The organism is Actinomadura sp. 21ATH, from assembly GCF_041951345.1.
GTDB lineage: Bacteria > Actinomycetota > Actinomycetes > Streptosporangiales > Streptosporangiaceae > Spirillospora.
The window spans coordinates 112,818-166,423 of the sequence record NZ_JBGNUR010000017.1; the positions used below are offsets into that span (position 1 = coordinate 112,818).

General features: G+C 74.3%; 42 protein-coding genes and 1 pseudogene (1 of these 43 only partly in view). 18 read left to right on the top strand and 25 right to left on the bottom strand.

From position 1 onward, the window contains the following. From ACA361_RS34265 to ACA361_RS34285, 5 genes are all read left to right on the top strand, one after another. Window positions 1–223 carry the 3' portion of a TIGR03619 family F420-dependent LLM class oxidoreductase gene (locus tag ACA361_RS34265; protein WP_375019030.1) on the top strand. Its footprint begins 665 nt before the window's first position, so only the last 223 of its 888 coding nucleotides appear in the window; the start codon falls outside the window, past its left edge; the stop codon is at window positions 221–223. Then, entirely contained in the window at window positions 220–735 is a 516-nt protein-coding gene (locus ACA361_RS34270) for a nuclear transport factor 2 family protein (protein WP_375019032.1), read from the top strand. Before ACA361_RS34265 ends, ACA361_RS34270 begins: the two co-directional genes overlap by 4 nt. After that, window positions 732–1,142 (top strand): nuclear transport factor 2 family protein, encoded by a 411-nt coding sequence (locus ACA361_RS34275; RefSeq protein WP_375019033.1) that lies wholly within the window; start codon window positions 732–734, stop codon window positions 1,140–1,142. Before ACA361_RS34270 ends, ACA361_RS34275 begins: the two co-directional genes overlap by 4 nt. A 37-nt stretch (window positions 1,143–1,179) precedes the next feature. Next, a complete protein-coding gene (locus ACA361_RS34280) occupies window positions 1,180–3,843 on the top strand; it encodes a DUF4132 domain-containing protein (RefSeq protein ID WP_375019034.1) in 2,664 nt (887 codons plus the stop codon). Window positions 3,844–3,931: 88 nt separating this feature from the next. Further along, a complete protein-coding gene (locus ACA361_RS34285) occupies window positions 3,932–6,457 on the top strand; it encodes a phosphodiester glycosidase family protein (RefSeq protein WP_375019036.1) in 2,526 nt (841 codons plus the stop codon). A 13-nt stretch (window positions 6,458–6,470) separates the two neighbouring features. On the opposite strand, the gene ACA361_RS34290 is transcribed toward ACA361_RS34285, so the two are convergent. After that, window positions 6,471–7,133 carry a potassium channel family protein gene (locus tag ACA361_RS34290; RefSeq protein WP_375019037.1) on the bottom strand — a complete coding sequence of 221 codons (663 nt, stop codon included), beginning with the start codon at window positions 7,131–7,133 and terminating at the stop codon, window positions 6,471–6,473. Continuing rightward, window positions 7,126–8,490, bottom strand: coding sequence for a TrkH family potassium uptake protein (locus tag ACA361_RS34295; RefSeq protein WP_375019039.1), 1,365 nt, complete (start codon window positions 8,488–8,490; stop codon window positions 7,126–7,128). Before ACA361_RS34295 ends, ACA361_RS34290 begins: the two co-directional genes overlap by 8 nt. A gap of 220 nt (window positions 8,491–8,710) precedes the next feature. On the opposite strand from ACA361_RS34295, the gene ACA361_RS34300 reads away from it, so the two are divergent. The 3 genes from ACA361_RS34300 to ACA361_RS34310 are packed head-to-tail and all read left to right on the top strand — an operon-like array spanning window position 8,711 to window position 14,596. Further along, window positions 8,711–11,560, top strand: coding sequence for a hypothetical protein (locus ACA361_RS34300; protein ID WP_375019041.1), 2,850 nt, complete (start codon window positions 8,711–8,713; stop codon window positions 11,558–11,560). Between the two features lie 40 nt (window positions 11,561–11,600). Continuing rightward, on the top strand, window positions 11,601–11,933 hold the full coding sequence (locus ACA361_RS34305) for a hypothetical protein (protein ID WP_375019043.1): 333 nt from the start codon (window positions 11,601–11,603) through the stop codon (window positions 11,931–11,933). Further along, a complete protein-coding gene (locus ACA361_RS34310; protein ID WP_375019044.1) occupies window positions 11,930–14,596 on the top strand; it encodes a SpoIIE family protein phosphatase in 2,667 nt (888 codons plus the stop codon). The genes ACA361_RS34305 and ACA361_RS34310 overlap by 4 nt, the downstream gene beginning before the upstream one ends. Before the next feature lie 11 nt (window positions 14,597–14,607). Here ACA361_RS34310 and ACA361_RS34315 read toward each other — a convergent pair whose 3' ends face one another. The 3 genes from ACA361_RS34315 to ACA361_RS34325 all read right to left on the bottom strand — a co-directional run bounded on the left by ACA361_RS34315 (window position 14,608) and on the right by ACA361_RS34325 (window position 18,664). Continuing rightward, window positions 14,608–15,729 (bottom strand): enolase C-terminal domain-like protein, encoded by a 1,122-nt coding sequence (locus ACA361_RS34315; RefSeq protein ID WP_375019046.1) that lies wholly within the window; start codon window positions 15,727–15,729, stop codon window positions 14,608–14,610. Further along, window positions 15,726–17,522, bottom strand: a complete 1,797-nt coding sequence (locus ACA361_RS34320; RefSeq protein ID WP_375019048.1) for a thiamine pyrophosphate-requiring protein — start codon at window positions 17,520–17,522, stop codon at window positions 15,726–15,728. Before ACA361_RS34320 ends, ACA361_RS34315 begins: the two co-directional genes overlap by 4 nt. 125 nt (window positions 17,523–17,647) lie before the next feature. Then, window positions 17,648–18,664, bottom strand: a complete 1,017-nt coding sequence (locus tag ACA361_RS34325; RefSeq protein ID WP_375019049.1) for an SDR family oxidoreductase — start codon at window positions 18,662–18,664, stop codon at window positions 17,648–17,650. A gap of 82 nt (window positions 18,665–18,746) precedes the next feature. Between ACA361_RS34325 and ACA361_RS34330 the strand changes: the two genes are divergently transcribed. The 4 genes from ACA361_RS34330 (at window position 18,747) to ACA361_RS34345 (ending at window position 22,365) form a co-directional block, all read left to right on the top strand. Then, window positions 18,747–19,367 carry a rhomboid-like protein gene (locus ACA361_RS34330; protein WP_375019050.1) on the top strand — a complete coding sequence of 207 codons (621 nt, stop codon included), beginning with the start codon at window positions 18,747–18,749 and terminating at the stop codon, window positions 19,365–19,367. A 53-nt stretch (window positions 19,368–19,420) separates the two neighbouring features. Beyond that, window positions 19,421–20,293 (top strand): SDR family NAD(P)-dependent oxidoreductase, encoded by an 873-nt coding sequence (locus ACA361_RS34335; protein WP_375019052.1) that lies wholly within the window; start codon window positions 19,421–19,423, stop codon window positions 20,291–20,293. Further along, complete coding sequence (locus tag ACA361_RS34340) at window positions 20,290–20,832, top strand: carboxymuconolactone decarboxylase family protein (RefSeq protein ID WP_375019054.1); 543 nt, start codon at window positions 20,290–20,292, stop codon at window positions 20,830–20,832. The genes ACA361_RS34335 and ACA361_RS34340 overlap by 4 nt, the downstream gene beginning before the upstream one ends. Window positions 20,833–20,967: 135 nt before the next feature. Beyond that, entirely contained in the window at window positions 20,968–22,365 is a 1,398-nt protein-coding gene (locus ACA361_RS34345; RefSeq protein WP_375019056.1) for a cytochrome P450, read from the top strand. Between the two features lie 81 nt (window positions 22,366–22,446). Here the strand turns inward: ACA361_RS34345 and ACA361_RS34350 are convergent, their stop codons facing one another. The 4 genes from ACA361_RS34350 to ACA361_RS34365 form a co-directional block, all read right to left on the bottom strand. Continuing rightward, window positions 22,447–22,974, bottom strand: a complete 528-nt coding sequence (locus ACA361_RS34350; protein WP_375019058.1) for a hypothetical protein — start codon at window positions 22,972–22,974, stop codon at window positions 22,447–22,449. 8 nt (window positions 22,975–22,982) lie between these two features. Beyond that, window positions 22,983–24,086, bottom strand: coding sequence for a terpene synthase family protein (locus ACA361_RS34355; RefSeq protein WP_375019059.1), 1,104 nt, complete (start codon window positions 24,084–24,086; stop codon window positions 22,983–22,985). 120 nt (window positions 24,087–24,206) lie between these two features. Next, a complete protein-coding gene (locus tag ACA361_RS34360) occupies window positions 24,207–25,235 on the bottom strand; it encodes a polyprenyl synthetase family protein (protein WP_375019060.1) in 1,029 nt (342 codons plus the stop codon). 184 nt (window positions 25,236–25,419) lie between these two features. Then, on the bottom strand, window positions 25,420–26,796 hold the full coding sequence (locus ACA361_RS34365) for a cytochrome P450 (protein WP_375019062.1): 1,377 nt from the start codon (window positions 26,794–26,796) through the stop codon (window positions 25,420–25,422). A 194-nt stretch (window positions 26,797–26,990) separates the two neighbouring features. On the opposite strand from ACA361_RS34365, the gene ACA361_RS34370 reads away from it, so the two are divergent. Both ACA361_RS34370 and ACA361_RS34375 read left to right on the top strand, forming a co-directional pair. Further along, the gene (locus ACA361_RS34370; RefSeq protein ID WP_375019064.1) at window positions 26,991–28,064 is read left to right on the top strand and encodes a Rieske 2Fe-2S domain-containing protein; all 1,074 of its coding nucleotides are present in this window, start codon (window positions 26,991–26,993) and stop codon (window positions 28,062–28,064) included. Continuing rightward, the gene (locus ACA361_RS34375; RefSeq protein WP_375019066.1) at window positions 28,048–29,382 is read left to right on the top strand and encodes an FAD-dependent oxidoreductase; all 1,335 of its coding nucleotides are present in this window, start codon (window positions 28,048–28,050) and stop codon (window positions 29,380–29,382) included. The genes ACA361_RS34370 and ACA361_RS34375 overlap by 17 nt, the downstream gene beginning before the upstream one ends. Here ACA361_RS34375 and ACA361_RS34380 read toward each other — a convergent pair. From ACA361_RS34380 to ACA361_RS34390, 3 genes are all read right to left on the bottom strand, one after another. Next, window positions 29,357–31,102 (bottom strand): MFS transporter, encoded by a 1,746-nt coding sequence (locus tag ACA361_RS34380; protein ID WP_375019068.1) that lies wholly within the window; start codon window positions 31,100–31,102, stop codon window positions 29,357–29,359. The genes ACA361_RS34375 and ACA361_RS34380 overlap by 26 nt on opposite strands. A gap of 237 nt (window positions 31,103–31,339) precedes the next feature. Then, complete coding sequence (locus ACA361_RS34385) at window positions 31,340–35,725, bottom strand: amino acid adenylation domain-containing protein (RefSeq protein ID WP_375019069.1); 4,386 nt, start codon at window positions 35,723–35,725, stop codon at window positions 31,340–31,342. A gap of 199 nt (window positions 35,726–35,924) precedes the next feature. Next, window positions 35,925–36,152, bottom strand: a complete 228-nt coding sequence (locus ACA361_RS34390; protein ID WP_375019071.1) for a hypothetical protein — start codon at window positions 36,150–36,152, stop codon at window positions 35,925–35,927. A gap of 254 nt (window positions 36,153–36,406) precedes the next feature. Here ACA361_RS34390 and ACA361_RS34395 point away from each other — a divergent pair, with 254 nt between their 5' ends. Both ACA361_RS34395 and ACA361_RS34400 read left to right on the top strand, forming a co-directional pair. Then, window positions 36,407–36,610, top strand: coding sequence for a cold-shock protein (locus ACA361_RS34395; RefSeq protein ID WP_366612857.1), 204 nt, complete (start codon window positions 36,407–36,409; stop codon window positions 36,608–36,610). A 180-nt stretch (window positions 36,611–36,790) separates the two neighbouring features. Further along, window positions 36,791–38,167: a DEAD/DEAH box helicase gene (locus ACA361_RS34400; protein ID WP_375019073.1), complete on the top strand. Its 1,377-nt coding sequence runs from the start codon at window positions 36,791–36,793 to the stop codon at window positions 38,165–38,167. On the opposite strand, the gene ACA361_RS34405 is transcribed toward ACA361_RS34400, so the two are convergent. Then, window positions 38,107–39,435 carry an MFS transporter gene (locus tag ACA361_RS34405; protein ID WP_375019075.1) on the bottom strand — a complete coding sequence of 443 codons (1,329 nt, stop codon included), beginning with the start codon at window positions 39,433–39,435 and terminating at the stop codon, window positions 38,107–38,109. The two genes, ACA361_RS34400 and ACA361_RS34405, sit on opposite strands and share 61 nt — an antisense overlap. Before the next feature lie 79 nt (window positions 39,436–39,514). Beyond that, the gene (locus ACA361_RS34410) at window positions 39,515–40,486 is read right to left on the bottom strand and encodes an ArsR/SmtB family transcription factor (protein ID WP_375019077.1); all 972 of its coding nucleotides are present in this window, start codon (window positions 40,484–40,486) and stop codon (window positions 39,515–39,517) included. Between the two features lie 59 nt (window positions 40,487–40,545). On the opposite strand from ACA361_RS34410, the gene ACA361_RS34415 reads away from it, so the two are divergent. Both ACA361_RS34415 and ACA361_RS34420 read left to right on the top strand, forming a co-directional pair. Further along, a complete protein-coding gene (locus tag ACA361_RS34415; protein WP_375019079.1) occupies window positions 40,546–41,826 on the top strand; it encodes an MFS transporter in 1,281 nt (426 codons plus the stop codon). A gap of 144 nt (window positions 41,827–41,970) precedes the next feature. Continuing rightward, window positions 41,971–42,858, top strand: a complete 888-nt coding sequence (locus tag ACA361_RS34420; protein ID WP_375019080.1) for an alpha/beta hydrolase family protein — start codon at window positions 41,971–41,973, stop codon at window positions 42,856–42,858. A 57-nt stretch (window positions 42,859–42,915) separates the two neighbouring features. Here the strand turns inward: ACA361_RS34420 and ACA361_RS34425 are convergent, their stop codons facing one another. From ACA361_RS34425 to ACA361_RS34475, 11 genes and pseudogenes are all read right to left on the bottom strand, one after another. After that, window positions 42,916–43,560, bottom strand: coding sequence for an ATP/GTP-binding protein (locus ACA361_RS34425; protein WP_375019082.1), 645 nt, complete (start codon window positions 43,558–43,560; stop codon window positions 42,916–42,918). Further along, entirely contained in the window at window positions 43,541–43,924 is a 384-nt protein-coding gene (locus tag ACA361_RS34430) for a DUF742 domain-containing protein (protein WP_375019084.1), read from the bottom strand. The genes ACA361_RS34425 and ACA361_RS34430 overlap by 20 nt, the downstream gene beginning before the upstream one ends. A 6-nt stretch (window positions 43,925–43,930) precedes the next feature. Continuing rightward, window positions 43,931–44,344, bottom strand: a complete 414-nt coding sequence (locus ACA361_RS34435) for a roadblock/LC7 domain-containing protein (protein WP_375019086.1) — start codon at window positions 44,342–44,344, stop codon at window positions 43,931–43,933. Next, window positions 44,341–47,061 carry a nitrate- and nitrite sensing domain-containing protein gene (locus ACA361_RS34440; protein ID WP_375019088.1) on the bottom strand — a complete coding sequence of 907 codons (2,721 nt, stop codon included), beginning with the start codon at window positions 47,059–47,061 and terminating at the stop codon, window positions 44,341–44,343. Before ACA361_RS34440 ends, ACA361_RS34435 begins: the two co-directional genes overlap by 4 nt. An 82-nt stretch (window positions 47,062–47,143) precedes the next feature. Continuing rightward, window positions 47,144–47,491, bottom strand: coding sequence for a hypothetical protein (locus ACA361_RS34445; protein WP_366617791.1), 348 nt, complete (start codon window positions 47,489–47,491; stop codon window positions 47,144–47,146). Window positions 47,492–47,662: 171 nt separating this feature from the next. Then, entirely contained in the window at window positions 47,663–48,136 is a 474-nt protein-coding gene (locus ACA361_RS34450; RefSeq protein WP_375019090.1) for an ATP-binding protein, read from the bottom strand. A 169-nt stretch (window positions 48,137–48,305) separates the two neighbouring features. After that, complete coding sequence (locus tag ACA361_RS34455) at window positions 48,306–48,887, bottom strand: PadR family transcriptional regulator (protein WP_375019092.1); 582 nt, start codon at window positions 48,885–48,887, stop codon at window positions 48,306–48,308. A 230-nt stretch (window positions 48,888–49,117) separates the two neighbouring features. After that, complete coding sequence (locus ACA361_RS34460) at window positions 49,118–50,965, bottom strand: fatty acyl-AMP ligase (protein WP_375019094.1); 1,848 nt, start codon at window positions 50,963–50,965, stop codon at window positions 49,118–49,120. After that, a complete protein-coding gene (locus ACA361_RS34465) occupies window positions 50,962–52,731 on the bottom strand; it encodes an acyl-CoA dehydrogenase family protein (RefSeq protein ID WP_375019096.1) in 1,770 nt (589 codons plus the stop codon). The genes ACA361_RS34460 and ACA361_RS34465 overlap by 4 nt, the downstream gene beginning before the upstream one ends. A 113-nt stretch (window positions 52,732–52,844) precedes the next feature. Further along, on the bottom strand, window positions 52,845–53,249 hold the full coding sequence (locus ACA361_RS34470; protein WP_375019098.1) for a nuclear transport factor 2 family protein: 405 nt from the start codon (window positions 53,247–53,249) through the stop codon (window positions 52,845–52,847). Continuing rightward, a pseudogene (locus ACA361_RS34475) lies at window positions 53,246–53,606 on the bottom strand (hypothetical protein); the annotation flags it as partial. The pseudogene ACA361_RS34475 and the gene ACA361_RS34470, both read right to left, overlap by 4 nt.

The following is a 53,606-nucleotide window of genomic DNA, read 5'->3' on the forward strand; positions in this document are numbered from 1 at the left end:
CTTCGACGTCGTCCTCGGGCCCGACGGCCCGCTCGACCCGATCGGCGACGCGGGCCGGGCCGGCCGGGCGCTCGGCCGGCTGCGGGACGCGGGCGCCACCATCGCGGGCGTGCGGCTGCGGTCCGACTCCGCCGCCCACTACTGCGAGCAGCTCGCCGCCCTCCGGGAGCTGGCGGACGAGCACGGTCTCACGTTCGGCGAGAAGCGGGAGGAAGCGCGATGAGCGACGCGGTCGAGCGGCGGCTGGCCGGCCTGGAGCGGCGGCTGCGCGCCGTCGAGGACGAGCAGGCGATCACCAAGCTGATCCTCTCGTACGGCCCGCTGGTCGACAGCGGCTGCGCCGACCAGGTCGCGGAGCTGTGGGAGCCGGACGGCGTGTACGACGTCGACGAGATCTACATGGAGGGCCGGGACCAGATCGCGAAGATGGTCAGGTCCCGCAACCACCAGGGCTGGATCGAGGGCGGCTGCGCCCACTTCCCCGGCCCGCCGCACATCACGCTGGACGGCGACGAGGCCACCGCCGTCGCCTACACCCTCATGATCGTCAACACTCCGGACGGCTTCACCCTCCGCCGCGCCACCGCCAACCACTGGACGCTGCGCCGCACCGAGGCCGGCTGGCGCGCGGTCGGCCGGACCAACCGGGTGCTGGACGGCCGCGCCGAATCCCCCGACCTGCTCGCCTCCCACTTCCCCGGCGCCACCCGCTTCCGGCGGGAGGAGGCCCGGTGAGCGGCGACCGGGAGGCGATCGTCCACGCGCTGTGCGGCGTGGCCACCGCCCTGGACACCCGCGACTGGGCCGCCCTCGGCGCCGCGTTCACCCCGGACGCCCGCGGCTACGGCGCGAACGGGCCGGACGCGATCGTCGCGCGGGTCCGGCGGCACCTGGGCGGCTGCGGGCCGTCCCAGCACCTCCTCGGCAACCACCGGGTGCACGTCGACGGCGACACCGCCCGCTCGTTCACCTACGGGCGGGTGATGCACGCCGGGGCCGGTCCCGCCGAGGGGCTGACGTACGAGTGCTTCGGCGAGTACGAGGACCGCTGGGCGCGCACCGGGGACGGGTGGCGGATCACGTACCGGAGATTCCGCGTCACGTTCGAGCTGGGCGACCGGAGCGTGCTGCGTCCCGATTAGCGGCCTGTCCGACATACCCGGCCACTAGGGTGCCGCCATGATCGACGAGACGGCGCTGGTCCTGCCCGAGTCCTGGCGCGCCCAGCTGCATCCCCGGCGCGGCGGCATCCCCGTACCGGAGATCTCCGCGGGCCCCGCCGCGGAGCGCCCGGCCGGCTGGGACGACGCGGTCGAGCCGGTGCTCGGCGATCCGGACCAGGATCCCGACCTCGCCCGGCGCGCCAGGGCGTACCTCGCCGGCGCGCCCGACCCGGCCGGCGCGGCGGTGGTGATGGCCGCGCTGCCCTTCCAGCAGGCGGCGGGCGCGGGCGGGCCGGTCAGGACGTGGGCGGCGGAGCACGGGCTCGCCTTCGCCGCCCGCGCGTTCGCGGAACTGAGCGTCATGGCCCCCGTGCACACGCAGGCAGGGGGACGCTCGACGCTCAGGAACGTCCGCTACCTGGAGGCGGGCGACCGCCGGCCGCACTGGTGGACGGGCCGCCGCGACGGCCGGCTGCTCCGCGGCCTGCTCGCCCGGGCCGGCGACCGCGAGTACGCGGAGGCGGTGGAGGGCCTCGCCGCCCACCGGGAGACGCCGATCCAGCGGGTGGTGGTCTCCTACCTCGTACCGGACCGGTTCGACTGGGTCGAGGAGTGCTGCGCGGCTCCCCCGTCCCAGCGGGGCGAGGAGTCGCGCTACTGGTGGATGCTGCTGTGCGCGCTCGGCTCCGGGCGGCACCTCGAAGCGCTCGGCCGCGCTCCCGGATGGGCGCTGTACGCCGACCGGGGGCTGCTCGCCACCGTCATGGAGGGGCTCGGCCCGGCCGCGGCACCGCTGCTGGACGCCGCGGCCGACCGGCCGCACCAGAGGGCCGAGGACCTGAAGGTGCCGCTGGAGGCGCTCGCGCTGCTGCCGTCGGACAAGGCGTTCGGGATGCTGCTCGACCGGATCGAGCACCGGCACGTGCCGCCCCTGCTGGTCGAGGCGATGGACCGGTTCCCGGCACGGGCGCTGCGGCTGCTGGGCGCCGCCGCCGCGGGCACCTCGAAGGCGGCCGGGATCGCGGGCGAGCTGCTCCGCGCCCACGTGGGCGCGCATCCCGGTGTCGCCGCCGGCACCGCCCACGAGGCCGGGAAGGTCAAGGAGGCCGCGCCCGCCGACCTTCCTGAGCTTCTGGTCACGCCACCGTGGGAGCGCGCCGGCGGGGCCGCCGCCGCGGCGGCCGGGGCGTTCCTCGCGGAGGGCCCCACGAGCCGGCTGCCCGCGGTGATCCCCAAGCCGGGCCCGTGGGCGGACGCGGCCAGGCTGCCGCGCGTCCTGCTGCGCGACCGCGAGCGCGCGCTGCCGGTGGACTCGGCCCGGCACGTCCTGACGATGATGGCGATGTGCGAGCACGGCCGGACCTACCCGGGCCTGGACGTGGTGAAGGAGGTCTGCGATCCCGGATCGCTCGCCGGCTTCTCCTGGGCGGTGTTCCGCTGGTGGCGGCTGAACGGCGGGCCGCCCAAGGACGGCTGGGCGCTGGTGCAGCTGGGCGTGCTCGGCGACGACGGAACCGTCCGGCGGCTGGCCCCGGTGATCCGCGACTGGCCGGGCGAGGGCGGCCACAAGCTCGCCGAGAAGGGCCTGGACGTGCTGGCCGCCATCGGCACCGAGGTGGCCCTGATGCACCTCCACGGCATCGCCACGAAGGTGAGGTTCAAAGGGCTGAGGGCCCGGGCGCAGGAGAAGGTGGAGAGCATCGCCGCCGACCTGGGCCTGACGCCCGAGCGGCTCGGCGACCGCCTCGTGCCGTCCTTCGGCCTGGACGCGTCGGGCGGCCTGACGCTCGACTACGGGCCGCGGCGCTTCCACGTCGGGTTCGACGAGGCCCTCAAGCCGTACGTCACCGACGGATCCGGCAAGCGCCGCAAGTCGCTGCCGAAGCCGGGCGCCAGGGACGACGCCGGACTGGCGGAGCCCGCGTACGCGAGGTTCGCCGCCCTCAAGAAGGACGTCCGGACGGTCGCGGCCGGCCAGGTCACGCGCCTGGAGGCCGCCATGGTCGGGCAGCGGCGGTGGACGGCGGCGGAGTTCGGGACGTACTTCGCCGGGCATCCGCTGATCGTCCACATCGCCCGGCGGCTGGTGTGGCTCGCCGACCATGCCGGGACGACCACCGCGTTCCGGATCGCCGAGGACCGCACGTACGCCGACGTGCACGACGAGCCGTACGACCTGCCCGCGGCCGCCGAGGTACGGATCGCCCATCCGGTGCAGTTGGACGCCGCGACGCTGGCCGCGTGGGGGGAGGTGTTCGCCGACTACGAGATCCTGCAGCCGTTCCCGCAGCTCGGGCGCACGGTGCACGTCCTCACCGGGGAGGAGCGGGCGGCCGGGCGCCTGGAGCGGTTCGAGGGCATCACGGTGCCGAGCGGCGCCGTCGTCCGGCTCGAACGGCACGGCTGGGAGCGCGGCGCGCCCGGCGACGGCGGCAGTCAGGGCTGGACCTCGCGGCCGGTGCCGGGCGGGCTGTTCGTCGTCGTCGACCTCGATCCCGGCATCTCGATCGGGATGATCGACGGGATTCCCGAGCAGGTCCTGGAGCACGTGTGGATCGGCGAGCGCCCCGTCCGGTACCGCTACCGGACGGAGACGGGGCGCACGTTCGGCGAGCTCGACCCGCTGACCGCGTCGGAGGTGCTCGCGCAGCTCACCGAGCTGGCCGGGACGGCCCGCTGACCGCCGCCGGCCACCCCTTGGGACGATCTTTCCGGACCCGTTGCCCGGGGCGCGGCCACGGCGGGCGCGGCTCCAGTTACCTGGGGCTGTGCTCGCGCCCACCCTGATCGCGCTGCTGGCGGTCACCGCCACGGCCGTCCCCGCGCCCGCGGACTCGGGCGCGGGCCCGCTGGAGACCGACCGCAGGACGCGCCGGGTCGGGCCCGGCACGACGCTGACCTCGTTCGAGCGGCTCTCGCCCGGCGGCTGGCTGCGCGCCGACCTGCTCACCGTGGACCTCACCGGGCGGGTCCGCGCCGGGTACCTGTCGCCGGGCACGGTCTCCGCGGTCGAGCCGCTGTCGCGGCAGGCCGGGCGGGCCGGGGCGATCGCGGCCGTGAACGGCGACTTCTTCGACATCGGCCGGACCGGGGCGCCCGAGGGCCCCGCGGTCGCGGGCGGCGGGCTGGTCAAGTCGGCGGCGCCGGGCCGGTCGACCGCGACGGCCGGGATCGGCGCCGGCGGCCTCGGCCAGATCGCGCGGATCGTCCTGGACGGCGAGGTGCTCCTGCCCGGAGGGCGCCGGGTTCGGCTCGACCGGCTCAACGCGCACCGGGTCGACGGGATCGGCGCCTACACCCCGCTGTGGGGGGCCCGCCCGCGCGCGGCGGGCACGACCGAGGTGCTCGTGGTGAACGGCCGGGTCGCCGCGGTCACGTCCGGGCGGCGGCCGGGCTCCGGTCCCGTACCGGCGGACGGCTTCGTCCTGGTGGAGAACGGCGGCGCCGCCCTCCGCTCCCTGAAGCCCGGGGACCCGGTCGGCCTGCGCCACCGCCCGCGCTCGTCCGGCCGCGCACCGCTCCTCGCCGTCGGGGGCCGCCAGATCCTCGTCGAGGACGGCCGGATCCCGGCGCTGCCCGACCCGGCCCGGCATCCCCGTACCGCGGCGGGCTTCACCGCGGGCGGGCGCCGCATGCTGCTGATGACGGTCGACGGGCGGCAGGCCGCCAGCCGCGGCGCGACGCTCGCCGAGCTGGCGCGGCTGATGCGGGAGGCCGGCGCGGACGACGCGCTCAACCTCGACGGCGGCGGCTCGTCCACCCTCCTGGCCCGCGCGCCCGGCCGCGCCCGCCCCCGGCTGGAGAACCGGCCGTCCGGCGGCGCGGAACGGCGCGTACCGAACGGCATCGGGCTGTTCGCCGAGGGCAGCGGGCGCCTCAGGGGCTTCACGATCGAGGCGGCCTCGGCCCGCGTCTTCCCCGGCCTCACCCGCCGGCTGGCGGCGCACGGCCACGACGAGGCCCTCGGCCCGGCGCGGGGGACGCCGCGCTGGCTGGCCTCCCGGGGCCGTGTCGGCCGGAACGGCACGTACCGCGCCACCGGCCGCTCCGGCCCCGGTCCCGTCGAGATCACGGCCCGCCGGGGCGCGGCGCGCGGCCGGTACCGGCTCACCGTGCTCGGCCGCCTCGACCGGATCGCCGCCGTCCGCCAGGGCCCGGACACGTTCGGGATCGTCGGGTACGACCGCGAGGGCCACACGGCGCCGATCGCGCCGTCCGACGCGCGGCTGTCCTACGACGCCTCGAAGGTCACCGTCGAGCGGGGTGCCACGGCCATCACCGTGACGCCCCGCGGCCCCGCGGCCTCCGCGGCCGTGACGGTCGACGTCGCGGGCGAGCGGACGGCCCTGCCGGCCGGGACCGCGCCCGTGCCGCCGGTCGCCGATCCGCTGGTCGTCCAGGACGGCGCCCTCGCGCCCGGCAGGCGGCGGTTCGCGATGGTGTCGGGCCCGTCGCCCCGCGCGCTCCGCGAGATCGCGGCGGCCCGGCCGGATCTCCTCCTCGTCAACGGCCTCGGCGGCGGCCTCGCCGCCGACCCGGCGGCGGCGAAGAGGGCCCTGGACGCGCTGGGCGTCCCGTACCGCGTGGTCGCGGGCGAGCGCGAGGGCACGGCGGCGTTCCGCGCGGCGTTCGGGCGGCCGTGGCGGACGTTCGACCGCGGCGGCACCCGGTTCGTGCTGCTGGACTCCTCCGCCGGCACCTACCGGGCCGGCGCGTTCCGCCAGTTCCGGATGGTGCGGAGGGCCCTGGCCGGCGCCCGCCGCGACCCGTCCGTCCACTCGGTGATCGTCGCCGGCCACGGCACCGCCGACGCGAGGGAGGCGGCGCTCCTGCGGCACTGGCTCTCGGCGTTCCGCACGGCCACCGGCAAGGGCGCGGCGATGCTGGACGCCCGCGGACCGGCGTTCCGGGCGTCCCGGCTGGACGGCGTCCGGGCGTTCACCGGCGGCGGCGCCGACGCCGGCTGGACGCTGTTCGGCACGTCCCCCGCCCGCGCGCCCGGCTGGCTGCGCGCCGAGGTCCGGCCGCGGGTGGACGCCCTGGCGCTCGCGGCCCCCGCCGCCATGCCCGCCGGAACGACCGCCCGCGTCTCGGCCGTGATCACCCAGGGCGGCCGCGCCGTGCCGCTCGCCTACCCGATGACCGCCGACTGGAGCACCACCGGCAACCTCCGCCTGGACCCCGCGACCGGCCGCCTCAGGGCGCTCCGGCCGGGCCCGGCCGCCGTCACCGTCACGGTCAACGGCGTCCGCCGGAAGGCCGCCCTCGCCGTCACCCCCTTGCCCGCCGCGTGACCGGTGGCCACGGTCAGGCGCGGTCGGCGAAGCGTTCGACCTTGTTGATCGGGCCCGCGATGAGGATGACGTCGCCGTACTCCAGGACGGTCTCGGTGGAGGCGTAGGTGAAGTCCTCGCCGGGGCGCTTGACCGAGACGACGGTGACGCCGTGCTTGCCGCGCAGCCGGGTCTCGCCGAGCGGGACGCCGACGATCTCCTTGGGCGGCAGCGTCTTCACGAGGGCGAAGTTCTCGTCGACCTCGACGTAGTCGAGCATCCGGCCGCTGACCAGGTGGGCGACGCGCTCGCCCATGTCCTGCTCGGGCAGCACGATGTGGTGGGCGCCGACGCGTTCGAGGATGCGGGCATGCTGGCGACTGACCGCCTTGGCCCAGATGTCGTCGATGTCCAGCTCGACCAGCAGCGAGGTGGTCAGGATGCTGGCCTCCAGGTCGCCGCCGATCGCGATCACGGCCCGGTAGAAGTCGGCCACGCCCAGCTCGCGCAGCGTGTCCACGTCGGTCGCGTCGGCGGTGACGATGTGGGTCAGCCGGCCGGCCAGGCTCTGGACGATCTTCGGCCGGTTGTCGATGGCCAGCACCTCGGTGCCGCGCCGGGCCAGCTCCAGGGCCAGCGAGGTGCCGAACCTGCCGAGCCCGATCACCACGACCGGGTCGTTTCCGATCTCAGCCAACGATGGGTCGCTCCTCAGGTAGTTCGTACCGGCGGGTGCGCTCGCGCAGCGCCAGCGCCGTTCCCAGTGTGAGGGGCCCGATCCGGCCGACGAACATCAGCGCGACGAGCAGCGCGTGCCCGGCGGTCGGCAGGTCGGCGGTGATCCCCGTCGACAGCCCCACGGTCGCGAACGCCGAGATCACCTCGAACAGCACCCGGTCCAGGCTGTGCTCGGTCATGACCAGCAGCGCGAACGTGGCCGTGACCACGAACCCGACGGCCATCAGGGCGATCGCGACGGCCTGCCGCTGGGTGCCCTCCGGCAGCCGGCGGTGCCCCACGTTCACCCGGGTCTCGCCGCGCAGCTCGGCCCAGATGACGAACGCCAGCAGCCCGAACGTGGTGACCTTGATGCCGCCGGCCGTCCCGGCGCTGCCGCCGCCGATGAACATCAGCACGTCGGTGACCAGCAGGCTCTCCGGGCGCATCTGCCCGGTGTCGACGGTGTTGAACCCGCCGCTGCGCGGCATCACGGCGGCGAAGAACCCGGCCATCAGCCGGTCGCCGGACGACAGGGCGCCGAGCGTGCGGGCGTTGCTCCACTCGCTGAGCGTCAGGATGGTCGTTCCGACCGCCAGCAGCACGGCGGTCATGCCGAGGGTGACGCGGGTCAGGATGGACCAGGCCGCCGGGCGCCGCCAGCCGCGGGCCAGCTCGAAGACCACCGGGAAGCCGAGCCCGCCCACGATCACCGCGATCGCGGCGGTCAGGCAGATCCAGGGGTCGCCGGCGTACCGGGTGAGGCTGTCGGGCCACAGCGCGAAACCGGCGTTGTTGAACGCGGACACGGCGTGGAAGGCGCCCCAGTAGAAGGCGCGGCCGGCCGGCTGCCCGTACTCGGTCATGAACCGCACGCCCAGCACCACGGTCGCGATCGCCTCGCAGACCAGGCTGAAGATCACCACGTTGCGGACCAGCCGCCGCACGTCGGTCAGCCGCAGCTGCTTGGTCTCGGCCTGCACCGCCAGCTTGGCGCGCAGCCCGACCCGGCGGGACACGACGACGGCGAACAGGGTGGCCAGCGTCATGATCCCGAGCCCGCCGACCTGCATCAGCGCGGCGATCACCACATGCCCGAAGGTGGACCAGTGCGTCCCGGTGTCGACCGCCACCAGCCCGGTCACGCAGACGGCGGAGGTGGCGGTGAACAGGGCGTCCAGGAACCGCGCCGGCTCGCCCGAGTCGGTGGACGCCGGCAGCGACAGCAGCGCGGTGCCGGCGAGGATCGCCAGCAGGAAGCCGGTGACCACGACCTGGGCGGGGTGCTGGAAGCGCCCCATGAACGATCTGGAGACCCGCGCCCGCACGGATCCCATCGACGGCCGGTACACCACGCGGCTGCGGCACCCCCAGGAACACGATCGGCGGAGAAGCCGACCAGGTCTCCCGCCCCCACGGCAGCACACCGTACCCCAGCCGCCACGCGGTCACTCCAACAATTCCGTCCTCACCCGGCGAAAGCGGACGTGTCATATCCCTTTTGGCGGGGCCATATCCCTTTGGCGGGGAACGGCGGGGTCGGTCATCATGTGCGCCATGAGACTTCGGCTGGCGGGAGGGGTGGTCGCGGCGCCCGGGCTGGCGGCCTGGGCCTCCCGGCCGGCGGGTCCGGTACGGCTGGCGGACGAGGGCGGCGCGGCGCCGGGCGCCGCCGTGGCGCTGGGCCCGGCGGCGGCCTCCGAGGCGGAGGCGGCGGAGGCGGTGGCCGAGCTGGACCGGCTCGTCCGGGCCGGCGGGGTCGTGGCGGCCGGGGCCGGCGTGGCGCTGGGCGGCGGGTTCCGCTCGGCGCGGCTGGAGGGCGCCCGCGGCGACCAGCGGGACGCCGTGCTCGCGGCCCTGAAGGTGCTGGGCCTGGCGGAGGCCGACCGGCTGGGCGCGCGGGCGGGCTTCCTGGTGGCGCTGTTCGGGCCGGCGGTCACCAAGCCTGTGGGCACGGCCGCCGCGGCCGCGATCGCCGAGGGCCGGTGGGCGGCGCTGCACCTGGCGACGGCGGCCAGCGACGTGCTGGGCCCCGAGCAGCTCGAACGGATCCTCGCCCTGACCGCCCCCGAGGGCGCCGACCCGATCGCGGGCGGCCTGCCCTCGGTCCTGGCCGCGAACCTGCGCGGGGCGCTGGGACCCGTACCCCGGCGGCGGCGGGCGGAGCTGATCGAGGACCTGTGGGAGCGGACCGCCGAGCGCCACCGGTCCCGGGTCCGGCGGGAGCGGCTGCTGGCGACCCAGGGCAGGCGGCGCCGGCTGGACGACCTGCGCGCCCGCCGCTCGCACCACGAGGACGAGCTGGCCCTGGACGCGCTGCGCCTCCACCTGGGCGTCGCCGAGCCGACGCTGGCCGCCGCCGCGCGCTGGCTGCCGCCCGACTCCTACTGGTACTGCGTGCTCAACCGCGTCCTGGAGGACGCGTTCGCGGCCACGGCGCTGCTGCACACCGCGGTGGCGGTCGCCGACCACGGCGTGGCGGAGGGGATGGCCCGGTGCGCCGCGCTGCTGGCCGCCGCCGACGCCGAGGTCCCGGGCGGCTGGGCGCGGCGCGCGGGCCGCAAGGTCCCCGGCCTGACCGGGCTCGCGGCCCGTCCCGTCACGCCGGTGCACGAGCTGTGCCGCAAATGGAAGAAGGGACCCGGGACGCCCGGGTTCGCCGCCTATGTCAAGCTGCGGCTCGCGCACGCCCGCGACTACGCCGAGCTGACCGCCGAGCACATCGCGGCGCTGCTCGACGGCAGGTCGGGGGCGCCCGCGGCGGTCCTGCGGTCCTGGGGCGGCTACAGCGTGGACGGCTGGCGCGCGGCGTCCGGGCTGGCGCCCGGCCGCGGAGGTGAGGACTGGGACCGCCTCGCGGCCTGGGCGGAGCACGTGCTCGGCGAGCGGCCGCCCGCCGGGGCGAGGGAGCACGCGTCCGAGGTGACCGGCGACCTGCTGTGGTGCGCGGACCTCGTCGACGCCCTCGCCCGCCTGCACGGGCACGAGGCCGCCGGGATCGACCCGCAGCGGCCGGCGCCGTGGCTGGACCCCGACCCGCCGGCGGAACGGGACCCGCTGGAGCCGCCGCTCGACTCGGTCGCCGGCGCGGTGGCGGGCGCGGCGCAGCTGGTGGCGCTGGGCGGCGCGCCCGCGCGCGGCGCCCGGACCTGGCCGGACTTCGTGGCGAGCCTGCGGGCCGGGGCCGAGATCACCGCGGCGCTCGGCGGCGGGTTCCCCGTGCCGGCCGCGCTGGCCGCCGTGGACGGCACCGCCGTACCGGGCACCGGCGGGACGTTCCGGCTGGCGCGCGGCGCACGCACGGTCGCCGAGTGGGCCGGCTACATGGGCAACTGCATCGCCGGGCCGTACTACCTGGACAACGCCGAGAAGGGCCGGATCGGGCTTGCCGCGCTGTCCGGCGAGGACGGCCGGATCTTCGTGAACCTGGAGCTGGCACCGGCCCGTCCCACCGCCCGCGGCTGGCAGATCACCGAGCTGGCGGCGCGGTTCAACGCCGCCGTCGACGAGCGCCTGGAGGAGCGGCTGCGCGCCTGGGTCGCCACCATCCCCCCGACGGTCGAGGAGCCGGAGCCGCCCGCCGAGGAGGCGGCCGATGAGCCGCCGCCGGGACGTCCCGTACGGCGGCGCCCGCGGCCCCGGCTGCTCCAGGACGCGGGCCCGGTGCTCGGCGGGCTGGCGGAGAAGGCGTGGGCGGCCGAGGTCACGGACGCGGCCGGCGGCGCGCTGGCCGTGCTGTCGGGCTCGGACGCCGGGCCCGAGGCGGCCCTCACCCGGCTGCGGCGGCTGGGCCCGGCGGCGCTGGCCAACGCCGTCCGCAACGCGCTCGGCGACGGCGGCCTCGACCTCGTCGACCTGTGGACGCTGACCTCGGTCCGCCCGCTGCGCACGGCGGTGGACGCCCTCGACCCCGCGCTGCGCGACCGTTTCGAGAACCTGCCGCTCCTCCTGGGCGCCGCGCCGCTGCCGGGGTCGCTGCGCCGGCTCGTCCGGACGCGGGCGGTCGCGCCCGCGTACTCGATGAACCTGGTGGCGCTGCGCCTGCGCGCGGCGATCGGGCGGCTGGTGGCCGGCGGCGACCCGGCGATCGCGGCGGCCGTGTCCCGGCGGACGGCGGAGCCGCTGCTGTGCGCGCTGGTCGTGACCGTCACCTGCGGCCCGGCGGCGGACGGGCAGGTCCCGGTCGCACCGCCCGGCAAGGTCACGGTGCCGGGGTTCCCGGCGACCGCGCTGAGCGACGAGGACGGCCCCTGGCAGCGCGCGTTCCCGGACGCGCGCGAGCTGGGCGCCGACACCGGCGCGTTCTGGGAGCGGGTCCACGCGGACGGGCTGCGCGTCCCGGCGGGCTGGCTGCCGGCCGGCGGCTGGAACGCCCTGTGGGCCCGCGCCCACCGCACGGCGCTCTGACCTGCGGCTTGGACGCGCGCCTGCCGGGTAGGCGGCGGACATGGGACTTCGTGACCTCCGGCGGGACCTGCGGGCCCGCGTCGACGGCGAGGTGCGCTTCGGGTACGGCACCGACCGCGGGATCCTGGAGAAGGCGGGCGTGCGGGCCGGGGTCCTGGACGTGGGCCGCTGCGGCCTCGCGGGCGACTTCGGGTTCGAGCGCGGCCACTACGACATCTCGGCCGGGGCGGCCGAGCTGGGCCTGCGGCCGGCCGTGCGGGGCGCCGACGAGGGCACCCGGATCCTCGCCGGCGGGTTCTCCTGCCGTACGCGGATCGAGACGGGCACGTCCGCGCGCCCCGTCCACATGGCCGAGGTGCTGCTGGACGCATGAGCGGGAGCGAGGGGGCTGAGGGGGTGCGGGAGGCGCGGCGGCTGTTCCCGCCGCGGCCGGAGAGCGTGGGGGCGGCCCGGCGGTTCGTGCGGGACGCCCTGGCGGGGCACGCCGGGCCGGACCCGGTGGAGACGGCCGCGCTGCTGGTCAGCGAGCTGATGACCAACGCGGTGCTGCATGCCAGGACCGAGACCGAGGTGTCGGTCCGGGCCTCCGGGGACGATGTCCGCGCGGCGGTCGCCGACCGCGCCCCGGGCTGCGCGCTGGCGCCGCGGCGCCGCCACCCGTACGCCGACACGGGCCGCGGCCTCTACATGATCGAGCGGCTGGCGTCCCGGCACGGGGTCGAGATCGGCGCGCGGGCCAAGACGGTGTGGTTCGAGCTGGGCGAGCCGCGGCCCGCGCCGCCGTCCGCCGCGCCGCCCGGCTGGGGACCCGTCCTCGCCCCCCGCGGCGACCACCGCGATGTGAAGCTGGTCGACGTGCCGTGGGCGCTGTGCCTGGCCTCCCAGCAGCACCGGCACGCCCTGATGCGGGAGGCCCTGCTCGCGTCGGCCGCCGGGGAGCCGCTCGGAGGGCGGCCGGACGACCTCCACACCGCGCACGACACGAACAACCTGATCAGTGCCCGCCTGGCGGCCGCGGCGAAGGATCAGCCGTCCGACGCCGACGTCCGCACCCTGACCCTGGCGCTGCCGGCGGGCGCCGCGCCCGCGGTCCGCACCCTGCGCCGCGTCCTGGGGCTGGCCGAGGAGGCGGCCAGGAGCGAGCAGTTCCTGACCCGGCCCGCGCTCCCGCAGAGCCCCGCGCTCCTGCACTGGCTGCTGGAGGAGATCATCGGCCAGCTCGGCGGCGCCCGCCCCACCGCGTGGACGCTGCTGCCCCGCGAACCGGCCACCACCCCGCTGGAGCTGACGCCCTGGAGCACCGACCAGGTGCGGGCCAGCCGGCTTCCGGCCGTCGCCATCGACGACCGGAACCTGATCATCGCGGTGAACGAGGCGGCGGCGGACCTGCTCGGCTGGGACGCCGGCGACCTCGTCGGCCGGCGGCTCACCGTGCTGATCCCCGAACACCTGCGCGAGCGCCACATGGCCGCGTTCACCTCGCTGCTGCTCACCGGCCGGCCCCGCATCCTGGGCCGGCCGGTGCCCCTGCCCGCGCTGCACAGCGACGGCCGGCAGATCCCGGTCCGGCTGCTCATCCAGAGCCAGGAGATGGACGACGGGCGCACCATCTTCGTCGCCCGGCTCGTTCCGCGCACCGCCGTACCCGAGCCCCCGGCCGCCCCTGGCGACGAGCCCGCCGGGACCGGCCTGGAGGAGGCGCGCCGGCCCCCGGACGCGCCGCTGCCGCCGCCCGTCGAGCCGGCGACGCCCCGGTACGGGCCGGGCTCGTACCTCTCCGCGCTGGACCGGCTCTCCCTGCTGACCGACGTGGAGCGCGCGCTGAGCGGCGCCCAGGACCTCACCCATGGGCTCCGGAGCGTCGGCCGGATCCTGACCCGGCGGCTGGCGGACTGGTGCGCGGTGGACCTGCTCGGCGAGCACGGCCGGGTGAGCCGGGCGGTCGTCGCCGCGCGGGAGGGCCGCGTGCCGTCCCGCGACGTCCGCGAGGGCCCGCTCGCGGAGCTGTCGGAGACCGCGCGGGGCCCGCTGGCCAGGGCCCTGCGGGGCGCGGGCCCGCTGCTGCTCTCCGGCGTGCCGGCGCCGGAGGACGGCGAGAGCCCGCTCGACGCCCGCTACGCGGAGGCGTTCGCGCGGCTCGGCGCGAGGAGCGCCGTCATCGCGCCGCTCCGGGCCCACCGCGACGTCCTCGGCGCCCTCACCGTGAGCCGCCGCGACGCCACGCCGCCGTACGAGGAGAGCGACCTGGCCTACCTCCAGGACCTGGCCTGGGGGATCGCGCTCCGGATCGAGAACGCCGCCCTGTACGAGCGGGCCAGCAGCATCGCCGAGCGCCTGCAGCACGCCCTGCTGCCCGTCCTGCCCGAGGCCGGGGACGTGGAGATCGCCGCGCGCTACGCCCCGTCCGCCATCACCGCCCAGGTGGGCGGCGACTGGTACGACGCGTTCGTCCTGCCCGGCGGGGACGTCGCCCTGGCCATCGGCGACGTCGCCGGCCACGACATCGCCGCGACCGCCGTCATGAGCCGGCTGAGCAGCATGCTGCGCGGGATCGCCACCGTGCGCCCCGAGCCGCCGGACGAGGTCGTCCGGCACCTCGACACGGCGAACCGGACGCTGTCCGAGGAGACCACCGCCACCTGCGTCTACGCCGTCCTCAAGGGCTCCGGCGGCGGCCCCTGGGAGCTGGCCCACTGCGCGGCCGGGCATCCGCCGCCGCTGCTCGTCCTGCCGGACGGCCGCACCCGCTACCTCGACACCGGCGGCGGCCTCCTGCTCGGCACGGGCCTCGACCTGCCGCGCCGGACCGCCCGCACGCCGCTGCCCGCCCGTTCGACCGTGCTGATGTACACCGACGGCCTCGTCGAGCGCCGCGCCGAATCGCTCGACCGCGCGCTGGAGAGGCTGCGCGAGCACGCCGCCGCCCTCGCCCGCGCACCTCTGGACGTCTTCTGCGACGAGCTGCTGATCAGGCTCGGCTCCGACGGCACCGACGACATCGCGCTGATCGCCGTCCGCCCCGCGCCGCCGGGCTGACCGCGCCCGCCCTACACGCGGTACGGCTCGGCGTCGGCGCGCTTGAACGCGAGGCCGAGGCCGGGCGCGTCCGGGTCCGGGACGACCGCGCCGCCAGCCGGGTCGAGCACGCCGTCGAACAGCATCGACTCGATCCGCACATGGTCGTGGAACCACTCCAGGTGACGGAACCCCGGCGTCGCGGCGGCCGCGTGCGCGTGCAGGTGCGGGGCGCAGTGGCCGGAGATCTCCAGCCCGTGCGCGGCGGCGACCGCGGCCGCCCGGAACCATTCGGTGATGCCGCCGCAGCGGGAGATGTCGGCCTGGAGGCAGTCGACCGCGCCCGCCCGGCACATCCGCTGGAAGTAGGCGAGGTCGTACCCGTACTCGCCGGCCGCGACGTCCGGGAGCACCGCGCCGCGGACCTCGCGGAGCCCGGCGAGGTCGTCGGAGGGGACGGGCTCCTCCAGCCACCGCACGTCCAGATCGGCGGCCTCGCGCATGACGCGGACCGCCTGCTTGCGGGAGTACCCGCCGTTCGCGTCCACGTACAGCTCGACCGCGGGCCCGACGACCTCCCTGGCCAGCCGCATCCGCTCCAGGTCGCGGCCGGTCTCGGTGCCCCGCGACTCGCCGATCTTGATCTTCACCCGGGGGATCCGGAGCCGGCAGGTCCACTCCCCCAGCTGCGTGGCGGTCCGCTCCTCGTCGTAGGTGGTGAAGCCGCCGCTGCCGTACACCGGCACCCGCTCGCGCACCGCGCCCAGCAGCCGGTGCAGCGGGAGCCCGAGCAGCCGCGCCTTCAGGTCCCACAGCGCCACGTCCACGGCGGAGATCGCGTACCCGACCGCGCCGGGGCGGCCGTCGTCGCGGACCGCGCGGACCATCGCCTCCCACGCGCCTCCGACGTCCAGCGCGGCCCGGCCGCGGACCACGCCCGCCAGCTCGCCGCGGACGAGCGCGGCGCAGGCGGGCGGCCCGTACGTCCAGCCGAGCCCGGTCACGCCCGCCGCGCTGGCCTCCACCAGCACCAGCGTGGTGGAGTCCCAGGCGAGCGTCCCGTCCGCCTCCGGCACGTCGGTGGGAACGGTGTACGCCGCCGCCTCCACCGCGTCGACGGCCGGATCCGCGCCGCCGGCGGCGGCACCGGTCACGACTGGTCGCGGTGCGGCAGGAACTCCTGCATCTTCGTCCTGACGCCCTTCTTGATGACGCCCCAGCGGTCCTCGTCGCCGCCGATCAGCGCCTCGGCGGTGGCCTTGGCCTGCTCGAACGTCGCGTGCGGCGGGATCGGCGGCATGTCCGGGTCGCAGCGCACGTCCAGCACCGTCGGCCGGTCCGCCGCGAACGCCCGGTCCCACGCGGGCCCGATCTCCTCGGGCTTGTTCACCGAGATCGCCTGGAGGCCCAGGGACGCCGCGAACGCCGCGTAGTCCAGCTCGGGCAGCGTCTGCGACTGCGGGAACTTCGGCGACCCCGACATCGCGCGCATCTCCCAGGTCACCTGGTTGAGGTCGTTGTTGTGCAGGACGGCCACGACCAGCCGCGGATCGAGCCAGTCCTCCCAGTAGTGCTTGATCGTGAGCAGCTCGGCCAGCCCGTTCATCTGCATCGCGCCGTCCCCGACCATCGCGATCACCGGCCGGTCCGGGTTGCCGATCTTGGCGCCGATCGCGTACGGGACGCCGCAGCCCATGGTGGCCAGCGTCCCCGACAGCGAGCCCCGCATGTCGCCGCGGAAGCGGAGGTTCCGGGCGTACCAGTTGGCCGCCGACCCCGAGTCCGCGGTGACGATCGCGTCGTTCGGCAGCCGCTCGGACAGCTCGTGGAACAGCAGCATCGGATTGATCGGGTCGGCCTCGACCCGCGCCTCCATGCGGACGGTCTCCCACCACCGCTCGACCTTGGACTCCAGCGAGTCCCGCCAGCTCCGGTCGGTCTTGCGCTCCAGCAGCGGGATCAGCGCCCGCAGCGTCGCGGCCGCGTCGCCGACCAGGTTCACCTCGAACGGGTACCGCATCCCGATCTGCCGCGCGTTGTTGTCGATCTGCACGCCGCGCGCCTGGTCCAGCTCCGGCATGAACTGCGTGTACGGGAAGCTGGAGCCGACCATGAGCAGCGTGTCGCAGCCCATCATCATCTCGTAACTCGGCCGCGTCCCCAGCAGCCCGATCGAGCCCGTCACGAACGGGTGCTCGTCCGACAGCACGTCCTTGCCCAGCAGCGCCTTGGCCACGCCCGCGCCCAGCAGGTCGGCGACCTCGATCAGCTCCGCGGCCGCGCCGCGGGCGCCCTGCCCGGCCAGGATCGCGACCTTCTCCCCGGCGTTCAGCACGTCGGCCGCGCGGCGGATGGCCCGGTCGTCCGCTCTCACCTCGGGCCAGTCGATCCCCAGGCTGGACGGCACCATCTTGAACGCGTGCTGCGGCGGCGAGTAGTCGAGCTCCTGCACGTCCGCCGGGATGATCAGCGCGGTCGGCGCGCCCTCGGCGATCGCCACCCGGATCGCCCGGTCCAGCACGTTCGGCAGCTGCTCGGGCACGTTCACGACCTGGACGAAGTCGCTGGCCACGTCCTTGTACAGCGACAGCAGGTCGACCTCCTGCTGGTACGAGCCGCCCATCGCGGTGCGGTTGGTCTGGCCCACGATCGCGACCACCGGGACGTGGTCGAGCTTGGCGTCGTACAGGCCGTTCAGCAGGTGGATCGCGCCGGGCCCGGACGTCGCGGCGCACACCCCCAGCCGGCCGGTGAACTTGGCGTACCCGACGGCCTCGAACGCCGCCATCTCCTCGTGCCGGGCCTGCACGAAGCGCGGCTGATCGCCCGCCCGGCTCCAGGCCGCCAGGATCCCGTTGATCCCGTCGCCCGGGTAGCCGAAGACCTGCTCCACCCCCCACTCACGCAGGCGATGCAGCAGGTAGTCGGCGACCTTGGTCGCTGCCATCTCTCGTCTCCCTTCCACGTCCGGGCGGCCGTGTACTCCGCGTGACCTCGCCTACCCGCCGTTTCGGGCCCCTACCGTCCCCGGCCGGAAAACGGGCAGCAAAGGGGGATGGCAGCCGAACGCTGCTAGAGAGCGCGCCCCGCCTTGCGTCCGAGCAGCCAGGCCCCGGCGGCGACGGCCGCGCCCCCTAGCGCGGTGACGGCGGCGCGGTGGCGGGCCACGTACATCTGGTAGCACCTGGAGTGGGAATCGTCGTCGAAGTCGCCGTGCGCCCCGTAGTCGCGGCCGCCCTCGCCGTCGGCGGGCTCCCACAGGTTGGCGGGCTGGTCCGGGTCGATCGGGCGGCCCGTCTGCTGCGCCCTGAAGCCCGTCCTGGCGAGGTAGCGGTCCAGCAGGCTCGGGGCGAGCCGGTTCCCGAGCAGCGTCCCGACCGTGCTGCCGCCGATCCAGTACTCGCGGCGCTCCGGATGGTCGGCCGCGTACACCAGCGCCTTCGCCGCCACCTCCGGCTGGTAGATCGGCGGCACCGGCTGCGCCTTCTCCGGCAGCCGCGACTCCACCCAGTCGAACTGCGGCGTGTTGACCGCCGGCATGTGGACGATCGTCGTCCGGACGCCGCTGCCGTCGTGCATCAACTCCGTGCGCAGCGACTCGTGGAACCCCTGGATCGCGTGCTTGGCCCCGCAGTACGCCGACTGGAGCGGGATCCCCCGCTTGGCCAGCGCCGAGCCCGTCTGGACGATCGTCCCCCGGTCCCGCGGCCGCATCAGGTCGAGCGCGACCTTCGTCCCGTACACGAAGCCCAGATAGGTGACCTCGGTGGCGCGCTTGAACTCCGCGGGCCTGATGTCGCCGAACTCGGCGAACAGCGCGCTGAACGCCACGTTCACCCAGACGTCGACCGGCCCCAGCTCCCGTTCCGCCCGGTGCCCCGCCTCCTCCAGCGCCTCGAAGTCGGCGACGTCCACGGGCAGCACCAGCGCCGTACCGCCCGCGGCGCGCACCTCCCGCGCCGCGGCCTCCAGCCCGACCTTCCCGCGGGCCAGCAGCGCGACCCGGTCCCCCCGCTCCCCGAAGGCCCGCGCCGCCGCGCGCCCGATCCCGCCGCTGGCTCCCGTGATCACGACCGTCCGTGCAGACATGGTGGTGCGCTACCCGCCGCGGCGCCGCCGAACCGGCCGCTATCCTGCCGCCCATGAAGATCACCGGCGCGGCGGCCGCCCCGTGAGGCGCGCCGGCGGTACGGCCGCGTATCTGGCCCTCCTCCTGGCGACGCACGTCGCGGTCTTCCACGTGCTGTCCGCCGCGGCCAGGGACGACGTCCTCCGCGCGATCAGCACCAACCTGGCGGACATGACGTGGACGGCCCCGTTCCGGCTGGTCGCCAGCGCGCTGGTCGCCGACACCTCCGGCACCGTCGTCGACAACATCCTCGTCATCGGCCTCGGCATCGCCGTCTGCCTGGGCTACCTGGAGTACCGGCTCGGCTTCCTCCGCGCCGTCTCCGTCTTCGCGATCACCCATGTGGCCGTGACGCTGATCGTCCTGGCGGTCGTCCTGCTCGCCACCTCCTCCGGCCGCTACCCCGACGAGGTGAGGCGCGACCTCGACTACGGCGTCAGCTTCGGCTCCCTGGGTGCCATCGGCGCGGTCACCTGCCTGCTGCCGAAATGGGTTCGCATCCCCTGGGCGCTCATCGCCGTCTTCTATCCGCTGACGGCCGCCGGCTGGTACGGCTGGCTCCCCGACTACTCCACCCTCGGCCACTGCCTCTCGGCCGCCACCGGCGTCCTGCTGTCGTTCACCCTCGTCCGACGCCGAATCGAGGCCACCGCCACGGCCTGATCGACCGGAACGGACCCTGCCACTGAATGGTGGAAAGGTGTACCGTACCGGGCGTGATCCTGGACATATTCGGACGGACGCCCTCCCTGACGGGGCGGCGGGTGCTGATCACCGGGGCGGCGCGCGGGATCGGCGCGGCGCTCGCCGGACGGCTGCACGACCGCGGCGCCCGGGTCGCGCTGGCCGGCCTGGAAGAGGAAGCGCTGGCGGACGTCGCCGCACGCTGCGGCGACGCCCCCTGGTGGCCGTGCGACGTGACCGACCGGGACCGCGTCGAGGAGACCACGGCCCTCGCCGCGGCCGCGCTCGGCGGGCGGCTCGACGTCGTGGTCGCGAACGCCGGGGTGGCCGCTCAGCTCCCGATCGTCGGCGGCGACCCCGCGGTCATGGAGCGCACGCTCGCGGTCAACGTGCTCGGCACGTACAACACCCTCCGCGCGGCCGGGCCGTACATCGCCCATCCCCGCGGGTACGCGCTGGCCGTCGCGTCGCTGGCGGCGGCGGTCCACATCCCGCTGCTGGGCGCCTACAGCGCCTCCAAGGCCGCGGTCGAGGCGCTCGGCGACACGCTGCGTGCCGAACTGCGCCCCTACGGCGCCCGCGCCGGAGTCGCCTACTTCGCCGAACTCGACACCGACATGACCCACCGCGGCTTCGGCACCCGGGCCGCCACCGCCCTCACCGGCTCCCGTACGGCCATCACCGGCGTCACCCCCCTGAAAGTCGGCATCGACGCCCTGGAAAGGGGCATCGCATGGCGTTCCAGGCGGATCGTCGCTCCGTGGTGGGTCGCGGGCGTCCTCCCCATCCGGATGCTCGCCCAGCCCGTCATGGACATCGCCGTGCAGCGGAACCTCAAGGAGGCGCTGCGGATAGCCAGGGACGAGAAGGCCCCCCTCACGACCGCCCAGCCGGAGGAACGGTGACCGCCCCGCGCGTACGCCCCGGCCGCCGCGCCGAAGTGGGCCTCTTCACCCACCTCTTCTCCAAAGGGGCGGGCCGCGTCGCGGGCACGGAACCGCTGAAGCTGTTCCTCACGCTGGGCCGGCGCCGCCGCATGTTCCACGCCTGGCTCCTGTTCGCCGGCACGCTCATGCCCGGCGGCGAACTCTCCCGCAGGGAGAGCGAGCTGGTGATCCTCCGGGTCGCCCACCTGCGCGACTGCCGCTACGAGCTGCAACACCACACGCGCCTGGGCCGCCGCGCCGGCCTCACCCCCACGGAACTCGACCGCGTCCCCGAAGGCCCGGCCGCCGAAGGCTGGACGCCCCGCGAGCGCGCCCTGCTGGCCGCCGTGGACGCCCTCCACGAGGACAAGGACCTCGACGACGCCACCTGGGCGAAACTGCGCGCCCACCTGACCGAGCCCGAATGCGTCGAACTGTGCATGCTCGCCGAGCACTACCAGATGCTCGCCACGGTCATCACCGCCCTACGGATCCAGCCCGACCGCCCCCGCCGCTGAACCTTCGCCCCACTCACCGCCGATAATAACGCAGAGTAAAAGATCCATTACACTCTGTGTTAGACTGGGGTGGTCGGAAGGCCCGGACATCACCGGATCCGGGCAGGTGATCGCCGCTCACCGAGGGGGCACCCCATGCCGTCCGCCACCGCATCCGGGCAGTCCTCCCACGGAGACCCCCGGCGCAGAGCCGAGACCGTCCCTCTCCGCAGCATCGCCCGCCGGCTCGTCCGGGACCCGCTCCAGGCGCTCACCCAGATCGTGGACGAGCGCGACGGCGCCATCACCGAGGTGAACCTCGGCCTGTTCCGCCCCTACCTGATCACGCGGCCCGAGCACGTCAACCATGTGCTGCGCGACAACGCCGGGAACTACCGGCGTGAGGAGATGATGTGCGAGCCGGTGAGCCGCCTGCTGGTGGGGTACGGCATCTCCGGCGAGGGCGCACGGCACGCCGAGGCCCGCCGCGCCCTGCAGCCGACCTTCTCGGGACGGAACGTGACAGGCGCCTACGCCCGGTGGGGTCCCGTCGTCACCGAGGCCGTCACCGCCCTGGTCCGGCGCGGCTCGGACGGGCGGGCGCTCGACGGTTACACCGAGATGGCGCGGATCACCCACCGCACGGTCAGCCGGATCTTCTTCGGCGACGCCGTCACGACCGCCGACGCCGACAGCATCGGCGGGAGCATCGGCGCGGCGGTGCGCACCGCCAGGACCGCCCTGCTCCCCCGGCTGGCGGCGCCGGGCGTGCCGCGATGGATCCCTCTCCCGGGAGACCGGTCCTTCAGCAGAGCGGTCGCCGCCGCCGACGCCACCATCATGCCGATCGTGGAGCGGGTGCGGCGCGAGGCGGACGCCGACCTGGGGATCGCCTCGATGCTGGCCGGGCTCGGCCGCAGCGACCGGGAGATCCGCGACGAGCTGGTCAGCCTGATCGTGGCCGGCACCGAGACCACCGCGGAAGCGCTCAACTGGCTCTGGGTGGTCCTCGACCGGCGGCCCGACCTCGCCGAACGACTCCACGCCGAGATCGATGAGGTGGTGGGCACCGGAGAGCCGACACTGGAGCGGCTGCGCCGGCTCGCCTTCACCCGGATGCTGCTCGACGAGCTGCTCCGGGTCTACACCGTCGCCTGGATCCTCCCCCGCAGGGCCCGCGAGGACGACGTCATCGACGGAGTGCGGATCAAGGCCGGGAAGCATGTCGTCGTCAGCCCGTACCTGGCGCACCGGGTGCCTTCGGTGTGGCCCGATCCCGAGCGCTTCGACCCCGAACGCTTCTCCGATCGGGCGGTCGCTCAGCGGCGCGCGCGACACCCGAAGACGTTCCCGTTCCTCGGCTTCGGCGCCGGCCACCACTCCTGCCTGGGCCAGAATCTCTTCTACCTCGAAGCGTCCCTCATCCTCAGCGTCCTGCTGCGGCGTTGCCGTCCCGTGCTCCGGCGGCCCGAGGGCGCACCCCCGATCAGGCCCCGCCTCGCCCTGTCCGTGACCCCGGACCAGCCGGTCGAGATCACCCTGGAACCGCGCTAAGGCCGCCCGATGCGCTCCCGATGAGGAGCCGCCGCTCACAGGCCGCCACTCGCAGGGCGAGGGGTCTCAGGGCGAGGGGTCTCAGGGCGAGGGGTCTCCGCGATCCGCGGGATTCCGGACGAGCGCCGTGAAGGATCGCCGCCCCAGGTACGCGTACCCCAGCAGCCACGGCATCTGGGGCGCGTAGACGATGGCGTAGCCCGAGAAGGTCTTCTCCGGCATCCCCTGGTAGCCCGAGACGTGCGCGACCCAGAGGTAGAGGAGCACGAAGGCCGACATGTACGCCGACACCATGAGCTGGAGGGGATGCCGGTAGCGGCGGCGGCGCACGGTCGCCCAGATCAGCAGGGCGTTGAGCGGCTGGGTGACGAAGACGTTGAGGGTCGTGAACGCCACGGGCAGCGCCACGTACCCGCGGCCGTAATAGCCCTCGTCGCCCCGCCCGTAGAGCTCGTACAGGCGGGCGACGAGGTCGGTCCGCTGGCGGATGTCGCGGTGATGGACGATGAAGTACAGCTCGATCGTCAAGGCGATGACCATGAAGAAGGCCAGCATCGCGATCGAGAACCGGTCGGCGGCGGACGGCCGCCGGCCACCATGCGACGCCATCTCTCTCCCTAGAGGAGGCTGAAGCCCTCTCCTGAGGCAGGGGGTGCCTCACCGGCGTGTTCCTGCGCCCACATCCAGGCGAGTTCCGGGTACGGCGGCGGGGCCAGGTCCTGCGGGTCCCAGACGGTGGGCGTGTCCGACACAACGAGCGGCGGGGACTCCAGGTCCGGCCGGCCGTCGCCGCCGCCGTCGCGTTCGAGGTAGCGGGGGCTGATCAGGCTCCAGTGCAGCGCCGCGGGCAGCCACTGGGGCAGCGCGAGCGCGTAGTGCGCCACCGCGGGGCGCGGGTCCGCGAGCAGCCGCTCGCGCAGCCGCAGCGCGAGCCCGGTCATGCGCTCGTACAGGTCCATGACCTTCAGCGCGGCGTCCGGCACGCCGATGCCGTACATGCGGCACAGCACGGACACCAGGTTGAGCGGGGCCTGCGCGGTCGGCGTCTCCTTGGCCAGGCTCGCGAGATCGTTGAGGAAGCCGGGGGCCAGCAGCGTCGCGTGCGTGAAGGCCCGGATCGCCGGCTCGGCCATGACGTCGGCCGCCATCGGGTGCCCGGCGGGAGGGCAGGTGGTGGCCGCGAGGATCCCGGTGCCGAGCTTCGCCCAGCGCATGCGCAGCCACTCGCCCATGCTCGGCGGCTCCGCCCGGAGCTGCAGCGCGTACTTCCACAGCTGGCCGTGGAACCAGGCCAGGTTCGTGGAGCAGAACGACTCGTAGCCCGCCGGCGTCAGGATCCGCTCGAGCCGCTGGAGGCTGGCGCGCATCGCGTTCAGCCAGGGGTCCTCCGGGGACGGCACGCACCCCGGTTCGGAGAAGACGCGGCTCGCTTCCGCCACATGGGCCATGAGCGCGGCGGGATCGGCGGAGAGCCGGTCCAGGTGGTCGTCCCACGGGATCCCCCAGATGTTGTAGCAGGCGAACGCCCGGACGAACTCCTCGGTGACGTAGGGCGTCCCCGCGCCGATGAAGTACCCGATGCGCATGCGCAGCCGGGGGTCGCCCTCACGGTAGAGCCCCTGTTCCAGGGCCCACCGCCCGGCGTGGTCGTCCAGGTCGTCGGTGACCGGGTGGGTCTTCAGCGGGACGGGGCAGAACACCTTGAGCTCCGTCCTTCCCATGCCCGCCCACGTGTTCGCGGCCGCGGAGCAGGGCCGCCGTGCGTCCGGGACGGCATCGGGCGAAGTACGCATGGCGGGTGTCCTTTCCTGCCTGACGATGGCGATGGGTACGGCCGGTGGTCATGCGATGTGGTGGGTCATGGCGGCCAGCTCGGTGCGCGCACAGCCGGCGGGCAGTGCCGTGAGCGCGCGGCGCGCCCGCAGCAGGTACTCGTCGCCGAGCAGGCGGGCGCGGCGCAGCGCCCCGGTCTCGTCCAGGACGGCCCGCACCTGGGCGGCGGCCGCCGCCGGGTCGTCCTCGTCCATGGCCCGGCGCAACCGGGCGCGCGCGTCGTCGCCGGCGTGCTCCCAGGCCAGCAGCAGCGGCAGCGCCGGGCGCCGGTTGCGCAGGTCGCTGTCGGCGGGCTTCCCCGCGCCGCCGCCGGCCGGGTCCCCCGGGGGCACGTAGGGCAGCAGGTCGTCGCGGATCTGGAACGCCATGCCGTAGAACTCGCCGAAGTCGGCCAGCGAGGCCGTCTCGGCGGCTCCGGCGCCGCCCAGCAGGGCACCGACCACGCACGCCGCCCGGGTGAGCACCGCCGTCTTGGCGCGCGCCATCGCCAGATACGCCTCCACCGGCTGGTCCGGTGCGCCGCTGAGCTCCAGTTCCGCCAGCGCTCCGTGGCACACCGCCGCTCCGGCCGCCGCCTGCTCGCGCAGCACCGCCACGATGACCTCGGCCGGCGCTCCGTGGCGCGCCGCCCGGTCGAGCGCGACGAACCATTCGAAGAACAGCGCGTTGCCGGCGATGATCGCCTGCGCGGCGCCGAACGCCGCGTGCACCGCCGGGCGCGCCCGCCGCACGTCGTCGCGGTCGATCAGGTCGTCGTGCAGCAGGCTGCCGGTGTGGACGGCCTCGAACCCCAGGGCCACCGGAAGCGCCCGTGCCAGCTCGCCGCCCACCGCCAGCGCCGACCAGACCACCAGCTGCGGCCGGACGAGCTTGCCCGGAGGAGTGATCGCGTACCGGTGCATGCCGGCCAGCCCGGTCGCCCCGGCCGGCCAGCGGGACTCGAACTCGGCCAGGAGCGCCGCCAGCACCGATTCACGCTGCGGCGACCTGTCTTCGGGGCCGACCGCGATACCGCCGCCGGTGGGTGTGCCTGTCACGGTCCTGACCTCCTGTCGTTAAGGCCGGGTGCTGTCCCGAGACCCGTCCCGCGGATCGCGCGGGCCCTCCGGTAACCCTGGTACGCCGGCGCGGCGGAGTCCACGGGCCGCCATGCCAGGAAGGCCACCCCCACCAGCGACTATTACCTACCGCAGAGAATGCATCACGGTAAGTAATCGCCGGTCAGGCCGGTGTTCCGCTCGTCCGGGCGGTGACGCGCATCCTCAGGCGGCGGGGCGAGAGGGTGATCCCGGTGGCCGGGCGGATGGCGGGGCCGGGCAGGGATCTCAGGCGCCAGCGGCCGGCGATGGTGGCCAGCGCGAGCGTGGCCTCCATGATCCCGAACTGGTCGCCGATGCACTTGCGCGCGCCCGCCCCGAAGGGAAGGTAGGCGTCGCGGGGCGGTCGGGGGCGGTCCCCGTCCCAGCGCGCGGGATCGAACCGTTCGGGATCGGTGTAGAGGTCGGCCCGGTGATGCAGGAGGTAGGGGCTGTAGGCGAAGACGGTGCCCGGCGGGAAATCGTGCCCGCCGAAGCGCGTGCCGGAGGTCAGCGTACGGGTGGCGATCCATATCGGCGGGTAGAGCCGCAGGGCCTCGGTGACGACGTTCCCGGTCACCGGCAGCAGGGGCAGGTGCCCGGGGGCGGCCGGGGCGCCCGCGAGGGCCGCGTCGACCTCCTCGTGGACCTGGCGTTCGACCTCGGGGTGCCGCGCGAGCAGGTGCAGCGCCCAGGCCATGGTCGCCGCGGTCGTCTCGGTGCCCGCCCCGAAGATCGTCAGAACCTGGTCGCTGACCTCGGCGTCGCTGAGCCGCCCGCCCGCGCCGTCCGGATCGCAGGCGGCCAGTACCGCCGACAGCATGTCGCCGTGGTCGGTGCCGTCGGCCCGCCGGGACGCGATGATGTCGTTCAGCTGCCGGCGCAGGCGGGCGCCGGCCCGGCGGTAGCCGCGATTGCCGGGCGTCGGCAGGTGGTCCGCCAGGGCGGGCCTCAGCATCCGGGGGAGCATCCCGCGGACGATGGTGGTGAGATCGTCGATCGCCGTGCCGATCGCCGCCGGCGGCAGGTCGCTGGAGAACATCGCCTCGACGGTGATCGTCGCCGCCAGCGTGTACATCGCCGCCGGCACGTCGATGACCTCACCCTTCCTCCACCCGGCGATCGTGTCGGCGACCCGGGCGCTCATCGCGTGCGCGTAGCCGGGCATGCGGTCGCGGTGGAAGGCCGGCTGGATCAGCCGCCGCTGCCGCCGATGCTCGTGGTGGGGGCAGGTGAGGAGGCCGTTGCCGGCGACCTCCCGGGCGCGGCTGACGAGGGGCCCGCCCTTGTCGAACGCGCGGTCGTTCAGCAGGACCTTCCGGGCCAGGCCCGGATCGCAGACGACGATGACCCGGGACGGGCCGATCCGGACGCGGACGAGGTCGCCGTGCCCGGGCAGCGAGCTCAGGAAGCCCAGCGGATCGCGCAGCAGCCGGGCGCCATGGCCCACGAAGGGCAGGCCCCCCGGCGCCCGGGGGATGCCGTCCGCAGTGGAAGGGATGCGTCCTCTTGAACGAAGCATGCAGGTGCTCCTTCGACCGGCCGGCGGCCTGGCCGCCGGAACGTGAGCCGCTCGCGTCCCGTGGCCGCGGGGAAGCCGTGCGCCGCGAGGACCGGACCCCCACTCGGTAACTTTGAGTGATAGAGTCTTACAGAGAGTAGCAAAGCCTCAGGGCGGCAGGTCTACCGGAGCTGAACCGGGGATGAGGAGACGGCATGGTGGCACGTCCCGAGTCGGAAGAGGAGACGCCGGGTGGCTGGTTCGCGGTGGCGTTCGGCAAGGACGTCCCCGCGGGCCGGGTGGCCCGCTCGGAGATCGGCGGACGCGAGCTCGTGGTCTACCGGACCGGCCGCGGCGACATCAAGGTCATCTCGCCGTACTGCCCGCACCTCGGCGCGCACCTGGGTTACGGCGGCCGGGTGCGGGACGAGGAGATCGTCTGCCCGTTCCACGGCTTCGCCTTCGGGCCCGGCGGCGCGTGCACCGCGACGGGCAACGGCGCCAAGCCGCCGAAGATCAGCCTGACGTCATGGCCGTCCCGCGAGGTCGGCGGGCTGGTGCTCGCCTGGCGGCACCCGGCCGGCCTGGGCCCGCAGTGGGAGCCCGACGACATGCCCGGCGCCTACCCGTACCCGGTGCACACCTCGTACCTGGAGCGCATACGGCTCAACGACGTCGGCGAGAACAGCGTCGACCTCGGCCACTTCACCCACGTCCACAAGGCGGTGCGGCCCGAGGTGATGCAGGGCTTCACCACCGACGGGCACCGGGCGGGCGGGACGCTGCGCGCCAGCGTCGTCACGCTCCCCGCGCGCCCGCCGGTCGAGGTCCACTTCAGCTTCCGCTACTGGGGCATGGGCCTGCTCGTCATCGACTTCGAACCCGTCCGGTGGCCGGTGCGCGTACGGCTCGTCATCGCCGCCACGCCGGCCGGGCGCGGGTCGGTGCGGCTGCGCGTGAGCACCAGCGCCGCCATCGAGCCGGAGGGCATGGTCGCCTTCGCGAGCCCGCGCGCCCGGCGCGTCCTGGCGGCGGGTGTCGCGCGCGCGGTGGACGGCTGGGTGCAGCGCGGCCTGCGCGACGACATCGTCATCTGGACGCACAAGACCTTCCTCGACCGCCCGCGCCTGGCCGACGGCGACCAGGGCATCGCCGCCTGGCGCCGCTGGGTCCGCCAGTTCTACGAGCTCGACCCCGCGCCGAAGGAGGTCCCGGCGCCCGCTCCGGCCCTCGGCGTGCCCGAGTTCGGCGGGCGGGCGGCAGGAGAGCGCCGTGAAGACGCACGGTGATCACGCGGTGGTGTGCGGGGCCGGCATGGCCGGCCTGCTCACCGCGTGCGCGCTGGCCGGCCGGTACCGCCATGTCACGATCATCGAGCGGGACCGGCTGGACGACGCCATGGCGGCCCGGCGCGGCGTACCGCAGGGCTCCCACGTCCACGCCCTGTTCCGCCTGGACGACGTGTTCGAGCGGCTGTGCCCGGGGCTGTCGGAGGAACTGGTCGCCAACGGCGCCCACCACACCTCGGCCAGGGACATGTGGATGGAGGTCCTGGGCGTCACCTGGCGGCCCTCCCTCGACCGGCGGGTCGTGTCGGCCAGCCGCCCGTTCCTGGAGCACCATCTGCGCGAGCGGGTGGCGGGCACGCCGGGCGTACGGATCATCAGCGAGTGCCAGGTGACGGGCGTGGTGCCGGACACCCGAGGCAGGCGGGTGACCGGCGTCCAGGTCATCCGCTCGGACACGCCGGCGCCGCGGCCGGAGCACATCGAGGCGGACCTGGTCGTCGACGCCATCGGACGCGCCGGGCGGGGCCGCGCCTGGCTCGACAACCTCGGTTACCCGCGCCCGCGCGAGCAGAAGATGTCCGTCGGCGTCCGCTACGCGAGCCGCACGTTCCGCATGCCCACCGTCCGGCCCCCGGTCAGCTACACCTTCGTCGCGCCCCGCCAGGACACGAGGCGGGGCCTGGTCCTCGCCGCCCAGGAGCACCGGACCTGGGTGCTCTCCCAGACCTGCTACGGCGACACCCGGCCACCGGTCGACGATCAGGAGTTCCTGGAGTACGCCTGCGACCTGCTCCCCGACGAGGCCGCCAAGGCGGTGCGGGACGCCGAGCCGATCGGCCCCATCTCCACCTACCACTTCGCCGCGGGGCATCACCGCCTCTACGGCAAGGTCCGCCACCACCCCCAGGGAATGCTGTCGACGGGCGATTCGCTCTGCGCGCTCAACCCCGTCTACGGCACCGGCATCATCATCGCCGCCCAGCTCGCCCTCCACCTCCGGCAGTGCCTCGACGACGGCACCGACGACCTGGTGGAGCGCTTCTACGCCGGCGCGGGCCGCATCACCCGCGGCGCCTGGAAGCTCAACGTCCTCCTCGACGGGCTCCTCAACCCGGCCGCCTGCTCGACACCGGCCGTCAGGATCGCCACCGCCGCGATACGGCGCGTCGTCCACAAGGCCGGCCAGGACAGGCTGCTGGCGGACGCTTTCCTGGAGGCGATGGAGCACTCCCGCCCCACCCGCCTGCTACGACCGAACATCATGCTCCGAGCAGTGGCACCCCGTACCGGCCCTAGGCCCGCCGACCGACACCCTTAGAAGCGGCCTTTCCCGACCCGTTCCCGCCCCGGACCCGTGCCGCCCTGGCGCGCCGGCGCGGCACGGGCGGGACGCAGGCGTACCGTCGCCGGCGCTTGAGCAGGCACGGTACCGCGAACACAGTGAGGGTGGTCACGGCCAGGAGCGCGGGCCTGCGGACGCGCAGCGCGAGCGTGAGGTGCCATCCGTCCGGCCGGTGCATCGCCTGCACGCGGAACGAGGCGCGGATGCGCGCGAGCTCCCGCGGCCACCGATACCGCGGCGGCGCCGCCGCGGCGGGGACGGTACGGGTGCGCATCAGATGCCATCCCGCCAGGGCGGTGATCGCCGCCATGGCGATGGCGCCCGCGGTGGCGCACTGGGTCATGCCCGTGACGAAGGCGTCCTTGGCCGCGGTCACGGTGGCCGCGGGGACCGCGCCGGGCCGGTGTGCCGAGATGGCGAGGATCTCGTTGGCGTCGGCGTCGCCCGGGATGCGTCCGCTGACCTCGCGGAGCCGGTGCGTCGAGGTGCTGGTGAGGACCGCGCCCTGGACGGCGATGCCCAGGGCCAGGCCGACCTGGCGGGTGACGTCGTTGAGCGCCGACCCGAGTCCGGCGTGCCGTCCGGGGAACGCGCTCATGACCATCTCGGTGCTGATGGCCAGGACGATGCCCGCACCGACGCCGAGCAGCGTCAGGAACAGCGCCAGGGCCTCGTACTCGGTACGGGCGGTGAAGGTGGCCAGGACGCAGAGCGCGGCGGCCAGGACGGCGTTGCCCGCGAGGATCAGGAGGCGGTCGTCGATCCTCCCCATGAGCGGCAGCGCGATCGCCGATCCCGCGACCATGCCGACCGAGGCGGGCAGGCACCGGACACCGGACTGCAGCGCGGTGTAGCCCAGGACGCTCTGCATGTAGAGGGTGAGGATCAGCATCAGCCCGAAGACGATGAACGAGACCAGCGCCATCGCCGCCAGCCCGAACGCGATCCGCGGCGGGCGCAGCAGCGCCGGCGGCAGCATCGGCGACCGGCAGCGGGACTGCCAGGCGAAGAAGGCGGCCAGCAGTACGGCGGCACCGGCGAACGCCGCGAGGACCGGCGGGCTGCCCCAGCCGTGGCCGGGCCCTTCGACCGTCGCCCACACCAGCAGGCTCAGGCCGGCCGTGGACAGGACCGTACCGGGGTAGTCCAGCGGGGCGGCGTCGGCGTCGCGCGATTCGGGCACCAGCCGAACGGCGAGCACGATGGCGACGGCGGCGACGGGCACGTTGATCCAGAAGCCGGAGCGCCAGGAGAACAGCTCCACCAGCCAGCCGCCCAGGACCGGGCCGAGCAGCCCGCCGATCCCCGAGACGGCGGTCCACACGGTGATGGCCCGGCGCCGCAGCCGCGGCTCGGGGAACAGGTCGATGATGATGGACAGTGTGGCCGGCATGACCAGCGCTGCGCCGGCGCCCATGACCACCCGGGCGGCGATCACGTACGCGGGCGCGTCGGCCAGCGCCCCGGCCGTGGAGGCCAGCGCGCAGATCAGCAGGCCGGTCAGGAAGGCGGCGCGCCTGCCCGCCTTGTCGCCGAGGGCGCCGGCGGCCAGCACGGTGCCGGCCATCACCACCGCGAAACCGTCGACGGTCCACTGCACCTGGGCCGTCGACGGCTCCAGGTCACGCTGCAGGTCGGGGATGGCGACGGTGAGGACGGTCCCGTCGACGCTGATCAGGAGCAGGCCCAGACACACCGCGACGGTGGCCGCCCAGCGCCGGGCGGGCGTGGCCGCGGCGGCGGAGCCGCGGTGCGCCGGACGCCGTGGTCCGGCCGGGGCGCGCTTGGTGAACTGGCGGCTGGTGTCGATCAGGTCTCACCCGGACCCGGTCGGGGGCGGTGCCGGCGATGTCGCCGGCACCGCCATCGGCGGACGTGGCGGTCGGCTCGGCAGGCCGCCGGAACGGCGAGGGCGGCGCGTCCTGCCGGCGGGCTAGTCGTGCGGGCCGGGGCCGCGCTCCTTCCACAGGCGGGCCAGCCAGGGATCGGGTTCCGCGAGCGCGGCCAGCGGCGGGGAGTCCGCCCGGGTGCATGCCGTGATGATGTCCCGCATCCGTTCCAGCAGGCCGCGCACGTAGGAGGCCGGGGCGTACGAGGTGTCGTACGCCGCCGCCAGGCGGATCCGGTCCCCCTCGGGCCGGACGAGGAGGCCCAGATGCGCGGCGATGTCGTAGGGCCCGGGAAAGTCCTGGTCCAGCTGGTCGAAGCGCTCGGTCGAGCAGCCTTCCAGCCGCAGTCCGGACACGGGCGGCAGCACGTCGAGGTAGATGAACTGCGAGCGGGCGAGCAGCCGTTCCAGCGCCGGTGGACGGGTGTGAGCGGAGAACAGCGACACGCTGTCGTGCCGCAGAGCCTGGTGCATCTCCTGGTGCGCCGCCGTGAGGGACTCGGCGACCGGGGATTCCGGCCGCACCCGGTGCCGCAGCAGCACCATGTCGGCGATGGCGGCCACCGTGTGCGCGAGGGAGTCGGACCGGACGGAGTTGACGGCCAGGACGCGCGTGTCCGGATCGCCGGTATCGGCGGCGATGATCGCGCAGAACGCCGCGTAGACGGCGCCGGCGAACGTCACGCCCTGGGCGCGGGCCAGCCGCAGGAACGAGCGGGCCGGCCCGGCCGGCACCATCAGGCTCTGCGCGCTCGTGTGGTGACCGGCCGTGTGGTGGATGGTCCCGCCCGGGACCAGTTCGACCGGTGCGCAGCCGTCGAGCTTGCGGTTCCAGTACCGCAGGTCCTCCGGCCGGGGAACGGGAGGGCGCCGGGTGGACAGGGCCGCGTAGTCCGACCGCGGTATGCCGGCGGGCACGCGACCGGCCCGGAGCGCGCGGTAGCGGCGTCCGATCTCCTCCTCCACGATGGCCAGGGAGGTGGCGTCGCCGACGAAGTTGTGCAGGCGCAGGGACAGCAGATGGTCCTGCTCGGACACGCGGACCAGCTCGGCGGTGAAGACGTCGCCCGCCGCGAGATCCAGCGGGCTGGACTCATGGAACGCCTGGAGCACGGCGTCGGGGTCGGCTCCGCAGGCGTCGAGGGTGCGCAGTATCCCGCCGGCCGGCGGGTGGACGAACTGATGGGCGTCCTCCGGGCTCCCGTTGAGGTGGACGGAGGTGCGCAGTGCCGGGTGCCAGGCGACGGTCTGGTCCACGGCCGCTTCCAGTGCCGCTCGATCGATCGGCCCCCGGATGCGGTACCGGACCGGGAGGAGGACGAGCGGGCCGGTCCCCCGGCTGGAGCCGCTCCGGGCGGTGAACTCCCGCTGGAACGCCTGCGGCGGGGTGAGCGGCAGCCGGCCCGACTGCCGGGGCAGGCGCTCGCCGAGCGACGCCGCGCCGCCCCCGCCCCGGCCGTCACCGGGGCCCCGATCGGCGATCAGCGCGGCCAGCCGCGCGACCGTCGGCTCGTCGAAGACCACCCGGGTCGGCAGGCTCAGGCCGAACCATTCGCTCAGCCGGGTCGTCAGGCGGACGGCCAGCAGCGAGTCCCCGCCGAGCTCGACGAAGTCGTCGTGCAGGCCGACCCGGTCGATACCGAGGATCTCTTCCAGGGCCCGCGCGATGCGCTGCTCGATCGGCAGGACCGGGCGCGCGTAGCCGGCGCTGAGGCCGGAGCGGCTGCTGGGCGGGCCGGGGAGGGCCGAATGGTCGACCTTGCCGTGCACGCCCATCGGCAGTTCGGTGAGCATGACGTAGGCGGCGGGACGCTCGTGAGCGGGGAGCCTGTCTTCGGCGCGTTCCCGCAGAAGGGGCAGCAGCCGGTCGGTGGCGGTCGCGACCACCTGGCGGTGGATCGGCTCGGCGATCAGCTCGCCGTCGCGCGGGCCGTCGGGCCAGCGGATCGCGGGCGCGGCCCCGCTGGCCGCGCCGCCGGCGGCGGGCCGGGTGAACACGGCGTCGAACTCGCCGTCGGGCCAGCCCGCGGCCCGCGAGAACCGCACCTCCCAGCCGCGCTCGGCGGCCATGGCGGCGAGTTCCTCCGGGTGCACGGCGGCGTCCTCGGCCGCGGCGGCCAGCCGCCGCAGCGACGCCGCGGTGTCCTGGCCGTCCTGGCCGGTCAGGCGCGCCCGTACAGCGCACGCCCCCGCGGTACGCCGGTTGGGCACCCGCGTCAGCCCGATCGGCTCCCGGCCGGTGAGCAGGCCGGCCAGCGCGTCCAGCCCGCCGGGCCAGGGCCGCCACCGCGGGACGTCGAGGTACTCGTCCGGCTCCGGCGTGATGACGACGTCGAAGCGGAAGTCGTTCATCTCGTTGCGGGCGGTGCCGCGCCGGGGCCGGACCTCGACCCGGCAGCCGGACAGGGTGCGGGTGAACCACCGGGGGTCCGTCAGCAGGTACGGGTCCAGCTCGACGCGGCGCCGCCACCGCTGCCGCAGCGCCGCGACCGGCTCGTTCCCGTCGGCGTTGGCCAGTACCACCGCGGCGTGCAGGGCGTCCTGGAGGCTCGGGTCCTTGAGGTCGCCCAGGATCACCCTCCCGTGCGGTGCGGCGGCGGCGCGCGCGCCGGCGATGACCTTGGCCAGGTGCCCGGCGCCGTGGAAGTAGAACGCCACCGAGTTGCACAGCACCAGGTCGAAGCCCGCCAGCCCGGCGGTGTCGGCCGCGTCGGCGGTACGCAGCTCGACCTGGTGCAGCCCCATTTCCGCGATCTTGGCGCGCAGCGGCTCGATGGCCACCGGCGACGGGTCGAGCCCGACGACGCGTTCGCAGTCGGGCGCCAGGCGGGTGAGCATCATGCCGGTGCCGAACCCCAGATCGAGCAGCGAGCGCGGGGCTCCGTTCTCGCGGGCCAGCGCCAGCGTCGCCGCCCTCCACTCGTCCATCTCCGCCTCGGGCAGGCGCTCGCCGGTGTAACTGCTCGTCCAGCCCACCAGTTCGTCGCTGTGGTCGAGCTCGCCGTACAGGACGTTCCAGGAGCGCTGGAGCTCGGCGGCCACCGACCGCTCGTCCCACTGCGGGACCACGTACGCGACCAGCTGCTCCGAACGCAACGCGACCACGGCGTCCCGCACGCCCGGAACGGCGCGCAGCTCGGCGGCGACACCCTCCGTCTCGACCCGGAAGCCGCGGACCTTGACCTGCTCGTCGATCCTTCCGTGCAGCTCCAGCCGGCCGTCGTCGCGCCACCGGCCCAGGTCGCCGGTCCGGTAGGCGCGCCGGCCGGCGTCGGCGGGGTGCGCGACGAACCGGGCCTTGTTCAGCTCGTCGTCGCCCAGATAGCCCTCGCCCACGTTCGGGCCGGCGACGCACACCTCGCCCAGCTCGCCGTCCGGAACGATGCCGCCGTCCGCGCCGACGACCAGCAGCTCGGTGTTGGCCAGCGCGGTGCCCACGGTCACGTCCTCGTCCGGGCGCAGCGTCGCCGAGGAGCACCACACCGTCGTCTCGGTGGGGCCGTAGATGTTGACGAGCTCCACACCGGGCATGCGCCGGTGGTGGTCGGCGACCAGCTGCCGGTCGCAGGGCTCGCCGGCGACCATGAGCTGCCGCAGCGCCGGTGAGGGCCCGGCGATCGCCGGCAGGATGCTGCGGTACAGCGAGGGGGTCACCATGGTGTGGCTGACGTCACCCCCCGACAGGAGCGAGACCAGCTCGTCGATCGCCGTCGCGGTGTCGGGTGGCAGCATGGCCACCGTGCCGCCTGACAGGAGCGTCCACCACACACCTCCGATGGCGCCGTCGAACGTCAACGACGAGATGACGGCGTACACGCCGATCGGATCCGGGTGGCGCTGCGCGTACGCCTGCATGGAGTTGGAGGCGGCGCCGTGCGAGATCGCCACCGCCTTGGGACGGCCGGAGGTGCCCGAGGTGTGCATGATGTAGGCCACCGCGCCCAGAGGCGGGTCCTCGCCTGGAGGGTCGGCGGGCTGGGCCGCGATGGCCGCCGCCACGGCCGGATCGTCGAGGTCGATCCGCTCCGCCCCCATGCCCGCCAGGCTCTGCTCGCGCAGGGCCAGCACGTGCCGTACGTCCAGGTCGGCCAGCATGCGCGACAGGAGGCCCTGCGGATAGCTCGCGTTCACCGGGACGTACACCGCACCGGCGCCGAGCAGTGCCACCTGCGCCACCACGGCCAGGACGCCCCGGGGCAGCGCGCACGCCACCCGGTCCCCGCGTCCGATGCCGGCTCCGGCGAGGTGGCGGGCGAGGCGATGGCCCTCCTCGACGAGCTCGGAATAGGTGAGCCGCGCCGACCCGTCCCTTACGGCGAGGGCGTCGGGGCACTCCTGGGAACGCCGGCGCAGCAGCGCCGGCAATGGCAGGCCCGCGAACGGCACCACCGGTCCGGAATGCGCGATCGTCGCCGCGTTGGGCTGGCTCACGTTCTTCCCCCACGGGTGAAGTGGTTCCGGAACGCCCGGCCCTGCGGCCCGGCGTCTCGAACCCTACACACGCGGTTACTCTGAGCAACTAGTCCAATGCGCTACGTGATGCTTGCCTGGGTCGGAGAGTCGTGATGCGGAGGAACCTCTCCGGCGGCGCCGCCGTTCGAGGGGCGCGATCGGCCGGAGGCTCGGCTTGTCAGAGCTTGGTGAGCTTGGCGTAGGGGGCGGGGATGCGGATCTGCTGCTCGCCGAAGTCGATGAGGACGGCGGTGCCCTCCTCGACGGTGACGACGCGGCCGAGGCCGTACTTGTCGTGGGTCACGAGGTCCTGGACCGAGAAGGACTCGACCGGCGGAGCGGGGGGCGGGGGCGCGAAGGGGCTGGTGGGCAGGTGTCGCCTGCCGGCGGAGGGAAGAGATCGCATGATGTGTCCAGTATGCGATGGTTCTCGGACATCCGGGCCCGGATCCGGATTTCTTGACCTGGACGACGCCTTCTCGCGGGCACCCGTCACCGTGTGCTAACGTAGGGGCCAGTTGCGGTTCCCATAGACTCTTGTGTGCGCCTGCAGGTCCCACCTCAGGCGCATTTTTGTTTTCTGGATCCTCCGGATGGGACAGATCGCGGCAACCCCGGTCCACAAGGTGTGGGACGGGACCGACCCAAAAGGAGACGCACATGGCCACTGGCACTGTGAAGTGGTTCAACGCCGAAAAGGGCTTCGGCTTCATCGAGCAGGACGGCGGCGGCGCCGACGTCTTCGCTCACTTCTCGGCGATCGTCGGCAACGGTTTCCGTGAGCTGCAGGAGGGCCAGAAGGTGTCGTTCGACATCACGCAGGGCCAGAAGGGCCTGCAGGCCGAGAACATCGTCGCCGCCTGAGCGGCTCAGGGCGGCGGGGGGGGGGGGGGGCCGGCCGCGGCGCCGCCGCTTTTCCCTGTCCCGGACGACGTGACCGGCTGAGCACCCGCCGTCCGCCGTCTCCCTGGTTCGTTCTTGAAGCTTCTTCGCATGCCGCGGAGCACTCCTCGAAACGTGCCGTTCCGAGGAAGGTCCTCACGCATGCCCCGTAATTCCCGCCGCCGCCCCGCGGCCGCTTCCCGGCCGTCGCACGGCGACGTCGCCACCCCCGTCCGTTCCGCGCCGGCGCTGCCGCCGGCCGCCTCCTTCGACGAGCTCGACATGCCCGCCGAACTGCTGGCCACGCTCGGCCGGGAGGGCGTGACCGAGCCGTTCCCGATCCAGGGCGCGACGCTCCCGGACGCGCTGACCGGCCGGGACGTCCTCGGCCGCGGCCGTACCGGCTCCGGCAAGACGCTCGCCTTCGGGCTGGCGCTGATCTCCCGCACGGCGGGCAGGCGCGCCCGCTCCAAGCAGCCGCTGGCGATGGTGCTGGTGCCGACGCGCGAGCTGGCGCAGCAGGTGACCGCCGCGCTGGAGCCGTACGCCGCGTCCGTGCGGCTGCGCATGGCGACCGTGGTCGGCGGCCTGTCGCTGAACCGGCAGGCGAACGACCTCGCCAAGGGCGCCGAGGTCCTGGTGGCGACGCCGGGACGGCTGACCGACCTGATCGAGCGCGGCGACTGCCGGCTGGACGATGTGGCGATCACCGTCCTGGACGAGGCGGACCAGATGGCCGACATGGGCTTCCTGCCGCAGGTCACCCGGCTGCTCGACCTGGTGAAGCCGGGCGGGCAGACGATGCTGTTCTCGGCGACGCTGGACGGCAACGTCGACCGGCTCGTCCGGCGCTACCTGGACGGCCCGGTCGTCCACTCGGTGGACCCGCCGGCCGGTGCCGTCACCACGATGGAGCACCACCTGCTGCACGTCGCCGAGGCCGACAAGTTCGACACGACCGTGCGGATCGCGGCGCGCGACGGCCAGGTCATCATGTTCGTCGCCAAGAAGTACGGCGCCGACCGGCTGGCGCGCAAGCTGGCGGCCAGGGGCGTGTCCGCGGCGGCGCTGCACGGCGGCAAGACGCAGTCGCAGCGCAACCGCACGCTGGAGGGCTTCCGCACCGGGTCCGTGAACGTGCTGATCGCCACGAACGTCGCCGCCCGCGGCATCCATGTGGACGATCTGGACCTGGTCGTCAACGTGGACCCGCCCGCCGACCACAAGGACTACCTGCACCGCGGCGGCCGTACGGCGCGGGCGGGCCGGTCCGGGACGGTGGTGACGCTGGTCCTGCCCGAGCAGCGCCGCGAGATGGACCGGCTGATGGTCGCGGCCGGGATCGCGCCGAAGGTCGTGCGGGTGGGCGCCGGCGACCCGGAACTCGCCCGGATCACCGGCGCCCGCGCCCCGTCGGGCGAGCCGGTGGCGGCGGCGGAGCCGCGCCGCGCGGCCCCGCGCGCCGGGGGCTCCCGTCCTCAGTCGCGCGCCTCCAGGGGGCGCGGCTCGCGGCGCAGGGCCTCGGCCGCCAATTCCTGACGCGTCCACGGGCCCTTGAAGAAGAACACCAGCGGGATGAACAGGGCCAGGCAGAACAGCGCGACCAGCAGCCAGACGTGCCAGTCGGCGGCCTCGACCACCCGCGGGATGACGATCAGGGCGACGACGGCCATGCCCTTGGTGAGGAAGCCGAAGATGCCCCAGGCCGTGCCCTGGAGCCTGGGGTCGATGTCCTCGGTGTCCTCGGAGTAGCTCGCCATCCAGGGGCAGTACGCGAAGCCCATCGACGCGCCGATCAGCGCGCCGGTGATCATGAGTTCGGGGACGGACGCGGACTCGCGGCCCATCAGGAACGCGAGGTATCCGGCGGAGGCGATGGTGGCGAGGGTGCCGCCGACCACGAACGGCTTGCGCAGCTGGAGCCGGTCGGAGAGGCGGCCCACGACGATCAGCGACACCAGGTTGAGGATCCAGAACGCCGACATGATCGAGGACGCCTTGGCCGCGCTGATCTCGAAGGTGTGCGCGAGCATCGTCTGCCCGTACAGGACGAGCGTGATGTAGAGGACGAGCCAGAACGAGATCCCGACGACGTGCGCCCAGACGTGCCGGTGGGCGAACAGGTCGCGGGTCCGGGGCGGGCGGGCGGTCGCGACGACCTGCTTGGAACGTTCCTCGGTCTGCTGGATCTGGGCGCGCAGCTCGGGCGACAGGTCGGCGATGTTCGCCGCGATGACGACCGAGACGACCAGCGAGACGACGCCCATGATGATGAACTGGGAGCGCCACGCGTCGTTGAAGATCGGCAGCGTCCAGGCGGCGACGCCGGAGGCCAGGAAGCTGGCGCCGACCGGCCCCCAGGTCCAGAACCCGAACGCCTGCGCGCGGCCCATCCGCGGGGAGAAGTCGCGGACGAGCGGGGCGGTGCCGGCGATGGCCATGCCGTCCACGAACGCGAGCGCGACGCGGGCGACGAGGAGTTCCCCGACGGAGTCGGCGAGCGTCATGCCGAAGCAGCAGAGCGCGGTGACCATCATCAGCGGGACGAGCAGCTTGACCCGGCCGACGACGTCGACCAGCCGCCCGCCGATGATCGAGGCGATCGCGCCGGACAGCGCGCCGGCGCCGGAGACGGCCCCGTAGGTGGAGAGGCTCATGTCGAAGTCGTCCAGGAGGAGCGGGACGACGGGGGCGATCTGCGCCTCGTACGAGCCGATCAGGATGGCCAGCACGGCCATCGAGAGGATCTTGATGCGGCGGGAGCCGGTGGGGTATTCGTCGAGTTCGCGCGCGTAGGGAAGCCTCATGGGCGCGGCCTTTCACCGGGAGCTGCGGGAGAGTTAGAGGCGGCTTCTAGAATTCGCTTCGGAGCCAATGTGCGCCACGTCACTCCGGATTGTCAACAGCCCGCACCAGAACGTCCCCGGCGGCCGTCCGGGAGTAGAGGACCGAACGGCCCGCGCGGCGGCGCCGTACCAGTCCCGCGTCGTGCAGCACCCGCAGGTGCCGGCCGACCGAGCCCAGCCCCTGCCCGGTCAGCGCCACGAGCTGCGTCGTGCTCAGCGGCGCGGCCAGCAGCACCAGGACGCCCGCGCGGGCCGGGCCGAGCAGCCGGGCGAGGGCCCGCGGGGGCGGGGCCGGCGGCTCGGCGAGGATGCCGGAGCACGGGTACACGACGGCGTAGCGGTCCGGCTCCTCCCAGGACACCCAGCCGCGCCGGCGGGTGACCGGAACGAACATCAGCCGCACCCCGCGGAGGTCGCGCGGCGGGTAGTCGCGCAGGCTCACCTGCAAGCGGCCCGAACCCAGCCAGCGCATCTCCGGCAGGATGTCGTCCACCGCCTCGGCCCAGCCGCTGCGCGCGAGCCGGGCGGTCCGCGCGACCGTGTCGGCCTCCAGGATCCGCCGGCGCCGCTCCCAGTACGGGAGGACGGCCCGCTCCCACACCCACTCCAGCAGCCCGGCGGCCGCGCCGGCCGGGTCCGCGCCGCGCAGCCGGTCCGGCACCGGGCCGTCCAGGGCCGTCGCCAGGTGCCCGCGCGCCTCGTCCGGCGAGAAGGCCCGGACCCGCGCCACCTCCTCCTCGAACGAGGGGTCCCCTTCCCCCAGCGGCGTCGGGGTGAAGAAGTCGGCGAGGTAGCGCGGCCGTACGGCGCACTCGATGACCAGCGCGGCGACCGGGTCGGCGGCGAGCCGGGCGCGGTACGCGGGCAGGTGCGCGTCCAGCCAGGCACGCTCGCCCGGATGGGCGGCGGTGCCCCGCCGCAACGCCATCAGGCAGGCGGTGGCCTCCGCCAGCGGCGAGACCACGAACCTGGCCTGCGCGAGTGTGTCCGCGTCGACCCGCCACAGCCCCATCGTTTCGCCTCCCCGCGAAACATTAACGGCCAGGCGGCCCTGATCACGACACTCCTCGCATGCACCCCTCCCCCCCACCCGACCCCTCGCCGGCCACCCCTTCCCCGCCACCGCACGAGTCCGCCCGCCGGGCCGCCGGTCCTGGTTCGCCGCCCGGCGGGTACCGCGCGCTGTTCCGATCGCCCGAGTTCACGCCGCTGTTCGTCGCGGCGTCGCTCCAGGGGGCGGCGGTCACGGTCGCCGGGCTGGCGCTGAGCACGCTCGTCTTCGCCGCGACCGGCTCGCCGCTGCTGTCGGCCCTCAGTATGTTCGGGCCCTCGCTCGTCCAGCTGGCGGGTGCGGCGACGCTGCTGTCGGCGGCCGACCGGCTGCCGCCGCGCGCGGCGGCCACCGGGCTGGCCCTGGCCGCGGCCGCCGGCACCGCCGTGCTGGCCGTCCCCGGGCTGCCGGGCTGGGCCGGGCTCGCCGCCGTGCTGTTCCTCGGCCTGGTCGCGTCGGTCGCCGGCGCGGTCCGGTACGGCCTGCTCAGCGAGATCCTGCCGCCCGGCGGCTACCTGCTCGGCCGCTCGGTGTTCAACATGTCGGCCGGAACGGTGCAGATCGCCGGGTTCGCCGCCGGGGCGGCCATGGTCGCGGTCCTCTCCCCGCGCGGGACGCTGCTCGCCGGCGCCGCGCTGCACCTGGCCGGGGCGTGCGCCGCCCGCCTCGGCCTCACCCGGCGGGCGCCGCGCGCCGGGGGGCGGCCGTCGGTGGCCGAGACGTGGCGGGTCAACCGGACGCTGTGGTCGTCGCCGCCGCGCCGGTACGTCTACCTCGCGCTCTGGCTCCCGAACGGCCTGGTCGTCGGGGCCGAGGCGCTGTTCGTCCCGTACGCGCCGGACCGGGCCGGCGTCCTGCTGGCGCTGGCCGCCGCCGGGATGCTCGCCGGGGACGCGCTCGCCGGCCGCTTCCTCCCGCCCGCGTGGCGCGGCCCGCTCTCCCGGTACCTCTACCTGCTGCTCGCCGCCCCGTACCTGGTGTTCGCCCTGCACCCGCCGCTTCCGCTGGCCGCCGCGGCCGCCGCCGTCGCGTCCATCGGCTTCGGCACGACGCTCCTCCTCCAGGAACGCCTGGTCGCGCTGACACCGGCCGGCATGCAGGGGCAGGCCCTCGGGCTGCACGCGTCCGGAATGCTCGCCATGCAGGGCGCCGCCGCCGCCGTCGCCGGAACGATCGCGCAGCACACCTCCCCCGCGACGGCCATCACCGCGATGGCGGTCCTGTCCCTCGCGGTGACGCTCGCGCTCGCCCCCGGGCTGCGCGGCGGCCCCGGCCGCGGCGACGGCACCGCCCCCATGTGAACGATCACCGTCCGGCGGCGCCCCGCCCCGCGCGCGTCACACCCGCGCCCCGCCCGGCGCGGAGGACCGGCGGTTTCACCGATGCCGACGGGACGCTCCCGCAACACACTGACGGCCATCCCGCCCCTCAGTGGAAGGAGCATCATGCTCAGCAGGACGTCACCCGGACGCCGACGGACGTACCTCGGGCTCCTGGGCACCGGCGCGGCCCTGATCGCCGGGCTGCTCACCGCGCCGCCGGCGAGCGCGGCGAACCCGTACGAGCGCGGGCCCGCACCGACCGAGTCGAGCGTCACCGCCGCCCGCGGCCCGTTCGCCACCTCCCAGACCAGCGTGTCCGGCCTCGGCGTCACCGGCTTCGGCGGCGGCGTCATCTACTACCCGACCTCCACCAGCGAGGGGACGTTCGGCGCGATCGCGATCGTGCCCGGCTTCACCGCGTCCTGGTCCACGCTGGACTGGCTCGGCCCGCGCCTGGCCTCGCAGGGCTTCGTGGTCTTCGGGATCGAGACCAACACCCGGCTCGACCAGCCGGCCCAGCGCGGCCAGCAGCTCCTCGCGGCGCTGGACTACCTGACCCGCAGCAGCTCGGTCCGCAGCCGGATCGACACCTCCCGGCTGGCCGTGGCCGGGCACTCGATGGGCGGCGGCGGCTCGCTGGAGGCCGCCAAGAGCCGCACCTCCCTCAAGGCCGCCATCCCGATCGCCGCGTGGAACCTCGACAAGAGCTGGCCCGAGGTCCGCACCCCCACCATGATCATCGCAGGTGAGTCCGACACCGTCGCCTCGCCGGCCTCGCACTCCTCGCCGTTCTACAACAGCCTGAGCAACGCCCGCGAGAAGGCGTACCTGGAGCTGGACGGCGCCAGCCACTTCTTCCCGCAGTTCTCCAACACGACCATGGCCAAGTACATGATCAGCTGGATGAAGCGCTACATCGACGACGACACCCGCTACGACCAGTTCCTGTGCCCGCCGCCGCGTGCCACGGGCGACATCTCCGAGTACCGCAACACCTGCCCCAACAGCTGATCCTCCGGCTCCGGCGGGCCGCGGCATGGGCGCGGCCCGCCACCGGCATGCCCGGGGTCATCCGACGGGTACCCCTCCCCCGCTCCCGCTGTGCTGCGACGCCGAGCGCAGCGCGTGCTCGACCAGGCTGACCAGGACGTCCTTCGCCGACCCCGGCCGCCGCGCGTCGCAGAGGATCACCGGCACCTGCGGGTCGACGTCCAGCGCCGTCCGGATCTCCGGCTGGTCGTACCGGTCGGCGCCGTCGAAGCAGTTCACCGCGATCACGAACGGCGTGCCGCGCCGCTCGAAGTAGTCGATCGAGGCGAAGCTCGCCGTCAGCCGCCGCGTGTCGGCCAGCACCACCGCGCCCAGCGCGCCGCGCGACAGCTCGTTCCACATGAACCAGAACCGCTCCTGGCCCGGCGTCCCGAACAGGTAGATGGCCACGCCGTCGCGCAGGGTGATGCGGCCGAAGTCCATCGCCACCGTCGTCGTCGACTTCGTCTCCACCCCGCCGAGGTCGTCGACGCCGACGCCCGCGCTGGTCAGCGACTCCTCGGTACGGAGCGGCCGGATCTCGCTGACCGCGCCGACCAGCGTCGTCTTGCCGACCCCGAAGCCGCCGGCCACCAGGATCTTCAGCGCCACCCGCGGGCCGTCCGGCCGTGCCTCCTCCGGATGGTGCGGGTCTTCGTGGGGATCAGAGCGCACGGAGCTCATCGAGCACCCTCCTGAGCAGGTTCTGGTCGACCTGGGCGGTCGGCGGGGTCCACTGCTGCACGGCGACCAGTCCCTGGTCCAGCAGGTCCCCGGCGAGCACCCGGATCACGCCCAGCGGAAGGCCCGAGTCGGAGGCCAGATCCGCGATGGTGTGCGGCCGCCGGCACAGCGCCAGCAGGCGGCGTTGCTCGCGGGACAGCCGCATGCGCTCGGCGGGAGCGCGGCCCGTCGCCACGATGATGGCCACGATGTCGAGCGGTTCGCCGACCGGGCGGGTCCGGCCACGGGTCATCGCGTAGGGGCGGACGATGGGCCCCGCGGCCTCGTCGATCCACCGCTCCCTGCGCGCACCGTGCGGTTCCATTCCGGTTCACCCTGATCCCGGTCCGCCCGCTCTGAGGCCCGTCGACAACTGCCGGTGGACGCGCTTGACGAGCATCGTCATCTCGTACGCGACGAGGCCCGCGTTCGCGCCGACCCCGCTCAGCAGGGCCAGGCAGCTGTTCTCCCCCGCCGGCACGACGAAGAACAGGCCCTTCTCCATCTCGACGATCGTCTGCCGTATCTCGCCGGACTCCAGATGAGGCTGCGCGCCGATCGCCAGGCTGTGGAACCCGGCCGCCAGCGCGGCCAGGTACTCGCCGTCCTCGCGCCCGATGTCCCGGGACGACCCCATGACCAGGCCGTCGCGCGACAGCACGACCACCTTGAGCACGTCGGGGACCCGGTCCACCAGATCGTCCAGAAGCCAGCCCAGTTCGGCGGTCACTCCCGGCTGGGTCATGACTTTCTCCAATCTCTTCCGTTGTTCCCCGACGGTCCTTCGTCCTCGTCGCGCCCGCGCAGCCAGCCCGCCTGCAGCGAGGCGAACAGGTCGCGCGACGCCTCCGCCGAACGGTCCTCCCACATGGGCCGCTGCGGCTCGGACGGGGTCGCGGCCGCGGGGGGCGGCGGGGCCGCGTTGCGCAGCTCGGGGGCCAGGTTGGCCTGCCGTACGCGGCGCGGCAGCGGGGCGCGCGGGCGCGATCCGGGCGGTCCGGCCGGGCCCGGCGGCGGCTCCGCCGCCACCGGCGGCGGCTGCGGGCGCCGCACGTCGACCGGCGGCAGCGACTCGATCGGCGGCGCGGCGGACCCGCCGGGCTCCGGCACCGGCGCCGACAGCGTCGCGTCGTTCCCCGGCGCGGCCGGGGGGCCGCCGGTGCCCGGCTCGGCGGCCGGGTTGCGCCACACCTCGGCCTCGATCGTCTTCGCCGGCCGCGACCAGTGGCTCCGCTCGGCGGGAGTCGAGATCACCGGGCTGCGCTCCTGCGTGCCGTTCCCGTTCCCGTTCGCGCCGCCGTTGCCGTTACCGGTCCCGTTGCCGGCGGCGCCGTTGGCCGCCGCGCCCGCGACCGCCTCGTCCTCGGGCTGGTCGACGTCCACGATGAGCTTGCGCGGCACGAGCACCACCGCGCTGACGCCGCCGTACAGCGACGGCTGGAGCGCCACCTTGATCCCGTGCCGGGCGGCCAGCCGGCCCACGACGAACAGGCCCAGCCGGTCGCTGTCGGCGAGATCGAACTCCGGCGGGCGGGCGAGCCGCTCGTTCAGCGCGGCCATCTCGGCCGGGTCCAGCCCGATGCCGCGGTCCACGATGTCGACCGCGAACCCGTTGGCGCCCATCTCGCCCCGCACCAGCACCTCGGTCGGCGGCGGCGAGAACACCGTGGCGTTCTCGATCAGCTCGGCCAGCAGGTGGATGACGTCGGCGACCACCTCGCCGATCAGCGCGGACTGGGCGGACACCACCACGACCTCGACCCGGGTGTAGTCCTCCACCTCCGCGACCGCCGCGCGCAGCACGTCGTCCACGTGCACCGGACGGCTCCAGCCCCGGCCCGGGGACGCCCCGGACAGGATGACCAGGCCCTCCGCGTGCCGCCGCATGCGGGTGGTCAGGTGGTCGAGCCGGAACAGGTCCTCCAGCGCCTTGGGCTCGGAGGTGTTGCGTTCCATCTCGTCCAGCATGTTCAGCTGCCGGTGCAGCAGCGACTGGCTGCGCCACGCCACGTTCAGGAACACCCGGCTGATGCCCTTGCGCAGGTGCGCCTCGCTGACCGCCGTCTCCAGCGCGGTCCGCTGCACCCGCGTGAACGCGTCGCCGACCCGGCCCACCTCGGTCGTCCGCCCGATGATCAACGGTGGCGCCTCGGCCTGCACGTCGACCTCCTCACCGCGCCGCAGCCGGGCCACCACCCCCGGCAGCCGGTCCTCGGCCAGCCGCAGCGCCGCCCGCTGGAGCCCGCGCAGCTCGCGCGACAGGCTCCGCGCCGCCAGCAGCGACAGCGTGATCGACGCGACCACCGCGAGCAGCCCGAACCCGCCCGCGACCGCGAGCCGCGTCACGACCCGCTCCCCGATCGGCTTGGCCAGCTCGTTCAGCGCCAGGCTCGACTGCGTGACGGCCTGCCCCCACGCCTGCTCCAGGCGCGGCAGCGTCGTCGGCCAGTCCGCGGCCGCGGCGGGCAGCCGGTTGTCGTCGGCGCCGGCGATCGCGGTCTCCATCTGGCGGAACTGCTTGTACGCGGGCGTCGCGGCCACCTTGGCCAGCGGCGCGCGCACGTCGGCGCTGAGGTCGGACATGCCCACGTCGAACTCGCGGCGCCCGAGCGCGACCGACTGCACGAACGCGCGGTGCTCGGCCTCGGTCATCTGGCCGTTCTTCGCCAGCGCGGCCGTGACGATCGCGTCCTCGCGCAGCACGAACGCGCGGGCGTTGCCCAGCTGGATCAGCGCGCGGCCCTGCTGGAAGATGTCCAGGTCGTTGACGATCACCAGGCCGCTGAAGACGCGCACGATGGAGTCGAGCGTGAGGCTGTAGCCGTCGATGATGTCCAGGGTCTGGACGTCGCCGGAGTCGACCGCGGCGCGCAGCTTCGGCACCCGGTCGAGCAGCTTGATCGCCTCGTCGAGCCGCTCCAGGCTCTTGGGGTCGGCGGCCTCCTTGGCCTCGGGCGACAGCGCCGAGGAGCGGAACGCGGCCTGCACGCCGTCCACCCGCGCCCGCTGCGCGCCGAGCTTCTGGCGCTCGCCGGCGTTGCCGCCGGCCTGCTCGCGGGTGCTGAGCGCGACCACGCTGAGCTGCCGTTCGGTCTGGAGCTGGTTCACCAGGTAGAGGCCGGGCAGGGTGATCTTCTCGTACGCGCTGGTGTAGTCGTACTTCTCGAGCGCCGGGCCGAGGCTGCTGCCGGCCGCGAACGCCCACAGGCCGATCAGCGACATCAGCGGGACGAGCAGCAGCGCCGTGATCCGCAGGCGTATCGGGCGGCGGCGGGGGTTCTTCGCCGGCGCCGGGCGCGGCGGGGGCGGGTCCTTGCGCGGCGGCTCCTGCTGCGCCCTCGGCTGGACGGCGTGGGGCTTCGCCTGGTGCGCCTTGTGCGGGACCGCCTTCTTCGCGGTCTTCATGTGGGCCTGGTGCGCGGCGGCTTGGCGGGCCGCGACCTCGCGGCGTCGGGCGGCCATCAGATCACGTCCTCGGGTAGGTGCGGTTCGCTCGTGGCGTTGCCCGCCCGCTCCGCCTCCGCCCGGCGGCGGGCGGCGATCCTCACGGAAGGTCTTCCTCGCCCGGCGATCTCGTGGCGAGATGGCGCAGGCGCTTGGAGATCAGTACGACAGCTTCGGCGTGCCCCCGCCTGGCCTGCTCCCGCGTCGTGTACTGCCCGATGTCGGCGTGAGTCGTCATATCGGAGACGATGGTCTGCCATAGCAGGGGCCTTCCGTTCGAAGCCAATCCTTGGTCGATCACGGTGAACCAGGTGGAGACGACCACCACTTCGCTGCCCACGTAGATGACGTCCTGCGCGAGCAGGCGCCCCCGTATGTCGAGCAGCAGCCGCTGCGCCTCGTCGGATGTCGCGGGTCGCCCGTCTGCTCGGTACCAGTCAACGGTCATCGGATTCCCCTCGGCGCCGTTCGGAGATCAGGGGATGGGGAGGGTGGGCGGGGAAGATCGGATGGGGAAGATCGGGCGGTTTCGGGCGTGCGTGGACCGGCGGCGCCGGCCGTCGGGCCGGGCCGCCCTCGCCGCCGGCGCGCGGGAACTCGCCGGGGCGGCGGGGGACGGTCAGGGGATGAGGGTCCCGGCGGACGGCCAGGCCATCAGCTCGCACCACACGGACTTGCCGGAGTCGGTCCGGTCGATCCCGTGCCGGTCGGCGATGGCGGCCACCAGGAACCAGCCGCGGCCGGTCTCGTCCATCAGGTCGATGCGCCGCAGGCTCGGCGTGACCGGGCTCGGGTCGTGCACCTCGATCCGCAGGCAGGTGCCGCGGCGCAGGACGAGCAGGCGCAGCGGGTCGCCGGCCGGGGCGTGCCGTACGGCGTTGGTCACCAGCTCCGAGACCAGGATCTCCGCGTCGTCGCGGACGTGCGGAACGCCGCGGGCGCCGGTGAGGGTGCGCACGAAGGCCCGGGCCCGCGGTACGGACTCGTGCGCGGCGGGCAGGGTCAGCTCGCCCAGCTGCTGTTCGGTGGTGGGGACGGCGGTCAGGACCGCGGCCTCACCCGGCCTGTCGATGTAGTGGTGTTCGGCCGACATGGTTGGCGTCTCCTCGGCTGAGGCGCGGCGACGCGGTTCCGGCGCGCGCGGGGCGTCGGAACGAGGGGGTCGCCGGCGAGGTGTGCCGCTGCCGCAAGCGCATGCGGCGGCAAGGAGGTCGGTGACAGGGAGTCGGGGGAAGGGGGAAGCCGGGAGGGGAAGATCGGAGTCATGCCGACTCCTGGTCCTCGGCCTGGAGGGCCGCGCGCTGGCGCAGCACCTGTGCCGTTCGCGTGTAGCAGTCGTAGTTCTCGTATTCGAACCGACGGCCGCGCAAACAGGTGAGGTAGGGACCGATGGGGCTGCCGTACAGGAGGAAGGTCTCCTCGTCGAGATCTCCCCGGAGCCGCTTCAGCGTGTGCTCGAAGTGCTCGACCTTGGCCTTGGCCGCCTGGGCGCGCTCTTCGAGCTGCGCGATGACGTCCTCCGCGGGGACGTGCTCGACCACCTGCAGCATGACCAGCAGGTCCTCGCGGATGATCCCGGGCTTGGCGGGGAGTGTGGCGAAGCGCTCCAGCTCCTCGATCCCAGCAGGCGTGACGGTGAAGACGCGCTTGTTGGGACGGTCGTGCTGGATGACCTGGCGGCCGGCGATGAGCCCCTCCTTCTCCAGGCGGGTCAGCTCGGTGTAGAGCTGCTGGGGCACGGCGTGCCAGAAGTTCGAGACCGCGATGTCGAAGATCTTGGCCAGCTGGTAGCCGCTGTACTCACCGTCGAGCAGTGCCGCGAGAACGGCGTGTCGTAGCGCCATCGATCGCACTCTCCCTGCCGGAATCCTTCGTCCGGCATCCCAGGTAGTGCAAGAGCTTACTAGTCAATGGCGTGACTAGTAAACGAGTTTCGGGATTCTCTTGAAAAAGGGCAAGATCCACCAAACCGGCGGCGGTCATGCCCCTGCCCGTCCACCTCGCCCGCACAACGCGGCGGGGCCGCCCGTACGCTCTGTACGGACGGCCCCGCGGCCGCGGTTCGGACGGCGCCTCAGACGCCCGCCCGCTCCAGCGCGGCGATGTCGGGTTCGAGATCGACGGCCAGTTGCTTGATCCGCCCTTCCAGGAAGTCCTGCCTGGTCAGCCGGCGCTGGATCTTCCCGCTGGTGGTGCGCCGCACCGCGCCGCGGCCGGACAGCACGACGCTCAGGGCCGGCAGCCCGAACGTCCGCGCGACCACGTCGCGGGTGTGCGCGGCCAGCTCGGGCAGCCCCATCTCCTTGACCGCGCCCGGGATCACCTCCTGCACGATGATCACCTGCTCGCGGCCGCGGTCCGGCGGCAGCGCCAGCGAGAACGCGGCGGACGTGCGGGCGGCCGGATGCGCGGCGCGGGCGGCCTCCTCCAGGTCGTGGGCGTAGATGTTGTGCCCGTTGACGATGATGAGGTCCTTGATCCGGCCGGTGACGTACACCTCCCCGCCGGCGAGGAAGCCCAGGTCGCCGGTCCGCAGGTACGGGCCGCGCCCCTCGGCCGTCACGGCCTGGAAGATCTCCCGCGTCTCGGCGGGCCGCTTCCAGTACCCCTGGGCGACGCTGCCGCCGGCGACCCAGATCTCGCCGATCCGGCCGTCCGGCAGCGGCTCGCGCGTGACCGGGTCGACGACGCGCACGTCCAGGGTGACGGGACGGCCGCTGCTCACGAGCCGGCGGGTGCCGCTCCCCTCGAAACCGTCGCCCGCGTCGGTCCGCGGGTCCGGGGCCCTGGCGGCGCCGTTGACGGGCACCGCCTCGTTCCGGGTCAGCGCCGTGTAGTCGAACTCGCGGATCACCGGTCCGGTGCCGAGCGGCGCGCCGGAGATCAGCAGCGTCGTCTCGGCCATGCCGTAGCACGGCATCCAGATCTCGCGGCGGAACCCCGCCGGGCCGAACCGCTCGACCATCCGGTCCAGCGTGCCCGCCAGCACCGGCTCGGCCCCGTTCTTCACGGTGAGCAGGGACGCCAGGTCGAGGCCCGCCACCTGCTCGTCGGTGACGCGGCGCAGCAGCAGCTCGTACCCGAAGTTCGGGCCCACGATGATGGTCGCCCGGTGCCGGCCCACCAGCTCCAGCCACAGGGCGGGCCGCTTGATGAACGTGATCGGCGACATCAGCACGTACCGGCCCGCCATGTAGAGCGGGTGCAGGATCTGCCCGACCAGCCCCATGTCGTGGTAGTGGGGGACCCAGCCGATGCCCACGCTGTGCGCGCCGCCCTCGATCCGCGCGTTGATCTCCTGCGCGTTGCGGAGCAGGTTGCCGTGGGAGACGACCACGCCCTTCGGGTCGCTCGTCGAGCCGGACGTGTACTGGAGGAACGCCGTCGCGGACGGGTCGTACTCGGGCATCGTCCAGGCGTCGGGGTCGGCGGTGACGTCGGCGTCGGTGGCCAGGCAGCGGACGATGCCGGACAGGCCGGACGCCGCGACCCACGTCTCGAGCATCTCGCGGTGGGCGGAGTCGGTGAGGATCCAGCGGATGCCGGCGTCGTCGATGATGCGCCGGGTGCGTTCGGCACGGCCCGCGTCCAGGTCGGGGAACGGGGCGGGGACGGCGATGACGCGCGCGTACAGGCAGCCGACGAACGCGGTGATGAAGTCCAGGCCCTCGGGGTAGAGGAGCAGGACGGCCTCGTCCCGGACGCCGAGGCCGTGCAGGTGGCCGGCCAGGGCGCGGGCGCCGCGGTCGAGGTCGGCGAGGCCGAGGTCCTCCTCGCGGTAGGTGCGGCCGGGGCCGCGCACCTCGGACACGAACGTGAAGCCGCGGGCGTTGCCGTACTCGCGGACGTTGTCGCGGACGACCTGCACGAAACCGCGCTCGGCGGCGGCGGCGGGGCGGGCGGTGGCGGCGGTAACGGTCATCGTCCCGGCCTCTCTATCGACTGGTCGCCGTCGGCGAGCTCGACGAGGGAGAACCAGCGGCCCTCGTCGAAGCAGCGGAACATCACGCTCTCCAGGGAGGGCAGGTACTCCTCCGACAGGCCGGTGTCGGGGTGGGCGCGTTCGAGCAGCCGCTCCAGGCAGAGCACCAGCCAGGCGCCGTCGGCGAACGAGCCGCCGAACTCGGCGTGGTTGTGGATCCAGGTGAGCATGACCGACACCATCGCGTGGAGTTCGCAGTACCTCTTGGCGCGCCGAAGGGCCGCCGCCGAGGTGGTGTCCTCGGGGTCGGCGCGCACGCCGGCGAGCAGTTCCGAGCGCAGGTCGCCGATGCGCGACACGATCCCGGCCAGGTCGGCGGCCACGTCGGGGGCCGCGAAGACGCGGGCCGTGGACAGCAGCGTCTCGACGGTCGCGTCGAAGCGGCGGCCGATCTCGTCGTGGCCCTCGTTGGTGAGCTGGAGCCGGCGCCCGTCGGGCTCCCAGACCGGCGGGGTGCGCGTCCAGGAGAACAGCTCGTCCAGCAGCTCGTCGGCCGGCTCCTGCTCGGGCGGGTCGACGATCAGGAACGGGAGCTGCGCGGCGACGTTCGCCAGGTTGACGTGGGTGGTCCCCTCGAAGATGCTCGCGATCGCGTGGTCGCGCTGGAGCTTCTGGAACACCCCGTGCGCCACGCCCTCGCGCAGGTAGCCGCGCGCGGCGAGGACGGCGCCGATGCTCGCCACGACCTCCTCGCCCATGACCGGGACGAAGTACTTGACCATGGACGACCACAGGCTGAGCCGCCCGGGCGCGACGGTCAGGGCCCGCGCGACCGGTACGGCCGTGCACTCGGCGATCAGCAGGTCCAGATGGGTCTTGACGAGATGGTCGCGGATGACCGGGATCTGGTAGATGCCCGCCCCGTACAGGGTGCGCTCGTGCGAGTACTCCATCCCGATCCGCACGACCGCGTCCATCGTGCCGATCGACAGGGCCGCGATGGCGGTACGGGTGATCTGCAGCGTCTTGAGCGTCTGGACGAGCCCGGCGCCCTTGCGGCCGACGACGGTGTCGGCCGGCAGCAGCGCCCGGTCGAACGCGATGCCGCTGAGGTCGTGGCCGCGCAGCCCGAGCGTGCGGACCGGCGGCAGCGCCGTGTAGGTGTCGGGGTCGAGCTCCTCCTTGTCGACCAGGAGCAGGGAGAAGTCCCGGGCGCCGGTCTTGGCGTACGTGGTGACGAACCGGCCGCGGGTGGCGTTGCCGACCGGCCACTTGGTGCCCGACAGGACCAGCACGTCCTCGTCGCCGGCGGCCGCGGACTCGCAGGACATCACGTCGCTGCCGTGATCGGCCTCCGACACCGCGAAGCAGGCCAGGTCGCCGCGCAGGATGCCGTCGGCGACGACCTTCTGCTGCCTGCTGTCGCCCCACATCCAGACCGGGTTGACGGCGAGCAGGCCCGACCCGTACATCACGGCGATCGTCAGGCTGCGCCGGGAGATGCCGCGGGTGACGAAGAACAGCTCCTCCAGCGTGGCGAGGCGGCCGCCGAGCTGGGTCGGCACGAGGTACTCCTGGAACCCCCAGGCCCGGACGGTCTCGACGGCGCCGCGGGGCAGCTCGTCGCGCTCCTCGGCCTCGACGATGTCGCGGTACGAGAAGGGGCCGGCGCCGTCGTCCATGGGGTCGCCGAGGTAGGCGTCCAGATCGGCGGCGATCCGATGGGCAGGTGACAGCGCTGCGCGCGGGGACACTTCGCTTCTCATCGTTCGCTTCCCTCTTCACGGCCGTGGTGGCCTCTGGTCCTGCTGGCAGGGCGCCGCGGGGCGCCCGCCGGTGTGCTCGGCGGTTCCCTCGTCCCGTCCCCCGGATCGCTTCGTCAGGCGGGTGCCGCGAGCTCCTCCATCCGCCGGCCGACCACCCGCGCGAGCGTCATCGCCGCGGGCAGCGGCCGGACCATCACCGTCAGGTCGGCGACCAGCCCGGCCTCGTTGAACGTGATCAGATCGACTCCCTGGACGGCCTTGCCCATGACCCGGGCGCCGAAGACGAGCGCCTGGGCCGGTGGGCCGGTACGGGCGCGGCCGGCCAGATCGTGGGTGTAGTGGAAGTCCTCGAACGTCTCCAGGAGGACGCCCAGCAGCGTGGTGACCGTGTCCCGGCCCCGGTAGGGCTTCACCATGACCGGGCTGCGGAACTCGACGGCGGGATCGAGCGTCCGGGTGATCTCGGCCAGGTCCTTGGCCTCCACGGCGGCGCGGAACGTACCGGGCACGGCGGTCATGCCGGCCTCCTGCGCTGCGCCTTCCGGACGCTCTTCGGCGTGATCGGCACCCCCACCGCGATGGGGATCCCGGGCACGGGGACGTTGACGGGCTCCCGGAACGCGATCGACCGGACGGTCGTGGACACCACGGCCGCGGGCGCCGCCGGAGCGGGTTCCGGTACGGGGTCTGGCGCGGCGGGCGCCGGGATCGTCCGCACGGGTTCCGGCGCGGCGGGTGCGGCCGGTACCGGTGTGACGGGGTTCGGGACCACGCGCGCCGGGGCGGGCACGGGTTCCGGGGCGGCGGGCGCGGCGGGTGCGGGCACCGCCGGGACCGGGGTGGCCGGGGTGGCCGGGGCGGGGACCGGGCGGAGG

Excerpts from the sequence above, each read along its gene's own strand:
- ACA361_RS34390 (WP_375019071.1), bottom strand. The coding sequence starts at position 36,152 with ATGCGATCTCTTCCCTCCGCCGGCAGGCGACACCTGCCCACCAGCCCC.
- ACA361_RS34395 (WP_366612857.1), top strand. The coding sequence starts at position 36,407 with ATGGCCACTGGCACTGTGAAGTGGTTCAACGCCGAAAAGGGCTTCGGC.
- ACA361_RS34345 (WP_375019056.1), top strand. The coding sequence starts at position 20,968 with ATGCCGTCCGCCACCGCATCCGGGCAGTCCTCCCACGGAGACCCCCGG.
- ACA361_RS34325 (WP_375019049.1), bottom strand. The coding sequence starts at position 18,664 with ATGTCTGCACGGACGGTCGTGATCACGGGAGCCAGCGGCGGGATCGGG.
- ACA361_RS34300 (WP_375019041.1), top strand. The coding sequence starts at position 8,711 with ATGAGACTTCGGCTGGCGGGAGGGGTGGTCGCGGCGCCCGGGCTGGCG.
- ACA361_RS34370 (WP_375019064.1), top strand. The coding sequence starts at position 26,991 with ATGGTGGCACGTCCCGAGTCGGAAGAGGAGACGCCGGGTGGCTGGTTC.
- ACA361_RS34450 (WP_375019090.1), bottom strand. The coding sequence starts at position 48,136 with ATGTCGGCCGAACACCACTACATCGACAGGCCGGGTGAGGCCGCGGTC.
- ACA361_RS34305 (WP_375019043.1), top strand. The coding sequence starts at position 11,601 with ATGGGACTTCGTGACCTCCGGCGGGACCTGCGGGCCCGCGTCGACGGC.
- ACA361_RS34270 (WP_375019032.1), top strand. The coding sequence starts at position 220 with ATGAGCGACGCGGTCGAGCGGCGGCTGGCCGGCCTGGAGCGGCGGCTG.
- ACA361_RS34420 (WP_375019080.1), top strand. The coding sequence starts at position 41,971 with ATGCTCAGCAGGACGTCACCCGGACGCCGACGGACGTACCTCGGGCTC.
- ACA361_RS34310 (WP_375019044.1), top strand. The coding sequence starts at position 11,930 with ATGAGCGGGAGCGAGGGGGCTGAGGGGGTGCGGGAGGCGCGGCGGCTG.
- ACA361_RS34460 (WP_375019094.1), bottom strand. The coding sequence starts at position 50,965 with ATGACCGTTACCGCCGCCACCGCCCGCCCCGCCGCCGCCGCCGAGCGC.
- ACA361_RS34295 (WP_375019039.1), bottom strand. The coding sequence starts at position 8,490 with ATGGGATCCGTGCGGGCGCGGGTCTCCAGATCGTTCATGGGGCGCTTC.
- ACA361_RS34445 (WP_366617791.1), bottom strand. The coding sequence starts at position 47,491 with ATGACCGTTGACTGGTACCGAGCAGACGGGCGACCCGCGACATCCGAC.
- ACA361_RS34410 (WP_375019077.1), bottom strand. The coding sequence starts at position 40,486 with ATGGGGCTGTGGCGGGTCGACGCGGACACACTCGCGCAGGCCAGGTTC.
- ACA361_RS34350 (WP_375019058.1), bottom strand. The coding sequence starts at position 22,974 with ATGGCGTCGCATGGTGGCCGGCGGCCGTCCGCCGCCGACCGGTTCTCG.
- ACA361_RS34320 (WP_375019048.1), bottom strand. The coding sequence starts at position 17,522 with ATGGCAGCGACCAAGGTCGCCGACTACCTGCTGCATCGCCTGCGTGAG.
- ACA361_RS34400 (WP_375019073.1), top strand. The coding sequence starts at position 36,791 with ATGCCCCGTAATTCCCGCCGCCGCCCCGCGGCCGCTTCCCGGCCGTCG.
- ACA361_RS34425 (WP_375019082.1), bottom strand. The coding sequence starts at position 43,560 with ATGAGCTCCGTGCGCTCTGATCCCCACGAAGACCCGCACCATCCGGAG.
- ACA361_RS34455 (WP_375019092.1), bottom strand. The coding sequence starts at position 48,887 with ATGGCGCTACGACACGCCGTTCTCGCGGCACTGCTCGACGGTGAGTAC.
- ACA361_RS34465 (WP_375019096.1), bottom strand. The coding sequence starts at position 52,731 with ATGAGAAGCGAAGTGTCCCCGCGCGCAGCGCTGTCACCTGCCCATCGG.
- ACA361_RS34405 (WP_375019075.1), bottom strand. The coding sequence starts at position 39,435 with ATGAGGCTTCCCTACGCGCGCGAACTCGACGAATACCCCACCGGCTCC.
- ACA361_RS34355 (WP_375019059.1), bottom strand. The coding sequence starts at position 24,086 with ATGGGAAGGACGGAGCTCAAGGTGTTCTGCCCCGTCCCGCTGAAGACC.
- ACA361_RS34280 (WP_375019034.1), top strand. The coding sequence starts at position 1,180 with ATGATCGACGAGACGGCGCTGGTCCTGCCCGAGTCCTGGCGCGCCCAG.
- ACA361_RS34435 (WP_375019086.1), bottom strand. The coding sequence starts at position 44,344 with ATGACCCAGCCGGGAGTGACCGCCGAACTGGGCTGGCTTCTGGACGAT.
- ACA361_RS34430 (WP_375019084.1), bottom strand. The coding sequence starts at position 43,924 with ATGGAACCGCACGGTGCGCGCAGGGAGCGGTGGATCGACGAGGCCGCG.
- ACA361_RS34470 (WP_375019098.1), bottom strand. The coding sequence starts at position 53,249 with ATGACCGCCGTGCCCGGTACGTTCCGCGCCGCCGTGGAGGCCAAGGAC.
- ACA361_RS34440 (WP_375019088.1), bottom strand. The coding sequence starts at position 47,061 with ATGGCCGCCCGACGCCGCGAGGTCGCGGCCCGCCAAGCCGCCGCGCAC.
- ACA361_RS34415 (WP_375019079.1), top strand. The coding sequence starts at position 40,546 with ATGCACCCCTCCCCCCCACCCGACCCCTCGCCGGCCACCCCTTCCCCG.
- ACA361_RS34365 (WP_375019062.1), bottom strand. The coding sequence starts at position 26,796 with ATGCTTCGTTCAAGAGGACGCATCCCTTCCACTGCGGACGGCATCCCC.